The organism is Mycobacterium sp. E136, assembly GCF_001666865.1.
Lineage (GTDB): Bacteria > Actinomycetota > Actinomycetes > Mycobacteriales > Mycobacteriaceae > Mycobacterium.
In genome coordinates, this window is the sequence record NZ_LZJE01000023.1 from 1 (window position 1) to 42,972 (window position 42,972).

Annotated in this window: 43 protein-coding genes, 3 pseudogenes and 3 riboswitches; of the genes and pseudogenes, 24 read left to right on the top strand and 22 right to left on the bottom strand. The window is 65.4% G+C overall.

What is annotated here, in order from left to right:
- Window positions 1–220, top strand: a pseudogene (locus tag A5698_RS01605) (MetQ/NlpA family ABC transporter substrate-binding protein); the annotation flags it as partial.
- 3 nt (window positions 221–223) lie between these two features.
- Here A5698_RS01605 and A5698_RS01610 read toward each other — a convergent pair.
- The gene (locus A5698_RS01610; protein WP_068292436.1) at window positions 224–646 is read right to left on the bottom strand and encodes a nitroreductase family deazaflavin-dependent oxidoreductase; all 423 of its coding nucleotides are present in this window, start codon (window positions 644–646) and stop codon (window positions 224–226) included.
- 67 nt (window positions 647–713) lie between these two features.
- On the opposite strand from A5698_RS01610, the gene A5698_RS01615 reads away from it, so the two are divergent.
- The 3 genes from A5698_RS01615 (at window position 714) to A5698_RS01625 (ending at window position 3,529) form a co-directional block, all read left to right on the top strand.
- Complete coding sequence (locus A5698_RS01615) at window positions 714–1,580, top strand: formylglycine-generating enzyme family protein (RefSeq protein WP_068292440.1); 867 nt, start codon at window positions 714–716, stop codon at window positions 1,578–1,580.
- Window positions 1,581–1,619: 39 nt separating this feature from the next.
- Window positions 1,620–1,985, top strand: coding sequence for a hypothetical protein (locus tag A5698_RS01620; protein ID WP_068292443.1), 366 nt, complete (start codon window positions 1,620–1,622; stop codon window positions 1,983–1,985).
- A 179-nt stretch (window positions 1,986–2,164) separates the two neighbouring features.
- Window positions 2,165–3,529, top strand: coding sequence for a flavin monoamine oxidase family protein (locus A5698_RS01625; RefSeq protein ID WP_068292448.1), 1,365 nt, complete (start codon window positions 2,165–2,167; stop codon window positions 3,527–3,529).
- A 36-nt stretch (window positions 3,530–3,565) separates the two neighbouring features.
- Here the strand turns inward: A5698_RS01625 and A5698_RS01630 are convergent, their stop codons facing one another.
- Window positions 3,566–3,961 carry a TA system VapC family ribonuclease toxin gene (locus A5698_RS01630; protein ID WP_286144273.1) on the bottom strand — a complete coding sequence of 132 codons (396 nt, stop codon included), beginning with the start codon at window positions 3,959–3,961 and terminating at the stop codon, window positions 3,566–3,568.
- A gap of 2 nt (window positions 3,962–3,963) precedes the next feature.
- Window positions 3,964–4,191 carry an antitoxin gene (locus A5698_RS01635; protein ID WP_067287024.1) on the bottom strand — a complete coding sequence of 76 codons (228 nt, stop codon included), beginning with the start codon at window positions 4,189–4,191 and terminating at the stop codon, window positions 3,964–3,966.
- A gap of 173 nt (window positions 4,192–4,364) precedes the next feature.
- Between A5698_RS01635 and A5698_RS01640 the strand changes: the two genes are divergently transcribed.
- Window positions 4,365–6,701: an AAA family ATPase gene (locus A5698_RS01640; RefSeq protein ID WP_084792192.1), complete on the top strand. Its 2,337-nt coding sequence runs from the start codon at window positions 4,365–4,367 to the stop codon at window positions 6,699–6,701.
- Between the two features lie 120 nt (window positions 6,702–6,821).
- Entirely contained in the window at window positions 6,822–7,850 is a 1,029-nt protein-coding gene (locus tag A5698_RS01645) for a DUF2293 domain-containing protein (RefSeq protein WP_068292454.1), read from the top strand.
- Between the two features lie 7 nt (window positions 7,851–7,857).
- Here A5698_RS01645 and A5698_RS01650 read toward each other — a convergent pair whose 3' ends face one another.
- From A5698_RS01650 to A5698_RS01665, 4 genes are read right to left on the bottom strand one after another with little or no spacing between them, the layout of a single operon-like run.
- Window positions 7,858–8,175 (bottom strand): hypothetical protein, encoded by a 318-nt coding sequence (locus tag A5698_RS01650; RefSeq protein ID WP_067090706.1) that lies wholly within the window; start codon window positions 8,173–8,175, stop codon window positions 7,858–7,860.
- On the bottom strand, window positions 8,168–8,986 hold the full coding sequence (locus tag A5698_RS01655; RefSeq protein ID WP_068292457.1) for a slipin family protein: 819 nt from the start codon (window positions 8,984–8,986) through the stop codon (window positions 8,168–8,170). Before A5698_RS01655 ends, A5698_RS01650 begins: the two co-directional genes overlap by 8 nt.
- Window positions 8,986–9,630 (bottom strand): hypothetical protein, encoded by a 645-nt coding sequence (locus A5698_RS01660; protein WP_082964028.1) that lies wholly within the window; start codon window positions 9,628–9,630, stop codon window positions 8,986–8,988. Before A5698_RS01660 ends, A5698_RS01655 begins: the two co-directional genes overlap by 1 nt.
- The gene (locus A5698_RS01665) at window positions 9,627–12,020 is read right to left on the bottom strand and encodes a nitric-oxide reductase large subunit (protein WP_067090701.1); all 2,394 of its coding nucleotides are present in this window, start codon (window positions 12,018–12,020) and stop codon (window positions 9,627–9,629) included. The genes A5698_RS01660 and A5698_RS01665 overlap by 4 nt, the downstream gene beginning before the upstream one ends.
- A 179-nt stretch (window positions 12,021–12,199) precedes the next feature.
- Here A5698_RS01665 and A5698_RS01670 point away from each other — a divergent pair, with 179 nt between their 5' ends.
- Window positions 12,200–13,216: a TIGR03617 family F420-dependent LLM class oxidoreductase gene (locus A5698_RS01670; RefSeq protein WP_068292460.1), complete on the top strand. Its 1,017-nt coding sequence runs from the start codon at window positions 12,200–12,202 to the stop codon at window positions 13,214–13,216.
- A 1-nt stretch (window position 13,217) separates the two neighbouring features.
- Here the strand turns inward: A5698_RS01670 and A5698_RS01675 are convergent, their stop codons facing one another.
- Entirely contained in the window at window positions 13,218–13,571 is a 354-nt protein-coding gene (locus tag A5698_RS01675) for a Fe-S protein (protein WP_068292464.1), read from the bottom strand.
- A 101-nt stretch (window positions 13,572–13,672) separates the two neighbouring features.
- Here A5698_RS01675 and A5698_RS01680 point away from each other — a divergent pair, with 101 nt between their 5' ends.
- The 6 genes from A5698_RS01680 to A5698_RS01705 all read left to right on the top strand — a co-directional run bounded on the left by A5698_RS01680 (window position 13,673) and on the right by A5698_RS01705 (window position 17,497).
- Complete coding sequence (locus tag A5698_RS01680; protein ID WP_068292467.1) at window positions 13,673–13,990, top strand: DUF6317 family protein; 318 nt, start codon at window positions 13,673–13,675, stop codon at window positions 13,988–13,990.
- 9 nt (window positions 13,991–13,999) lie between these two features.
- Window positions 14,000–15,739, top strand: coding sequence for a hypothetical protein (locus A5698_RS01685; protein ID WP_068292470.1), 1,740 nt, complete (start codon window positions 14,000–14,002; stop codon window positions 15,737–15,739).
- Between the two features lie 4 nt (window positions 15,740–15,743).
- Entirely contained in the window at window positions 15,744–16,223 is a 480-nt protein-coding gene (locus tag A5698_RS01690) for a hypothetical protein (protein WP_068292473.1), read from the top strand.
- Window positions 16,224–16,269: 46 nt separating this feature from the next.
- A complete protein-coding gene (locus A5698_RS01695; RefSeq protein ID WP_156670570.1) occupies window positions 16,270–16,671 on the top strand; it encodes a hypothetical protein in 402 nt (133 codons plus the stop codon).
- A gap of 34 nt (window positions 16,672–16,705) precedes the next feature.
- Window positions 16,706–17,086 carry a hypothetical protein gene (locus tag A5698_RS01700; protein WP_068292480.1) on the top strand — a complete coding sequence of 127 codons (381 nt, stop codon included), beginning with the start codon at window positions 16,706–16,708 and terminating at the stop codon, window positions 17,084–17,086.
- Between the two features lie 117 nt (window positions 17,087–17,203).
- A complete protein-coding gene (locus A5698_RS01705; RefSeq protein WP_068292484.1) occupies window positions 17,204–17,497 on the top strand; it encodes a hypothetical protein in 294 nt (97 codons plus the stop codon).
- Window positions 17,498–17,551: 54 nt separating this feature from the next.
- On the opposite strand, the gene A5698_RS01710 is transcribed toward A5698_RS01705, so the two are convergent.
- Both A5698_RS01710 and A5698_RS01715 read right to left on the bottom strand, forming a co-directional pair.
- Complete coding sequence (locus A5698_RS01710; protein WP_068292487.1) at window positions 17,552–18,307, bottom strand: SseB family protein; 756 nt, start codon at window positions 18,305–18,307, stop codon at window positions 17,552–17,554.
- 93 nt (window positions 18,308–18,400) lie between these two features.
- Entirely contained in the window at window positions 18,401–19,147 is a 747-nt protein-coding gene (locus A5698_RS01715; protein WP_068292493.1) for an SDR family oxidoreductase, read from the bottom strand.
- 117 nt (window positions 19,148–19,264) lie between these two features.
- Between A5698_RS01715 and A5698_RS01720 the strand changes: the two genes are divergently transcribed.
- The gene (locus A5698_RS01720; RefSeq protein WP_068292495.1) at window positions 19,265–19,870 is read left to right on the top strand and encodes a TetR/AcrR family transcriptional regulator; all 606 of its coding nucleotides are present in this window, start codon (window positions 19,265–19,267) and stop codon (window positions 19,868–19,870) included.
- Here A5698_RS01720 and A5698_RS01725 read toward each other — a convergent pair.
- A complete protein-coding gene (locus tag A5698_RS01725; RefSeq protein WP_068292542.1) occupies window positions 19,812–21,470 on the bottom strand; it encodes an NERD domain-containing protein in 1,659 nt (552 codons plus the stop codon). The two genes, A5698_RS01720 and A5698_RS01725, sit on opposite strands and share 59 nt — an antisense overlap.
- 170 nt (window positions 21,471–21,640) lie before the next feature.
- On the opposite strand from A5698_RS01725, the gene A5698_RS01730 reads away from it, so the two are divergent.
- A complete protein-coding gene (locus A5698_RS01730) occupies window positions 21,641–21,982 on the top strand; it encodes a DUF732 domain-containing protein (protein WP_068292497.1) in 342 nt (113 codons plus the stop codon).
- 174 nt (window positions 21,983–22,156) lie between these two features.
- A riboswitch (SAM riboswitch) is annotated at window positions 22,157–22,268 on the top strand.
- A 769-nt stretch (window positions 22,269–23,037) separates the two neighbouring features.
- On the opposite strand, the gene A5698_RS01735 is transcribed toward A5698_RS01730, so the two are convergent.
- Window positions 23,038–24,774 carry a DUF4407 domain-containing protein gene (locus tag A5698_RS01735; RefSeq protein WP_068292500.1) on the bottom strand — a complete coding sequence of 579 codons (1,737 nt, stop codon included), beginning with the start codon at window positions 24,772–24,774 and terminating at the stop codon, window positions 23,038–23,040.
- Window positions 24,775–24,993: 219 nt separating this feature from the next.
- On the opposite strand from A5698_RS01735, the gene A5698_RS01740 reads away from it, so the two are divergent.
- The 4 genes from A5698_RS01740 to A5698_RS01755 all read left to right on the top strand — a co-directional run bounded on the left by A5698_RS01740 (window position 24,994) and on the right by A5698_RS01755 (window position 30,744).
- Window positions 24,994–26,292: an alpha/beta hydrolase gene (locus A5698_RS01740; RefSeq protein ID WP_068292503.1), complete on the top strand. Its 1,299-nt coding sequence runs from the start codon at window positions 24,994–24,996 to the stop codon at window positions 26,290–26,292.
- Window positions 26,293–26,337: 45 nt separating this feature from the next.
- Window positions 26,338–27,417 (top strand): HNH endonuclease, encoded by a 1,080-nt coding sequence (locus tag A5698_RS01745; protein WP_068292508.1) that lies wholly within the window; start codon window positions 26,338–26,340, stop codon window positions 27,415–27,417.
- Window positions 27,418–27,564: 147 nt separating this feature from the next.
- The gene (locus A5698_RS01750) at window positions 27,565–29,184 is read left to right on the top strand and encodes a peptide chain release factor 3 (protein ID WP_068292510.1); all 1,620 of its coding nucleotides are present in this window, start codon (window positions 27,565–27,567) and stop codon (window positions 29,182–29,184) included.
- 249 nt (window positions 29,185–29,433) lie between these two features.
- A complete protein-coding gene (locus A5698_RS01755) occupies window positions 29,434–30,744 on the top strand; it encodes a plasmid pRiA4b ORF-3 family protein (RefSeq protein ID WP_068292512.1) in 1,311 nt (436 codons plus the stop codon).
- 42 nt (window positions 30,745–30,786) lie between these two features.
- Here A5698_RS01755 and A5698_RS01760 read toward each other — a convergent pair whose 3' ends face one another.
- From A5698_RS01760 to A5698_RS01775, 4 genes and pseudogenes are all read right to left on the bottom strand, one after another.
- Entirely contained in the window at window positions 30,787–31,170 is a 384-nt protein-coding gene (locus A5698_RS01760; RefSeq protein ID WP_068292516.1) for a type II toxin-antitoxin system death-on-curing family toxin, read from the bottom strand.
- On the bottom strand, window positions 31,167–31,364 hold the full coding sequence (locus A5698_RS01765; RefSeq protein ID WP_067287120.1) for an antitoxin Phd: 198 nt from the start codon (window positions 31,362–31,364) through the stop codon (window positions 31,167–31,169). Before A5698_RS01765 ends, A5698_RS01760 begins: the two co-directional genes overlap by 4 nt.
- An 87-nt stretch (window positions 31,365–31,451) precedes the next feature.
- A pseudogene (locus A5698_RS01770) lies at window positions 31,452–31,941 on the bottom strand (mycothiol-dependent nitroreductase Rv2466c family protein).
- Window positions 31,942–32,108: 167 nt separating this feature from the next.
- The gene (locus tag A5698_RS01775) at window positions 32,109–32,654 is read right to left on the bottom strand and encodes a TetR/AcrR family transcriptional regulator (protein WP_068292518.1); all 546 of its coding nucleotides are present in this window, start codon (window positions 32,652–32,654) and stop codon (window positions 32,109–32,111) included.
- A gap of 150 nt (window positions 32,655–32,804) precedes the next feature.
- Between A5698_RS01775 and A5698_RS01780 the strand changes: the two genes are divergently transcribed.
- The 5 genes from A5698_RS01780 to A5698_RS01800 all read left to right on the top strand — a co-directional run bounded on the left by A5698_RS01780 (window position 32,805) and on the right by A5698_RS01800 (window position 38,422).
- A complete protein-coding gene (locus A5698_RS01780) occupies window positions 32,805–33,140 on the top strand; it encodes a hypothetical protein (protein WP_353651800.1) in 336 nt (111 codons plus the stop codon).
- Window positions 33,141–33,318: 178 nt separating this feature from the next.
- Complete coding sequence (locus A5698_RS01785; protein WP_068292545.1) at window positions 33,319–33,603, top strand: type VII secretion target; 285 nt, start codon at window positions 33,319–33,321, stop codon at window positions 33,601–33,603.
- Window positions 33,604–33,652: 49 nt separating this feature from the next.
- Entirely contained in the window at window positions 33,653–34,978 is a 1,326-nt protein-coding gene (locus A5698_RS01790) for a hypothetical protein (RefSeq protein WP_231967267.1), read from the top strand.
- Window positions 34,966–35,748: a hypothetical protein gene (locus A5698_RS01795; RefSeq protein ID WP_068292524.1), complete on the top strand. Its 783-nt coding sequence runs from the start codon at window positions 34,966–34,968 to the stop codon at window positions 35,746–35,748. Before A5698_RS01790 ends, A5698_RS01795 begins: the two co-directional genes overlap by 13 nt.
- Window positions 35,749–35,902: 154 nt before the next feature.
- Window positions 35,903–38,422 (top strand): SEC-C metal-binding domain-containing protein, encoded by a 2,520-nt coding sequence (locus tag A5698_RS01800; RefSeq protein ID WP_068292527.1) that lies wholly within the window; start codon window positions 35,903–35,905, stop codon window positions 38,420–38,422.
- A gap of 212 nt (window positions 38,423–38,634) precedes the next feature.
- On the opposite strand, the gene A5698_RS01805 is transcribed toward A5698_RS01800, so the two are convergent.
- The 6 genes and pseudogenes from A5698_RS01805 to A5698_RS29235 form a co-directional block, all read right to left on the bottom strand.
- A complete protein-coding gene (locus A5698_RS01805; RefSeq protein WP_156670571.1) occupies window positions 38,635–39,045 on the bottom strand; it encodes a PIN domain-containing protein in 411 nt (136 codons plus the stop codon).
- The gene (locus A5698_RS01810; RefSeq protein WP_068292530.1) at window positions 39,042–39,299 is read right to left on the bottom strand and encodes a type II toxin-antitoxin system Phd/YefM family antitoxin; all 258 of its coding nucleotides are present in this window, start codon (window positions 39,297–39,299) and stop codon (window positions 39,042–39,044) included. Before A5698_RS01810 ends, A5698_RS01805 begins: the two co-directional genes overlap by 4 nt.
- A gap of 72 nt (window positions 39,300–39,371) precedes the next feature.
- A complete protein-coding gene (locus A5698_RS27760; RefSeq protein ID WP_156670572.1) occupies window positions 39,372–40,058 on the bottom strand; it encodes a hypothetical protein in 687 nt (228 codons plus the stop codon).
- Window positions 40,059–40,322: 264 nt separating this feature from the next.
- Window positions 40,323–41,474 (bottom strand): serine hydrolase domain-containing protein, encoded by a 1,152-nt coding sequence (locus tag A5698_RS01820; protein WP_068292536.1) that lies wholly within the window; start codon window positions 41,472–41,474, stop codon window positions 40,323–40,325.
- Between the two features lie 526 nt (window positions 41,475–42,000).
- A riboswitch (SAM riboswitch) is annotated at window positions 42,001–42,112 on the bottom strand.
- 119 nt (window positions 42,113–42,231) lie between these two features.
- Window positions 42,232–42,360: pseudogene (locus tag A5698_RS29230) on the bottom strand (mycothiol-dependent nitroreductase Rv2466c family protein); the annotation flags it as partial.
- Between the two features lie 182 nt (window positions 42,361–42,542).
- A riboswitch (SAM riboswitch) is annotated at window positions 42,543–42,654 on the bottom strand.
- Between the two features lie 142 nt (window positions 42,655–42,796).
- Window positions 42,797–42,972, bottom strand: a 176-nt coding sequence (locus A5698_RS29235) for an NrtR DNA-binding winged helix domain-containing protein (RefSeq protein WP_502688858.1), incomplete at its 5' end; no start/stop codon positions are given.

Sequence of the window (42,972 nt, forward strand, 5' to 3'; positions counted from 1 at the left end):
CGTCGGGTATACGGAGTACTACTTGGCGGCGAAAGTGCCGCTGCAGTACCAGATCTTCGCGCCGCCCGCACCGGACGAGTTCGCCGGCCAACTGACGATCGGCAGCCGGTGGGCGGACACCGACAACATAAAGAAGCTGGTCGAGACATTCAAAGACCCTGCGGTGCAGCAGTTCCTGGCCACCGATCCGAGCGTCAAGAACATCCTGCTGCCCCTGTAGCGGCTAAGCGAGCTCGAACACCGGGATGATGCGGTCGGTGCGCTGCTGGTACTCGCCGAACCCGGGCGCGCGCTCCACGACGACGCGGTAGATCCGGTCGCGCTCGTCGCGCGGAAGCTCGCGGGCGGTGACCTCTCTCGGCGGGTCGGTGCCGATCTCGACGGACGCGGTCGGGTTGGCGCGCAGGTTGAACACCCAGCCGGGGCTGGCCTCGCGGCCGGCCGCGGAGCCGACGATGAAGATGCGGCCGTCGATGTCGAAATACGCGACCGGATTGACACGCTGCGCTCCGCTCTTGGCGCCGGTCGAAGTGAGCAGCAGTAGCGGGAACCCCTCGAACTGTCCGCCGACCTTGCCGCCGTTGCGGCGGAATTCCTCGATGTTGCGTTCGTTGAAGTCGCGCTCGGCGGCCATGTCGTCGCTCATTGCCTCATCGTGGCACGTGAACGGGCCTTCGCGTCACGAGATCGTTCGCTGCGCCTAGCCTGATGGGGTGCTGACCGAGCTGATCGAGTTGCCCGCGGGCACCTTCCGGATGGGATCGGTCGACTTCTATCCGGAGGAGGCGCCCGTCCACGAGGTGACGGTCGAGGCGTTCTCGATCGAGCGCCATCCGGTCACCAATGCGCAGTTCGCGGAGTTCGTCGCCGATACCGGCTACGTCACCCTCGCCGAACAGGAGCTCGATCCCGCCGCCTATCCGGGCGCCTCGCCCGACGACCTCGTTCCCGGTGCGCTCGTCTTCCGTCCCGCCAGCGGCCCGGTCGACCTTCGCGACTGGCGGCAGTGGTGGACCTGGATGCCGGGCGCCAGCTGGCGCCATCCGTTCGGGCCCGGGTCGTCGATCGACGACCGCCCCGACCACCCCGTCGTGCAGGTGGCCTACCCGGACGCCGCGGCCTACGCCGCCTGGGCAGGCCGCCGCCTGCCCACCGAAGCGCAATGGGAGTACGCGGCCCGAGCCGGATCGCACTCCCGCTACGCGTGGGGCGACGACGCACAGCCCGACGGACGCCTGATGGCCAACACCTGGCAAGGCCGCTTCCCGTACCGCAACGACGGCGCGCTGGGTTGGGCCGGCACGTCACCGGTGGGCACGTTCCCGCCCAACGGATTTGGTCTGGTCGACATGATCGGCAACGTCTGGGAGTGGACGACGACGCCGTACTCACCGCGGCATCGGCCCCAGAAGTCGGGCTGTTGTGCGCCGCCGACCGGTGACCCGTCGAAGTTCCAGACGCTCAAGGGCGGCTCGCACCTGTGCGCACCCGAGTACTGCCATCGCTACCGGCCCGCCGCCCGGTCATCCCAGTCGCAGGACAGCGCGACCACGCACATCGGATTCCGCTGCGCCGCCTGACAGATCGACTTGTCGGACCCCGCACATACAGTTCCGGCCATGACTACTTCGGTCGCCGTCGCCTTGGCCCGTCCCCGCGGATCCGCGATCCGCTATTCGGCCTGCTCGGACGAGCATCGCTGGACCGGCAGCGTGCGTGCGGATTCGGTCGAGACGGCGGTCCTCGACGTCATCCGCCGAGTTCGCGAAGAGTCGGCGACCGAGCGGCTCCGGTTCCTGGTACAGGCGCCTCCGCGGAGCATGTTGTGGGCGCTGCGCGACGAAATCGCGTTGCTGATTCCGGGTGCGCATCTGGATCGACCGCGGTTCACCGACGAACAGCTGGTGCGCGCGGCGTACGAGGGCTTACGCGTCGTGCCATTAGCCCGGAAACCAGTGGGCAACAACATCGTTGACGCAGTCTGAATCACGCGCCCGCCGGTGCCCCGTCTCCCCACAGCCGCGAAACCTTTGCCGACGCAACGGTTTATTGACAGGGCCGATAATCAGGCGTTGAGTCTAGGTGCCTTCGCGTCCGCCTGAGGGCGCGCCGAGGCTTGCACCCGGCCGTCCGGCCCCGCGCAATTCGATCGAAGGGGCTGCTCATGGCAGACGTGGACTTTTGCGTCGTGGGTGCCGGGTTCGCCGGCCTGACCGCGGCACTGCGCCTGAAGCAAGCGGGTCACTCGGTGGCGCTGCTGGAGGCCCGCGACCGCGTGGGTGGCCGCACCTTCACCGAGGTGCGCGACGACGGTTCGTGGATCGACCGCGGCGGCGCATGGATCGGCCCCGGGCAGGACGCGATCTACGCGCTGATGAAGGAATTCGGGGTGCCGAGCTACAAGCAGTACACCGAGGGCGACGCGATGATGTTCGTCGACGGAAAGAAATATCGCTACACCGGGACGATCCCGTTGTCGATGAGCCCGTGGGCCGTCGCCAACATCGGCACGGTCTTCCTCGAGCTGACGCAGATGTGCAAGGCGATTCCAGTAGAGGCACCGTGGACCGCGCGCAAGGCGCAGAAGTGGGACCAGACCACCTGGGCGGGGTGGCTGGACCGAAACACGCTATCCAAGCCCGCCCGCGAACTGCTGGAAAGCGCCGTAGCCGGGCTGTATACGTCTGCGGCGTCGGAGGTTTCGCTGCTGTTCGTGCTCTACCAGATGGCGTCGGCCGGCGGCCCGAGCTTCGTGCTCGGTGTCAAGGACGCGGCCGAGGATGCACGGCCGGTCGGCGGCATGGGCGCGATTCACCGTGCGGTCGCGGCGGAACTCGGCGACGTCATCCACCTGTCGCAGCCGGTGCGCAGCATCGAGCAGAACACCGACGGGGTGATCGTGCGCTCCGAGGACATGGTGGTCAACGCGCGCCGAGCGATCATCGCGGTACCGATCTCGATAGCGAGCCAGATCTTCTACGAGCCAATGCTTCCCGCGGATCGCTCGTTCCTGCACCAGCGGATGCCGGGTGGGGCGGTCTACAAGATCGCCCTGGTGTTCGACGAACCGTTCTGGCGTGCCGAAGGCCTGTCGGGACAGTCGTTCGGTCCGGGGTCGCCGGCGAACCTGACGATCGACTCGTGCACCGACACCGGATCCCCAGGCATGTTGACCGTCATCACCGAGGGGCCGGAGGCGCGGCGACTGACCAGCCTCGGCGACGACGAGCGCAGGAGTGCCGTGCTCGGCGCCGTTGCGGAAAGGTTTGGCGACAAGGCGCTTTCGCCGGTTGACTACGTCGAGCAGAACTGGACCGTCGAACGGTACTCCGGCGGCGGGATGATCGCCCACACTCCCCCAGGCGTGCTGACCGAGTTCGGCCCGGCGCTCCGCGAGCCGTGCGGGCGCATCCACTGGGCTGGCACCGAGACCTCGGCGGTGATGTACGGGTTCATCGACGGGGCCGTGCGCTCCGGCGAGCGGGCGGCCGCGGAGGTCATCGAGCGCGAAGCGATGGCGATGGCCTGAACGGACGCCCGTCGGACGGACCCGGCCAATGACCTATCAGCGCGCATCGGATATCAGGACGGCTACATCGCGATGCAGATTCGCCAGGCCGACATCGAGGGTCGCCAATTGCGCGCCACGACTTCTCGCGAGCTGAGCCAGGTAGGCGTCCGTCACTTGACGGTGGCCGATTATGCCCGTGGCGTCGACCTCCCCGTAGGAGACGGTATCTGGCCAGAACTCATGGCGGTCCGCTGCCGCCAGTGCCCTGATGACATCGCGCGCGGAGGCCGCCGGCTGACCAGCCCGGACCAGAAACCTGATCAGGCTGCCTTCGGTGATCGGACAGGTCGCGAATGCCGTCTTTGATCCGGCCAGCCAGTCGGCGCACGCGTCGTGGTGAACGTGGTCGGAGACGACGAGCGCCACGAGCACGTTCGCATCGAGCAGCATCGTCACTCCTCGTCCTCCAACGAACGCACGTCTTCGGACGTCACCAGTGTTCCCACGCTGACAACCGGCAGACCCGTCCGGGGGTCCGTGCTGATCGATGCCGCGCCGTGGGTTGCCAAACCCCGCCTCATCAGATCCGCGACTGCCTGACTGAAGGTCCGACCGGTGTCGCGGGCGATCGCCATCGCCTGTTTATGCAGCTCATCAGGGAGATCGACGGTCGTACGCATGCCACAGTTTAGCATCACTGCATCATGATGCGTTGATGCGTCTTTGTGGTCAGGCCGGCCGCGCATGAGGTTCTCTCAACGCGAGCAGGCAGCCAGGGCCCCCGGCACCGAGAAATTGGGAGCTGTGGATAGCCGTCGCGTCTGTCGACGATCCGCGGGTACTGTGGCGACCCGTGAGCGGGGATCTGATCCTCACGGACGAGTTCCGCAAGGCGTTGGCGCTCCTGGCCGGAGGCCGGCATCTGTTCCTGACGGGCAAGGCGGGAACCGGTAAGTCGACGTTGATCCGGCAGTTCATGGCCGACACCGACCGCAACGTGGTGGTGGTCGCGCCGACCGGGATTGCGGCGCTCAACGTCGACGGCTACACCATCCACCGGCTGTTCGGCTTCCGCACTACGACGACGCTGGCCGATGTCACCGGCGGCGACTATCGGCCGGGCCGGTTCGCCAAGACGCTGGCATCGCTGCAGACGCTGATCATCGACGAGGCGTCGATGGTTCGCGCCGACGTCTTCGACATGGTGGCCACGGCGCTCGAGCGGTTCGGGCCCGTGCCGGGAGAACCGTTCGGCGGGGTGCAGATCGTCCTCGTCGGCGACCTGTACCAGCTGCCGCCGGTCGTTGGCGACGGCGAAGAGGGCTACTTCTCGACGGTCTACGAAACCCCGTACTTCTTCTCCGCACGCAAGTTCGCCCGCAAGGACTTCCCCACCGTCTCGTTGACCACGGTGTTCCGCCAGCTCGGCGATGACCGAATGACCGCCATACTCAACGAGATTCGTGAGGGCGTTCTGCTCGGGCACGCCCAGGAGCAGCTCAATGCCCGAGCCGACAAGGACTTCGTGCCGCCCGACGACGAGTTCTGGCTCACGTTGGCTCCCACCAATCGGCTGGTGACCGCGCGCAACCGTCAGCACCTCGAGCGCCTCCACGGCGACGAGATGATGAACCGTGCTCGGGAATCTGGCGATCTGTCGCTGTTCGACAAGCCGATCGAGGACGAGCTGCGATTCAAGGTCGGCGCCCAGGTGATGATGCTCAACAACGATCAGGGCGACCGCTGGGTCAACGGTTCGATCGGGCGCGTGGTGGGTGTGGGTTATGACCGCTACGGCGTCGTCGTCGAGGTCGAGTTCGCCGACAGCTCGTACGCGGAGGTCACGCCGTTCACGTGGGAGGCGACGCGCCCGGTGATCGACGGCGGCGCCCTGCGGCGCGAGGTGATCGGGACGTTCACCCAGCTGCCGTTCAAGCTGGCGTGGGCGATCACGATTCACAAGAGTCAAGGACAGACGTTGGAGCGGGTGGTCGTCGACCTGACCGGCGGCATGTTCTCCACGGGACAGTTGTATGTCGCGTTGAGCCGCTGTACGTCATTGGCCGGCCTGGTGCTCAAACGCCCTGTGCTGCCGAAAGATCTGAAGACCGACCGACGTATCGCGCGGTTCCTGCGTACCTCGATCAGCGGAGCCACGGCGCGCAAGTACTGCGCCATCGGCATCCTGACCGTCGGAGAGGAAGGTCGGATGTCGCGTCCGCGACCGGTGGAGCTGGCGGTGGCGTTCGACGACGGCACCGCGGTCTCGACGCTGGTCAACCCGCAGCGCGATCTGGCCGACGCGCGAAACGCGTACGGCATCAGTGTTTCCGATGTTCTACTGGCGCCGACCCTGCGCGAAGCCTGGGCGGTGATCGCGCCGATGCTGGTGGGGTGTACACCGGTCGGACCAAGCGTGGACGAGACGCTGGGGCTCATCGACTTCGAGCTCAAACGCCTGGGTCACGTCACGCCCATGCCGCTGGGCGTCGAATTGCGCGGAGCCCGCATATCGGGACGGACGGCTTTAGAGCAGGCTAGCTCGGCGTTGCAGGCCGATGCGTCGGCGGACGTCCAAGCGGGCTCGACAGCGTTCGAGGAACCCGAACCGGGAGAATCGGTTTCGGGTCTGCTGGTCAGCCGCGACCCGGACGTGCCGACCCCGAAGGCCGAGCATCTGCCGGGCTTGTCCGCACTGTTACGGATCAGCCGTGACGTGGGAGCGGTGCTGCTGGGTGCGACGGTGCAGCGAGACCTCGACTCATCATGGGACGCGGCGGCACGGTCGGTGGTGGCCGATCAGCTGCGCGTGGCTGCTTCGCGCACGCCGCTTCCCGACGAGGTGATCGCGCGGCTGCGTGCGGCATCGGCGCTGCTGGGCGTCGATGTGGTGAGCGACGCGGAATTGGTGGGCCGCCATGACATCGAAGAGGCGCTCGTGCCAGGTGCTCGGATCTGTTTCACCGGAACGGCTTTGGACCTCACCGGCCGGGTGGTAGAGCGTGACGAGATCGAGCGGATGGCCGCGAGGGCCGGTCTGACGCCGGTGCGGTCGGTGACCAAGACGCGGTGCGAGGTGCTGGTGACGGCCGAGGCCGGCACGCAGTCGGGCAAGGCGCGTAAAGCGCAGGAGTACGGCAAGGCGGTGTTCACCGCCGAGGAGTTCTTCGCGTGGTTGGCCGGTCGTTGATTTCGAGTCTCAGGCGCACCATGTCCGCAACTGTGTGGCGATCGCGTGTACCTCGTCGATCACACCGGAAGCGATGGCGCGGGGCATGACGGTGTCAGCCCCGGGAAGTAACGTCGGCTCATGGTGAACGTGAAGACGCGCGTCGCCCGGGCGGCAGATGCGGTGCTGGCCGAGCGCGGCGCAGTCCGCCCGGTTGATGTCCTCGTGGGTCTAGGCTGGCTCGCGCAACCGAACATCGAGCGGTGGGTTCGGGGCCGTGTTCCGTCGCTCGACCGATCTGTCCAAGTCAGCCAGGGCAAGGTCATCGAAGCCGCGGAAGCGTTGCGGCAGTGGGCCGAAGAGCGTGGCCTCGAACGACGTGAGGGCCACTACGGCGACCTGATGTTCACGGCCGAGGGTGATCCCGACATCGAAGATTTGTACCGCATACATTGGGCGACACCGGGCCATGTCGAGCCGGAGCGACCCCAGCCGCGCCGTTTCCGGGACATCAGTGTGATCTCGGCGGATCACGCATGGGAGTGCACATCGTGCGGCGAAGGCGGCGACTTCTTCCTCAAGGGCAGCAAGGGTGCGCTGTGCCTGGACTGCGCGGACCTCGGCCACCTCGAGTTCCTACCTTCGGGCGATGCCGCGCTGTCCCGCCGCGCGAAGAAGGCCAGTCGGCTCTCCGCCGTCGTCGTGCGGTGGAATCAACGCCGATATCGCTATGAGCGACAGGGCATTCTGGCTGAGCCGGCGGCGATCGAACAGGCCGCGCGCGAGTGCTTGTCGGACGCTGATATCCGCGCTCGTCGCAGAGATCGCGACCGGGTTCGTCGCGCCGATGAAGACGTGCGCTTCCAAGGCGAGTTCGCCGCCGCCATCCGCAAGCGGTTTCCCGGGTGTCCTCCCGACCGCGCGGAGGCGATCGCCCTGCACGCCGCGGCCCGCGGCAGCCGCAGGGTAGGGAGAAGCGCCGCAGCGCGGAACCTGGATCCCGACGCCGTCCGCCTCGCGGTCGTCGCGTCCGTCCGCCACCTCGATACCGACTATGACGACCTGCTGATGGCGGGTGTCGACCGTGAGTCGGCGCGTGCCGAAGTGTTCGACCGCGTCGAGGCCGTCCTCAACGCATGGCGCGACGGTGTCACCATGCTCGACAGATAGCGGACCGCTATACCGATTCGTCCTGCCGGTGCAAGTGCCGCCACAGTCGGGCCCCTCCGGAGATCGCGACCAGTACACCGATGCCACCGATCACGATGCCGGTGAACAACGACAGGAACATCGGATCAACCGACTCCCCGACCATCCCCGCACCGAACATCCCGCCGACAAGGAAGCCGAACAGCGGCGCCAGCACCGCGACCGCCGTGCCCAGCAAGGTCCGCCAAAGCCCCGGAGGGGTCGGCTCGAGGACGACGGGGCGGCCGTCGTCGGCGACACCGCCGGGCTCACCGACCGCAGCCGGGTCGGATACGCTGTCACTCATCGGATTTCACCCTCCTGATGTGGGGAACCGTGTCGCTGGGACCGCTGGCCGGATTGGACCGCGAGCCTTCGAGGAACGGGCGCACGATGTCCATCGGGATCGGGAAGACGACGGTGGAGTTCTGGTCGGCGCCGAGTTCGAGCAACGTTTGCAGATAACGCAGCTGCAGCGAGGCCGGGCTCTCGCTGAGGGTGATCGCGGCATCGCGCAGTTCCGCCGACGCCTGCAACTCGCCGTGTGCGCTGATCACCTTGGCGCGGCGCTCCCGCTCCGCCTCGGCCTCGCGCGCCATGGCCCGCTGCATCATCTCGGGGATCTCGACGTCCTTGATCTCGACGACCTCGACCCTGATCCCCCACGGCTCGGTCTGCGTCGCGATCGAGGCGGCGAGGTCCTCGTTGAGGTCGGCGCGGTGCGCGAGCAGTGTGTCGAGGTCCGCACGCCCGACCACCGAGCGCAGTGTCGTCTGCGCGATCTGTGACGTGGCGACCGCGAAATTCTCAACGGCCATCACCGATTTCGTCGGATCCGTGACCCGGAACAGCACGACGGCGTTGACGCGGGCGGTCACATTGTCGCGGGTGATCACCTCCTGCGGCGGAATGGTCAGCGTCACTGTCCGCAGATCGACCCGCACGAGCTTGTCGATGCCGGGCAACACGACCACGATGCCGGGACCGAGCGGTCCGCGCAGCCGCCCGAGCCGAAACGCGACACCGCGTTCGTACTCCTTGACGATGCGGATCGACGCGACCGCCAGCCCGACCAGCACGATCGCGAAGAAGATGCCAACCACCGACCACGCGTTCATCAGCGCACCTCCCGCGGCTCACTGCGCCGGTCGGATGCGTACGAGCTGCGACGACGAATCTCCGCTTCGGCCAGCCGCTTTCGTTCCTCGAGATTCTCGTCGAGACTGTGGAACACGACTCCGTCCGGCACAGCACGGGTGCGGCGCAGGTGCGACCACAGCGGCAACGTCAACACACCGGCGGCGGCGGCGGACCCCAGTAGCAGCAGCGCCTCCGGCGCGGTATCGGCCGTCAACGCCGTCGCGAGCGGCAGGATGAGCGCGATGACACCGACGGCGCACGCGATTCCGCGGTGGAACCGCGCCGCCTCCGACGCCGGCCAACTGTCGATCGCCCGGCTCACCTCGCGCCCGTCGTGCGACGACGTGCACGTGTGCTTGACCGGGCAGGCGTTGCACACCGTCGGGGTGCCCCGGTAGCGCATCACCCGGTTGTCGGGATCAAACGAGGTGGGCCACAACCACTGATCCTGCGGACACCGCCACGCGTCGTGGTCCTCGTGGTAGACGAACCCACCCGTCCGGTATCCCTCGACCTTGGCCGCCGCGCGCCGCGCAAACGTATCGATGCCGTAGGCGACGAGCACCAGCGCGGCGGCGTATCCGATCGTCAGCCACGCGTCGATCCCGATGCCGGCGATCACGGTCCGTCACCGCCCTCATCGGGAGCCACCCGGCGGTCGGAGGCGTAGCGGCTACGGCCCGGCACCGCCAACCCGGTCCGGTCCTCCTCCGCATGGGCGTGCTCTTCGACGAACAACGTCTCGGCGGGCAGTGTGTGCGTCGTCGCCTTGATCCCGTAACGCACGCCCAGCCAGGCGATCCAGAGGAACGGCAACACGCCGCCGAGGATGAACAGGAAGTCCCCTGGCATGCGCAACCACTCCAGGACCACATTGCCCGACTGGGTGATGTAGCCCAAAGTCCTTGCTTCGTAATAGCCGTCGTTCACCGAGTGCCACAGCTGCAGGACGCCGAGCGGCAGCAGCGTGGCGAACACCATCCACGCCAACCCGATGTTCAGCGACCAGAACGACAGCTTGGCCAGCTTGTCCGGCCAGCGTTGCGGCGGGATGATGTAGCGCAGCGCGAACAGCGCCAACCCGACGGCGAGCATGCCGTAGACGCCCATCATCGCGCCGTGCGCGTGGTTCGCGGTCAGCGCGGTGCCGATCTGGTAGTAGGACACGATCGGCAGGTTGATCAAGAAGCCGAAAATGCCTGCGCCGACGAAGTTCCAGAAGCCGACCGCGACCAGGAACATCACCGCCCACCGGTGCGGGAACGGCGCGCTGCTGCGCGACTGCTGCCGCGAACCCAACTGCAGGAACGTCCACGCCTCGACGGTCAGGAACGTCAGCGGGATCACCTCCAGCGCGGAGAAGAACGCGCCGAGGGCCATGTGCTCCACCGGTGTTCCGGAGAAGTACAGGTGGTGCATCGTCCCGATCACGCCGCCCACCGAGTAGAGGATGACGTCGAGGAAGATCAGCTGGATGGCGATCTTGCGTCGCACGACGCCCAGCATCACGAAGATGTAGGCGACCATGACCGTGGTGAACAGTTCGAGGAAGTCCTCGACCCACAGGTGCACCACCCAGAACCGCCAGAACTCGGCGACGGTCAGATGCGTCTCCGTGCCGGCGAGCATGCCGACCGCGTAGAACGCGGGGATGGCCAAGCCTGCGTAGAAGAACAGCCACGGCATGTTCAGCTTGCTCTCGGTTTTCAGCCGCGACCGGATCGCGCGGAAGATGATCGCCATCCACAGGAACAGGCCGACGACGAGCAGGATCTGCCAGAACCGCGGCAGGTCAAGGTATTCCCACTGCTGGTCGAAGAAGATCGAGCCCTTCGCCCAGTCCACACCGAAGGTGCTCAGCGCGGTGCCGGTCAGGGTGCCGGCGACGACGACGAACAACGCGCCGAGCAGCCCGTAGGTCAGCCACGACTGCCGGCGTGGTTCACGGCCGGAGATGATCGGCGCCAGGAAGATGCCCGCGGCGAGGAACGACGCGGCCGTCCACAGCAGCGACAGTTGCACATGCCAGGTTCGCGCCAGGTTGAACGGCAGGATCTGGGCGAGATCGAAGCCGAAGAAGTTGCTCAGTTCCGCGCGGTAATGCTCGATCGCACCGCCCAGTATCGCCTGGGCGAGGAAGAGCACCGCGACGACAAGGAAGAACCATGCGGTCGCCTTCTGCGACGGCGTGATCGCCACCTCGCCCGGCTGACGGAATGCGAGTGACGGCGTTTCGGTTGCGTGCCAACCGATCTTGCGACTCCACCGGCCGTAGAGCGCGAACAGCGCACCGAGCCCGGCCAACAGCGCGATCAGGGACATCGCCGACCAGACCAGGATGTCGGCCGTGGGTGTGTTGTCAACTCGCTTTTCGGGGGGCCAGTTGTTGGTGTAGGAGTAGGAGTGACCCGCGCGCTCGGCCGCGCTGGCCCATGCGGTCCAGCTGAAGAAGGCCGTGAGGTCACCGATTTCCTGCGGATCCGTGATGACCTGCGGAATCAATCCGTGCTCGGTCGAGTCGGTGCCGAAATAGTCGGCGTAGTAGGCGCGGATCTTCTCGAACGCGCTCACCTGCTCGGCGGTGAACTGCAGTGTGCCGGTTTCCTCGTCGTAGCGGTTGGTCCGCATCATCTCGACGACGGCCGCCGTCGGGTCCTGTGCACCGGAGTCGCGCAGTTGCTGGCCGACGTGGTCGGCGGAGAGCCGCAGGTACTCGGCGGTGTAGTCGGGACCGAGGTAACCGCCATGGCCCATCACCGAGCCGTACTGCTGCAGACCGCGACGCAGGAAGATCTGCTGGCCCGCGGTGATCTGCTGCTCGGTGAACAGCGTCTGGCCGTCCGGACCGACGACGCGCTGTGGCAGCGGCATCGAGTCCGAATAGGTTCTGGCGGCCAACATGCCCATGATCAGGAAGCCGAACACCATGACCAGCGCGACGCCCTGGACCCAGCCTTTCGAGATTGCGAGTTCGGCCTTGCTCGGCGCGGGCTCGAGAAACTGCTCTGTCATTGCCACACCCCCGGGGAGACGGATCCACATTGGCAGCGTCGTGGCCAACGTAACGAAATGCGTCGCGAGATTGGTGGAGGTTCCGAAACTTGGCGTGGGTTCGTAGTTGAGGGAAGGTTCGCCGAAGTCGCGTTACGCGGCGGCGTCGGCCGGGACCTCGTTGAGCGTAGGGTGCGATTGTGCACGTCGACGCGATGACAACCCCGCAACCGCTGCTCGAAATCGGCGATCTGGCCCGACGGACGCAGGATGCGGGATTCTCCGGATTGCTGTTCACTGAGACCGGGCGCACGCCGTATATGAACGCCGCAGTGGCGGCGGAGGCGGCGCCGGGGTTGGAGCTGTCGACGGGGGTCGCAGTGGCGTTTCCGCGCAGCCCGTTCGTGACGGCGGCGACGGCGTGGGAGTTGCAGGAGGCGTCGGGCGGACGGTTTCGCCTGGGGTTGGGCACGCAGGTGCGCACTCATGTGGTGCGGCGGTACGGCATGGAGTTCGAGCGCCCGGGTCCGCGGTTGCGCGATTACGTGCTGGCGGTGAAGGCGTGCTTCCACGCGTTCCGGACGGGCAAGCTGGAGCACCGGGGCGACTTCTACAGCCTGGACTTCATCACGCCGCAGTGGAGTGCGGGGCCGATCGATGCGCCGGACCCGAAGGTCGATGTGGCGGCGGTGAACCCGTGGATGCTGAGGATGGCCGGTGAGGTCGCCGACGGGATTCACGTGCACCCGCTCGGCGAACCGGGGTACATCGAAAGGTATGTGATGCCGAATCTAGCCGAGGGAGCGGAGAAGTCGGGCCGCTCGGTCGACGACATCGCGGTGATCGTGCCGGTGATGACGATCGTCGGTGACACCGACGAGGAGCGCCATCGAGAGAAGGAGCTGGTGCGCACGAGCATGAGCTTCTACGGCAGCACACCGAACTATGCCTTCATCTGGGACGAGGCGGGATTCGAGGGCACGACGGCGCGGATCCGGGAGAAGCAGAAGGGCGGCGATTACAAGGGCATGGCCGAGCAGATCACCGACGACCACATCGCGAAGTTCGCGACGGAGTCGACGTGGGATGGATTGGCGGACGCGCTGATCGAGAAGTACGGCCCGGTGGCCTCACGCGTGGTGTTGTACAACGCGCTGGCGGATCCGGAGCAGTTCGAACGTTACGGCGAGGTGGCGCAGCAGATTTCGCAGCGCTGATTCACCACAGCACCGCGATGGCCGCGGCGGCGAAGGACAGGACGCCGATCGACCAGAACATCGCTCGCGGGATGGGATTGCCCGTACGCTTCTGACGGGCGCTGCCCATGCCGAGCAGTCCGCCGAGGATCACGAGGATGACGAGCTTGATGCCGATCTTCGGGTAGTTGAGCTCGATGCCGGCGGGCCACGGCGCGGCGAGGGCGAGACCGGTGAGAAGCGAGAGCAGTAGGCCGTAGTCCATGGCGCGGGTGGTGCGGAAGCGCTGGGCCAGGGCCTCGGCGGCCCAGCCGCCGAACGTGATCGCAAAGCCGACGATGTGCAGCAGTACAACTACGTTGCGTAGTAGCTCCATGGGGAGAGCTTAGCGCGTGGTGGGCGGGGCCTGAACGGAAATTTGCTGCGCGGGGGGTCGGCCGGGCGGTGTTAGTGTTCGGCTAGCGCTGAATAGGGGGCATGGTGTCTGACTCGAACGACCCGCTCAAGGTCGATCCGACCGAGCTGCGCATGGCCGCAGACCGGCTCGACGACCAGGCGAGCGCGTTTCGGTCGGCGCATCAATCCGCGCATTCACGGGCGGGCAATGCTGCACTCGGATCGGGGTCCGCTGCTGCCGCGTTGCCGAAGATGTTGGCTGCTTGGGAGGCCGACGGGGCGCGGTTCGCCAAGGACTTCGCCAAGCACGGGCAGGGACATCGCCAGGCGGCGGACAGTTATGTGCGCACTGACGCCGGCGGCGCCGAGGCGGTAGAGGACGCCGGCTCTGCGATGTGAGGTACGGGCATGACGCTGAACCTCGGGGAGCTCAAGGAGTGGCCTCCCGAGATCGCAGATCTAGCCAAGGCAGCACAAGAGGCCGCGGACAATCACACCGGTTCGGCTGAGTTCTACCGTTCGCTGATCACGGTGTCGACCTGGGAGGGCCAGGGCGCGCAGGCGGCCAAGTCGGCGATGACGGCCACGGCGGCCGACCACGAAGCGGTGGCCGACCATCTCGGTGTGGCGGCGAGCAGGATGCAACGCGTCCAGCACGACGCCGAGGTGCTCGCCGAGACGATCAAGCGCATCCTCGACGATGCCGCGAGGCAACCGGCGGTGGGCATCGACGAGTCCACCAATCAGGTGATTCCGCCAGATACGAGTCACATGACGGAGGAGTACGCCGCGCAGGTGGCGGCCAAGGTCGCCGACCTTCAGGGGCGCATCGCCGACGCCCTCGCCGACGGTGAGCGAATCGACACCGAACTGGCCGGTGCGATCACCACGGCCAGCGATGAACGAGTGGTGAAAACGGCTGGCTCGCTGGAGGAAATGTTGCTGCCTTCGGCTGGCGAGCCGCAGGACGAAACGAAGCCCGACGACGCGTCGCGGACACCGCGCAATCTCGATGAAGCACTGGATCGGATTGCCGAGCCCGGTCAACCGGCGGCGCCCGGTGCCGTTGGACCCGGTAAGGTCGAGGAGTTCAAGACGCTCGCGCGCGAGACGATGCTGCGCGACGGGGTCCCGCCTGAGCAGATCGAGCAGCGGCTCGACGCGATGGTCGCCGCAGCGCAGAAACCACTACCCGTCGGCAAGACGCCCGAAGCCAAACCAGTGCCGAAACCGAGCTTCGAAGACGGCTTCGCCGACGGTTGGTTCGGCACCGAAGAGAGCATCAAGAACCTCATCGGGGCGAACGGGTGGGACGACCTGAAAGAGTCGTGGACCGACTTGGCCAAGGGCACCTGGCAACGGGTGACGCACCCGATCGACTCGGTGAAGGAGGACCTCGAGCACCTGACGAAATACCCCGGGCACTACCTGGGCGAGGTCGCTGGCAGTACTGCTTTGACCGCACCAGGCGCGGTGTTCGGCGGCGGCGAAGCCGCTCTCGCGGCCCGCGCTGCCATACCCGACGATGTCATCGACATGCCAAGTCACACACACGGAGTCGAGCACCCGACGCCGCTCGCTGATCTTCCGAGTCATCACGATGCGCCAGTTGCGACGAGCCATCCACCCCTGCCGCTGGGCGATTCGGGCTACTCACCAGATGCGCCCCTTGTTGCGTCGAATCTCAACGAAGCGTTCATAAACGGAAGCCCGACAGCAGATCTCGCTCGAGAACTCGCTGCCATTTCCACCCATCACATGCCGAGCCCGAGCCCGGAGATAGGCGCCGCGAATCGCGTAGTGCTGGGCCAGTGGGACGGTCAAGATGGCGGCTATATCGGGGAGGCGAGGAACAACGGCGGAATTTATTTCGATACGGGTGACGCGACCTGGGATGCCATGTCGAACGGACTGACAAAGCAGCAGACAACGGACCTAGGCTGGCAGGTCAATGCAGAGTTCCTCCGCACCCAGCTAGAGAACGGAATCCCACGGATCGAATACATCCTAGGCAGCAGGTACTCCTCGTTAGAGGACGTCGTGCTGGAGCGACAGGGCTCCTTCTCGGCGATGGAGATCGAGTTTCTAATAGAGAACGCGGCGAAATACGGCTATACACGCGTCGGAAACTCGTGGATAAAGGATTAATGCCATGACAGAGACCTTCTCAGAGGAAGTGCAGTCGATCGTTGGCCCACTGTTGGTCAGCCTCGGATTTCGTCTAGATGCAGTCGACAACAATGTCGATGAGGGTGGGCGCCAAGGCGTCGCGGTCTTCTACCGATCGGATGATTGCAAGCTTCAGATCTACTGGTCGGCGCGCGAACGTGAGATCAATGCAATGATCGCTCCGGTTGAAGCGCCGAATATACATGGCTTATACGACCGGTCTTCGTTGTGGCACTATCTAACTGAGTTTGTTGAGCGGCCAAATCTGCCGCTTGAAGAGTTGGTGCCACTTCTGAAGGCCGAGCGCGCCAACTTCGAATCAGACACGAAGTGGCTGACGTGGCTTCGCGATCGGATCTCACAGAACTTCGAGGCAGCACGGGCCGGTGTGCTCGCGCTGCACAGCGCTGCCGACGACCAGGACCCTGGACGTCGACCGACGGGGGAAGATGGTAGTGAGTGATTGCGTAGTGTTTCGTGGACAGAAGCATTCGGGCGAGGCATCGGTAATGACGGTTGGTAAAAGCCCATGCGATGACGTGGAGCAGCACTTGGGGACAGTGCTGTCGAGGCGCGGATTCACCCTCGTCGCAACGGAGCCCGACATCGTTTACGGAGAGCGACCGGCGTGGACGGTTTACTACCGTGGCGCGGATTGCAAGCTTCAAATTTGTTGGTCGGCGCGAGAAGGCGGGGTCGAGTTCTTGCTCGCACCGCTGGACGCACCGAACGAGTTCGGCCTCGTCAACGAGTCCAAGGAATGGCAGTTTCTTCTGTCGCTCAGCGAATCTGATGATGGTTTGGCAACTCCGTCGTTAGACGCAGGGAGCGATACCTGGTGGGATTGGCGGAAGGCCCTGCTAGAAGCCCATATCGATGATGCGAGAGATTCGCTGTTGTCCGAGAGCTAAATCAGCACATCCCGTGGCGGAGAGGTAAATTCAGATGGTCGAGGAGTTCTCGGATCAGGTCCAATTCATCGTCGGCCCTCTGTTGAGTGAACTCGGCTTCGAACTCGACGCCGTCGACCTCAGCGTCGACGAGGGCGGCATACCGGGCGCCGTTGTCTACTACCGATCGGACGACTGCAAGATGCAGGTCTACCAGTCGTTGCGCCACGGCAGTGTGAATTGCATGATCGCCCCACTCAATGCGCCAAACCAGTTCGGGCCCCATGACAGGTCGCTCAGCTGGCGGTACCTCACTAAATTCGCCGCCATGCCTGAGAAGTCTCTCGAAGAATTGGTTGAATCGGTCAGCTTCGAACCCAAGACGGACACCCACACAACTGCGTTGGGTTCGAGACCTGATCACCGAAAGCTTTGAAGCGGCCCACGCCGGTGTTCTGAGACGGTGATTTGCGCGTTCCCGCATGAGATGTCTCGAGGCTTACAGCGGCAGAAACCTATGGATGGAGCGTCAGCGACAATGACCGAAAACTCAATGGCCGCCGACAACATCAACGAAGCGGTCATCCTCAGTATCAGTGATTCAGCGGTGCCCGCGATCGACCGGCAGAAGCTTATCGATCGCTACGGAGAAGCTGAAGGCAGCGTAATTGCGGACCAGGTGGTCGCCCTCGTCCGAGAAGCGGCTGCAGTTTCTATCGAATGGGGAACAAAGACACTGGCCGAAGGTGTCAACGACATCATTGGAAGGTTTAGTCGCCTTCATCCTGAGCTCTCGCCCGAAGCCCTATTCGAAATCGGTCGGTGCGTCGGCTGGCAGCTCCGCTGATTTCTGATCAGCGGCGGTTATCGGTCAACCCAAGCACCTGGAAACTTTGCCAAGTCAGCCGCCAATCTCGGCTGCCGAGAAGGTAATTGACGGACCCGCCGGATTGATGACGATTCCGCCGTGCCCATTCTTGCGAATCATGTCCAACACTCTGAGCGTGGTGAAAGCACCGACCCCATCGAACGCGTTGTGCGCGGCGACCTCGGGAGCGCTGGTGAAGCCGACCAGCGCAGTTGAGCCGTCACCCAGAGTCATTGATCGAATCAACTTTTTGCCCGGTACGGAGTTCCCGTCGGCGCCCAGCAGCAACGGCCCCTCCGTCAGCAGAACACTCAGGACGTCCTCCCTGTCAGCGTCTCCGGCATCCAATGCGGCGAGCGCCGCTTTCAACGGCTCATTGTTCGGGTTGCCCAGCGCGAAATCGATGTCCGCCGCCGACAGCGAACAGGTCGGACCTGCAGGATCAATATAGAGCCAAGCGTCCTTTCGGCTCTGCGCGAAACTCAGCGCACCGCTCGCCGGCGTGGCCATCGTCTGGGTGCGAGTGCCCGGAGGGTAGAGGCGTGCGACCTCGTCCTGCCCGGTGAACACATAAAGTGCCCGGCCGCCGTCGGGCCCCGCACCGCCGCGGAACTGGAGCGATGCTCCGGCAGTGAACGAACCGTCCTGGGGCTCGTCGGACCCCGTGATGTCGAAGAGCAATTCGCCGTACATGCACGACCGAAGTACGTCGAGGACACCTCGCTGGTCGGGTTGAGCCGCGAAACGCTCGACCGCTCGACGAACCGTCGCATTGTCGACGAGAGTCATGCTCCTTCGATCACCATCGAAACCCCTCATGCATGAAACCACTCGCGGCGCCGGAGGTACACAACGGTCGATCAGACAACGCCTATCACTGAGTCAGACGGTGAAGCCGCCATCGACGTTCAAATTCGCGCCGGTGATGTATCCGGACTCGGGACCGGCCAGGAACGCGACCAGTGAAGCGACGTCCCTGGTGTGTCCGTAACGTCGCTGCGTCGTAACGGCTTTCAGGCTCTCGGCGAAGTCGCCGTGGTCAGGGTTTGCGTCGGTGTTGATCGGCCCCGGCTGCACGTTGTTGACGGTGATGCCGCGGTCACCGAGGTCACGCGCGAGCCCGCGGGTGAACGACGACATCGCGCCCTTGGTCAAGCCGTACACCGACAACCCGGGACCGGGGATCCGGTCGGCGTTGATGCTGCCGATGTTGATGATGCGGGCACCCTCACCCAGATGCTTGATCGCCGTCCGCGTCGTCCAGTAGGTACTGCCGATGTTGATCGCCACGAGACGCTCGAACTCTTCTGCTGGGAAGTCGTCGATCGGCGCGATGTGCGCGACACCGGCATTGTTCACCACGATGTCCAGCCCGCCGAGATCGTCGACAGCACGCTCGACGGCGGCGGCACTCTGCGCGCCGTCGGCGGCGTCCGCTTGGATGGCCACCACTGTCGCGCCGCTGCCGGCCAGTTCGGCGACCAGACCCTCGGCATTCGCGGCCGACGCCGAATAGGTGAACGCGACGGCCGCGCCGTCAGCACTCAATCGCCGAACGATCTCAGCGCCGATTCCGCGCGATCCTCCCGTGACCAATGCTCGGCGTCCGGCGAGCGGTGCTGCACTCATATCAAGCCTCCTGGCAGTTTCGAACCGATTTGTTACTTAGTATGCTCAGGTCAAGCCCATTCGTCCGGTCAGCATTCCCCGATGTGACCGGCATCACAGCAGAGGAGGTGGGCGACGGTGGCCGTAGGTCGCCCGCGGGGATACGACCCCGAACAGGTCGAGGACACCGCGATGAAGCTGTTCTGGGCGCACGGCTTCGACGGTGTGTCGATCTCCGATGTGACCGCCGCGACCGGTTTGAACCGGCGCAGCATCTACGCGGAGTTCGGCTCCAAGGAACAGCTTTTCGAGCGAGCCATGCGGCGATACCTCGCAGGGCCGAGCAGCTATACGGCCGATGCGCTGAGACGATCGACAGCCCGCGAGGTCGCCGAGGCCATGGTGCATGGTGCGGCCGACGCGGTCAGTGGTGATGTGCGGGGGTGCCTGACCGTCGGCGAGGCACCTGGCTTGGCCGAGTGGCGGGAGGCGACTGTGCAAGCACTTGCCGAGCGATTCGCGACGGCCGTGGCCGGCGGGGAACTGCCGGACGTCGATACTCTGGCGTTGGCACGCTGGATCGCGGCGGTATGCCAGGGGATCGCAATCCAGGCGCGAAGCGGGGCCGACCGCGCTGATCTCCACGCCATCGCGGACCTCGCGCTGACGGGCTGGCCGTCGAAATCTATGCCGAAGACACGCCCAGGCGACGCGCCAAGTCGCGGCCGCCGACCTCGCGGATGAAGTCAGGGTCGCCGCACACGACGAGACGGTCGCGAGCCCGCGACAATCCGACGTAGAGGCGTTCGCGGGAGCGCTCGAACTGGCCCGAATCGTTGACCACCAAGACGACCGCACGTCGCTCGAGCCCCTTGAAGCCAAGCACGTGACCGTAGAACACTTGGTCGCTGTCCCAGAAGGTATCCCAGTACGCCTTGTGGCCTTCCTTCTGCCGCTCGGCCTGCTCGGGATGCCGGCTGCCCGTCGTCAACAACGCGAGATCCTCGGGCCGCCAACCCTCTTCGAGTAATGCCTCGATCTGGTCGTCGCCGACGTCCATCGCGTCCACGCGGTCACAGGCGATGAACTCGACAGCAGGCCCCTCGCCGCCGAGGAACCGCATCGGGTGGTCGACCAGTGGTTGGAACGCATTCGCGATCTGGCGGGTGTTGCGGAGATTGTGGTCGAGAATCAGCGGTACCAACGGCACCGGCGGAGACCCGTAACGATTGAAGACGCGCTGCCCCTCGTCAGTGAACACGTACAGGCCGCCCTCATCGGGATCCTTGAGCGCGATCAGCAGCGGCTCCCACCACGAGTCGGCGAAGTCCTGCGCCTCGTCGACGACGATGGAGTCGAACCTATGCCCAGGTTCGAGTTGCATTGCCAGCTCAGCCATTTGCACCGGGAGATCGTGTTCCCAGAACTTGACTGTCTCCTCGGTGCGCAGCGATTCGTCCGGTCCCTCGGGTGCGCCCCACAGGACGCCGAGCGCGTGGAACTCGCCGACGTAGCCGGGCTGCTGGCGTCGCGACCACGTTGCGGTGATGCGCTCCAAATATGAAGCGAGACCGTGGGAGTAACAGACGAGGGCGACGCGTTGGCCCCGCTGGGCCAGCCGGCGGGCCTGCTCCACCGCGAGGAACGTCTTGCCGCTTCCCGCGCCGCCGCGGACCTCGATGCGGTTGAGCAGCCGAGTCGCGTCGAGGATCACTGCCTGATGCTCGGTGAGCGCGTCGGCAGCGTCCTCATTGGCCAGGGCCCGCGCGACGACGTCGCGCTGCGGCAGCCCGCGTCCGCTCAGCGCGGTGATGATCTGGTCGATGCCATCCGCGTTGAGCAGCGGACGGTCGAGTTCCTGGCTGACCAACACGTGGCGCAGCTTGCCGTCGATCTCCTTGAGATCGTTGCGGTCGATGACCTTCCAGCGTGGGCAGTCCGACAGTGCGAAGTCGTCAGGAAGTTCGGTGTTGGGCAGGACGACGACGTGGTCCCAGCGCAGCCGCCCCTGCGACCAGCGCGGGTCCTTCTCGATGTAATCGCGCAGGGCGTAGCACGCTTCGCGGGCCTGGCGCACCGGCTCGATGATGTGCTCACGTCCTCCACGCTTCTGACGCCAGGTCAATCCGTCATGCCACACCTCTCCGCCCTTGACCTCCAAGCACACGATGCCGGCGCCTTCGATGGCTACAACGAAGTCGACCTCGTGGTCCTTCAGATGGTCGGTGACTCGTTGGCCGGCGATGACGAGGTCGTTGGGCTGGAGTTGTTCGACGAGTGCTTGGTAGACGCGCCGCTCGGCGCGGTTGGCCAGCCGCGGGGTGTCGGTAGGGGTGATCGTCATCGGCGCCTCCGTGCCGTGCTTCGATGCCGCCACCGCATGTCGAACCCTCCCCCATGAAGCTTGGTCTCGATGTTAGCCACGGGGTCCGTCACTCCGGGTGAGGCCGGTGCCCCGGATTTGTCGGTGGGCGGGCCTATGGTCAACCTCAAGCGCTATATCAAGGGGGGATCATGCGCGGACGTGGGGTAATCGCGGGCGTGCTCGCGGTCTGCGGAGCGGTGCTGTCGTCGAGTCCGGCGCACGCCGATCAGTACGACTTCATCGCCCAGCTCGACAACATGGGCGTCTACTACAGCTCGATGGTCGACATGATCGACATCGGCAAGGAGCTCTGTCGCGACCTTCGCTTCGGGGCGCCGCCACCGGCGGTGCTGGACAAGTTGCAGAGGACGGGGTTCGCACCGGCGGAGTCGGCGATCGTGCTGCTGTCGGCGGTGAACACGATGTGCCTGGACGCCAAGCCGGCGGTCGTCGAGTGGGCACGCGAGATCGGCTACACGCAGCCGCTGTAGGTGCTCGAGATGGTCGGGATCGGCGGCCGTGATGGCAAGTACCGGTTCGGATTCCGCTTCACACCGCGGTAGACCGTGGGATCTTTCGAGCCGCTCCACGATGCTCAACCATCGGCAACGTCGATGACGTAAATACCGACCGCATGTCGGTTCCAGTCATTAGAATGCAAACAAGCTCTAGAGCGGACGTCTGTTCGGGTACCTGGCCCGTCGTCCCGGCAACCGCGCGACCACCGCACGGTGCCCCAGGGGAAGAGCGGGCACGCAAGGCGTGCAAGAGGTGGACGCCTGAACATGGCGTCGCCGGAAGGCGAGACGATGAACGACGAGCTGAGCGCCACCGATCGAGCGCTACGCGAACGCCTTCAAGAACTATCCGTGCACATCCCGTGCGGCTGCATCCGCGGTCCGCTACAACGCAGACGGCCGCCGTTCACCGGGCTGCCAACTCGCTGGCAATCGTGCCCCGACGAAGATGCCCCAGAGAAGTGGCCGAATTGCGACGTCTCCCGAGAATTCGATCTGTGCATCATCTGCCTACGAGCAACAGCTGGGGGAACTTTGCGGTGGGCGTGGTTGGCCTGCGAGGACTGCCGCGATATCAACAGCCGCATCGGCTCGCGTTGGGGGATTCGGCCCTTCGCACTCGGTAGGCACAGCTTGATGAACGGCATCGGCGTGCGCGGAGGCAGTCCGCCAGATGTAAAGAGGGCTCAACTCGAGCGACTCGTCGAATTCGTGAGGGGCCACGGGGGCTTGAGGCGGTGGCGTGATCGGGAATACTCCCGGCTGGCAGGCAAATTCGATCCGTTAGCCGATGTTCCACTCCGAGTGTGGCAGGAAGAATGGCCGCCAGGGAGGGCGGCGTCCGAAGACGCGTTCACCCGCATGTTTGGCGGGCTGTGGCCCTTGTCGAGCGGGTGAGTCCACAACGCCGTACGGGTCCGTTGGTCCGTACGCCTCCCCAATGGCTCTGTCGTTCGTTGAGCCGCACCACATCACAAGTTCGCCGGGGATCGTTGACATTCGCCAATAAGTGCGGACGCCCGCTAAAGCTACCGTCCGGGCGGGAGTTCCCGTGGGCCACGACGTCCGCTCAGTTCGCGCGACGAACGGCCGGTCAGCTCGGCACGGCCCTCTCCCCTCGTCATCGCGAGCGACGCGTCTTGGTCACCTGCGCCAACCTGAACATGCCCCTGATGGCGGTCGTCGCCTCGCACGCTGGACACGGTCCGCCCACGATCGGGGGTATCCGAAACACCCTCTCCCGCAGACCCTTCACTCTCCTCGACCTGAGTGGAAACCTTGCGGGTGCGGCGCATCGAGAAGTGGATCTCCTCGGTTTCCTCGAGGACCTGCCGCGCGCTTCGCAACGGCTTGGTGGTGGTGTCGATCGCGTTGACGATGATCGGCGGCACCAGCGGACGAATCCAGCGCGCGGCGGCGCGGGTGACCTCCGGAATGCCGGGAATCAACGGGCGTCCGACCTCCGCGACAGGTTCCACCGAACGCTCCTCCTCAACGCGTGACGGCAGGTTCTCTGTTGCCTCCGTATCGGCTGCCGGCGTCTCGCCCGCAACGAGACTCGCCGCCTCAGCCTCCGCGGCGATCGGCAAGTACACATCCTCAGGCTCCGAAATGCGCTCGGCGCGTATGGGACTGGCGGTATCGATCGCCTCCATCACCCGGCGGCGCTGCTGCTCACGGTCGATCTCCAGCTGCGCCTCGACGGCCATGCGCGCGCTCGCCAGCTGCTGTTCCGCCCACATGGTGTCGATGGCCGCACGCACCTCGGCCCGCTTCACCGCGACTGCTGTGTCGGCATCCAGCTCGGCGCGATCCCGTACGACGTCGGCCGCGATCCCGCGATCCTGGGACGTCTCACCGCGCCACCGCCGCAGGATCAGCGGCAGCACGCTCAGCAGAACGAAGAAGCCGTCGACGAGAATCCGCAGCGCCAGAGCACCCGGATTCGCCAACGTGTGGTCGTTCATCGCGACCCACCGCGCGCCCAGTCCCCGATCCGCGTCGGCCGTCGCCCCCTGGCGGGCCTCCCCCAGCACCCGCTCGGCATCGGCAACTTCGGCGTCGAGTGCAGGTGCGCGACGATCACGGTCGGCCAACGCGGCGTCGAGGCTCCCCTGCGCGTCGGCGAGGAAGTCGTTCGCCGTCCGGTTCTCGGGCCCGGCGCCCGGCACTCCCGTGATGACGGTCTGGGGGCACTCGGGCCGCGGATTGAACTCGCAGCGCGCCACCACCAGCGCGTCCTGGCGGCGTTGCACGGCCTGCTCGACCGCATCGTCAAGCTCGCCGCGCGCGGCCCGGCTCTGGGCCAGGTCGCTCGTGGCCTGCGTGACGGCCGGGGTGGACTCGGCGGTGCGCGCCGCGCGATCGTCGAGCAGCCGATCGACCGATCCAGAGAACACGACGACGGCGGCGAGCTCACCGACCACAAGCCCGATGGCGACCGCGACGGCAGCACGCCCCGTGACCCCGGCCCCGCGGACCGCTCCGGTGGCGATCGCACGACTCAGAGCGCCGATCAGCAGGCCGAACACCGAGGTCATCGCGATGACGGCCGCGAGCGGCCAGGATGTCGACTGCGCCAGGGCGGCAGCGGCCGCCAGCCACGCCAGCAGCATCGCCACCAGCACCACCACGCCGGCGGTGACGAGGGTCGATCGCTCATGGCGGGCAGCCCTGTCGCGCTGCTCACCGCCACCGAGCCAGATGAGCCCCGCCGCGATCGGCGAGGCGGAAGGTCCGGCCTCGGAAGTCCTGTGGACGCCCATGGAAACTCCAAACATGCAGGTCAAGGCGTGACGGAGCGCTACCGACGGCCTTGTCGGTCTGTGCCAGGCGGAACCCCCCGCGAATCGCACCGTCACGCCGATGCGAATGCCGAAATTCTCCCATAGCGTGGCGGCGGCCGTTCCTCGCGGACGGCCCGCGTGGCGGTGAGCAGGCACACTCATCACCCCGCTGCCAGCACCGCCTCGTATGGTGACCGCATGAAAAAGACGCGTATCGGCCACGTCGCGCGGCAAGTCGCAGCGGTAGTTGTCACGGCGGTCACCGCGGCCTCGACACTCAACGGTTACCGGCCGCTGGCGCGCAAGGGCTATCCGTCGATCTTTGCGTTCGGCTTCGGGATGGTGGTGAGCGAGTTCCCGCTGCAGACGCTCGCCAGCCAGCTCGGTGGGCTGGCGTTGACCAGTCGCCGCCTGGCCCGTCCGGTGCGCGTAGTCGCGTGGGTGGTGGCCGCCATTTCGGCGATCGGGCTGCTGAACTTCAACCGCGCGGGCCATCAAGCCGCGGGCCCGCTGACCGAGGCGTTGGACAAGGGCCTCGGCGCTGATCGCCGCAGGGACTCGACCGGCCTGTGGCGCAGGCCCGCTGGGGATGGCACCGCCAAGACGCCGGGCGCTCTGCGGATGATGCGGATCTACCGCGATTACGCCCACGACGGCAACATCAGCTACGGCGAGTTCAGCAGCGCCAACCAGCTCGACATCTGGCGTCGCCCCGATCTCGACCGGAACGGCAAGGCGCCGGTCCTGTTTCAGATCCCCGGCGGCGCCTGGGTTACGGGAAACAAACGCGGACAGGCACATCCGTTGATGAGCCATCTCGCGGAGCTCGGCTGGATCTGCGTGGCGATCAACTACCGGCACAGCCCGCGCAACACGTGGCCGGATCACATCGTCGACGTCAAGCGCGCGCTGGCGTGGGTCAAGACGCATATCGCCGAGTACGGCGGCGACCCGGACTTCATCGCGATCACCGGCGGCTCGGCGGGCGGGCATTTGTCGTCGCTGGCGGCGCTGACGCCTAACGACGCGCGATACCAGCCGGGCTTCGAGGATGTCGACACGCGGGTGCAGGCCGCGGTGCCCTTCTACGGTGTCTACGACTTCACCCGTTTTGAGGACGCGATGCATCCGTCGATGCCCGAATTGCTCGAGCAGATGGTCATCAAACAACCACAGAAGTCGGCCCTCGAGACCTACGCCGACGCGTCGCCGGTGAATCACATCACTGCTGATGCCCCGCCCTTCTTCGTGTTGCACGGGACCAACGATTCGCTGGTTCCCGTCGAACAGGCGCGGGCGTTCGTCGCGAAGCTTCGCGACGCCAGCACCCAGCCGGTCGCGTACGCCGAGTTGCCCTTTGCGCAGCACGCTTTCGACATGTTCGGCTCCGCCCGAGCCGGGCACGCGGCGGTCGCCGTCGAGCAATTCCTCGCCGAGGTCTACGCGAAGTGGCAGCAGGCGACGCAGCCAGAAGGTGTCAGCGCGACAGGTCGATAGTGAACTATTGATTGAGGCACGGCACGCTGAGGGGCAGAGTCGACAATGCCGGATGATCCACTACTGCTCGGACAGCGGGTCGTCGCGATCCTGGAGCAGGGGCAACGGGATGCGACTTACAAATTGGCCACACTGATGGCGCTGATCGAGCATTCCATCGAGAATCTGCCTCCGCATCCTGACGACTCGCTTACCGTCCCGATTCCCGAACTCGCCCACCGCGTTCTATCACTTTATTGGCACCAGGCCCGCCCGTTCCAGGGTCACCACCTCGCCCAACGCCGAACCGGAACCAAGACACGGATCATTGATGCGGCGAAAGTCCTGCGGGAGGCGTCGAACGCCGGAACCAGTCGGATGTCACTCGAGACCGCCATGTTGCGCGCTCCTGCCGCATACGAGGTAGCTATCGACCGGATTGCACTGGCGCTCATCAAACAACCGCTTCCACGGCTACAGAAGCTGCCCGGCGCGCCGGTGAGCGACCCGTTCCTCTACGACGATTCCTTTCTCGGTGAGAACGTCTCGCGATCCAGGGTGCGTGCACACGGCGATGCGATCACCCTCAACCCCGGTGTGGCTCATGCCCTGGCACGCCTCGCCGGGCTATTGAAGCCAGCGCTTGAGATCATGTGGGTTGAGGATGTGCGCAGCATGAACAAGTTCCTCGACGAGGACGTGCCGGATGTTGCTGGACATCTCTTCGGTCGGGAACGCACCGCATTGATGGCGGTCAGGGGGCCGTTTAAGGAGGCTTTCGGACCGCATTGCTTCTACTGCGGAACGCACCTGCCGCTTAACAATCCGATCGACCACGTACTGCCGTGGTCGCTGGTGGGTATCGACGGACTCGCGAATCTCGTTCTAGCCTGTGCCCGGTGCAACGGCGATAAGAGTGGTGCTCTGCCGGCACTTAGCATTGTTGATCGGGTGCTGTCCCGAGAAAGCGACGCCCTGGAGCAGATCGCGCAAGAGCTGCAGTGGCCGACCCAACATGAGCGGGTCGTGGCGGCTGCGCGCGGCATCTATCGCGGGCAGCCCGAAGGTGTCCCCACATGGGCTGGCTACAAGCAGAGCGAGCGGCTCGATATCAGCTTCCCGCCACGGTGGATAACCCCGAAGTGACACATCCGATTGGCTATAGAGGGGGAAGCCACCCACGCGGCCTGGCCGTAGGGTGACCTGCCAGTGGAGCCAGTGGAGATAGTCCTGTCAGCAGCGAACTGCGCGATTACTGGTTCGCAGCAGCCGGCCAATACCATGGCTACCGCTATGACCGACACTCCTCTGACGGCTGCGCCGAGCGCCGACGCTTCGCAACCTGGCCGTATCTCCGCTGAGGCCGGCCGCCGCAGGACGTTCGCCGTCATCAGCCACCCCGACGCCGGCAAATCGACGTTGACCGAGGCGCTGGCGCTGCACGCCCGGGCGATCACCGAGGCCGGCGCGGTGCACGGCAAAGCGGGTCGGCGCGCGACGGTGTCGGACTGGATGGAGATAGAGAAGGCCAGGGGCATCTCGATCACCTCGACCGCGTTGCAGTTCCCGTACCGCGACTGCGTCATCAACCTGCTCGACACCCCCGGCCACGCCGATTTCTCCGAAGACACCTACCGGGTGCTGACGGCCGTCGACTCGGCGGTCATGCTCATAGACGCGGCCAAAGGTCTTGAGCCCCAGACCCTGAAGCTGTTTCAGGTGTGTAAGCACCGTGGGATTCCGATCATCACGGTGATCAACAAGTGGGACCGTCCCGGGCGTCACGCCCTGGAATTGATGGACGAGATCCAAGAGCGAATCGGGTTGCGCCCCACGCCTTTGACATGGCCGGTCGGTATCGCAGGCGACTTCAAGGGTGTGCTCGACCGGCGGAGCGGAAACTTCATCCGGTTCACCCGCACCGCGGGCGGTGCGACCGCGGCCCCCGAGGAGCACATCGCGGCAGCCGATGCCCACGCTGCTGCCGGCGACGACTGGGACACCGCCGTCGAGGAGTCGGAGCTGTTGTCGGCAGACGGCGCCGATTACGACCGGGAGACGTTCTTGAGCGGCGAGACGACCCCGGCGCTGTTCACGTCCGCGGCGTTGAACTTCGGGGTGAACCAGCTGCTCGACGTGCTGGTCGGACTCGCGCCGCCGCCAAATGGAGCTCTGGACGTCGATGGCATTCGTCGTACAGTCGAATCACCTTTCAGCGCTTTTGTTTTCAAGGTGCAGGCGGGCATGGACTCTGCGCACCGCGACCGCATCGCGTACGCGCGGGTGGTGTCCGGCACGTTCGAGCGTGGGGACGTACTCACCCACGCGGCGACAGGCAAACCGTTCGTCACGAAGTACGCGCAGTCGGTGTTCGGGCAGCAGCGCTCCACCCTGGACACGGCGTGGCCGGGGGATGTGATCGGGCTGGCGAACGCCGCAGCACTACGTCCGGGTGACACGTTGTATCGCGATGTGCCCGTGCAGTATCCGCCGATCCCGAGCTTCTCCCCCGAGCACTTCGCGGTGGCGCGCGGTACCGATCCGAGTAAGCACAAGCAGTTTCGTCGCGGGATCGAGCAGCTCGAGCAGGAGGGTGTCGTGCAGGTGTTGCGCTCAGATCGGCGTGGCGACCAGGCGCCGGTGCTGGCCGCGGTGGGCCCGATGCAGTTCGAGGTGGCTGTCCACCGAATGGCCGCGGAGTTCAGCACGCCGATCGTGTTGGAGTCGTTGCCGTATCAAGTGGCGCGGGTCGTCGACCCCGCCGACGCCGAGTTCATGGACAAGCAGGTGTCGGCCGAAGTGCTCACCCGCAGCGACGGCGTCATGCTCGTGCTGTTCTCCACGCCGTGGCGACTGGAGGGCTTCCAGCGCGACAACCCCGACATCGAACTCGGGTCGTTGGTGGCGGCGTAGGTCTACGCTCCTCGGGCTTGCCACACCGCCCAGGTATCCCGTCGTCGGCGCCGGACTGAAGGAGTCCAGGTCCGAAGCGATTCGTGTGCAGCGGCGATAGAAGCGGTCGGGCCGCATTCGTCGCGGCGAGGCCGCCTCTCGTGCTGCCGCGTCGAGGATGTCGCCCTCGGCATCATGCGCCGCCGAACACTCAGCGGTGAAGTAGTAAGGGGCGATTGCCTTCGGTCGCGTGTCAGTTACCGTGGCCATGTGTTCGGTGCAGGTTCCTCCCCGCGACCCGAATTGCGTCGGCCACCGCGAGCCGACCTCGCGATCTACCGCGTCCGCGTCGACCTCGACGAAGCCCAGCCGCCCATCTGGCGTCGGCTCGATATGCGGTCCGATGTGACGTTGGACGTCGTACACCAAGTTCTGCAGGCCGTCTTCGGTTGGGCCGGCTACCACCTGCACCGATTCTCGTTGGGTGGCAGGCCTTTCGATCGCGACAGCCAGGTGTTTTTGTGCACGTATGACGCAGACAACCCCGAATTCGGAGACTACGACGGTCCGGAGGCCTCGCAGGTTCGTCTGGACGAGACTCTGCATGACCCCGGGGACAGACTGCACTACCTCTACGACTACGGCGACAACTGGGAGCTGACGATGCAGCTCGAGCAGGTCATGACCGCACTCGACGACTCCCCCACCGCGGCCCTGGTGGACGGGCGTCGCGCGGCGCCACCGGAGGACTGTGGCGGTTTGACCGACGCCGAGCAGCTTTCCCAGGTGCTCGACGACCCGGCTCGGTTCGAACCCGACGAGATCACCGCGGCGCTTCGCGGCACCTACTTCGTCATGCACGAGGCCGGCGTCGACGCCCGTCTGATCGATCTTGTGCGTCGGCTGGAGCCGACGCCCGTTGGCGTGGGCCTGGACGAGCAGCTAGCACGGCTGACCTCAAAGCCGACGACGGTCGACGATGCTCAGCTAGCGGCATCGCTGCAGGCATTTAGATGGTTCCTCGACCGGGCCAGTGAGGGTGGTATCCCGTTGACGTCAGCGGGCTACCTGAAGCCGGCCGACGTCACGGTGGCGACGAAAGTCGTTCCGGCGATGGGCGATTGGCCGGGTAATAGTGATCGCGAGGTGCATTGCCCTCCGTTGCTGGAGTTTCGGCAGTCATTGCAGTCGCTGGGTTTGCTGCGTAAACACAAGGGCGTGCTGCTGTTGACGAAGGCCGGTGCTGCCGCGCAGCGTGATCCGGTGGCATTGTGGGGCCATCTGGCTCGGCGGTTGGCGCCCGCCGACGAACGCACCTTCGACGGCCAGGCGAGCTTGTTATTGCTCGCTTACACGGGGGCAAGTGAAAACGGTGACCTGCCGGTCGACGAAATCGCGGCTGCACTAACCGGACTCGGCTGGCGCCATAGTGACGGTGAGCCCTTGAGAGGTTATGAGCTCTACAGACTGCCGACACATACTGTGCTCGTCAATGTCTCGGACAAGTCCAGAGTTTGGGCTCAGGGTTCCCGGGTCACCCCGGCAGCATCCGCGCTGGCGCGGGCAACGCTGCGCAGGTAGCACTTTGCCGTCGGCGTCATGTACACAAGCAAGCTCAGGTGGTCATTCGGAGGCGAACCCCTGCAGCTTGTCCGCAAGGTCGGCCAGCTCCAGATGCCCCTGAGTGGCGACGGTATTCATGAAGTCCTCGGCATCGTCGACATCGAAGCCAGAGTCCAATTCGACGCCGTTGAGGTACAGGAACGTCCATGCAGCGGCCCATGCGGTGCGCTTGTTGCCATCAACGAGCGCATGGTTGCGCGCCAGAGACTGCAGCAGTGCCGCTGCTTTGGTGAATAGGTCGGGATACGCGTCGACCCCGAAGACGGTGGCCTGCGGCCGAGCCACCGCTGCGTCGAGCAGACCATAGTCGGCCACCCTCAGCTCGACACCCACGGCCGCAGCACCAGAGACGAGAACGTCCTCGCGATCCAGGTATTCGGTCACGCCAGGCGACGATTGAGCTCCGCGCTGCGCTCGGCGACGATCCTCGCGCCTTCGCGTACGCGGCGTTTGTGGTCGCTCGCGGCATCGAGCGCGGCGCGGTGCACGAACGCGCGCAGCGACAGCTCCGCAGCCGTGGCGGCGGTGCGCAACTGCTCCATCTCCTCGTCGCTGAAGTTGACGTTCAAGGCAGGCATACGTTGACGGTACCAGCTTCAGTACCAATTCTGGTACCAGACGCTTACCGCTTGTTGAGGTGCGCTTGAACAGTCCTCGGCGCCGTATCAGCCCGGCGGATCGAACGAGACGACTTTGCCCCGGTTGATCGAGACCCAGTCGCTGGCCTCCAGATGCGGGCGCAGGTCTCGGTGATGGCCTGCTGGTCGGCGTGCGTCTTAGGTCGCTGCAGCTCATAGAGGTGCGGGAACTCGGTCCAGGCGACGACAGAGTCCCACAGCCGCAGCGCCGCCTCCCCCGCCGGCAGGTCGATGAGCACCGGCCCGAACAGGCACTGCCCGTCAGGGAAGAACAGCGTCGGTACGCCGTAGCCGCCTGCGTCGACGACGCGCTGGTGGTCGGCCATCGACTGCCGGCGCAACAGCGCGCCGATGCGCATCATCGACCAGCCGTACGACCACTCGCGCTCCCACGGATGCTTCTTGCCGTCCTGGCGGTTGATTTCCTCGAGGCTGAAGAAGCGCCAGTTCACCGCCAGGCCGGTGCGCTCGCGCACCTCGCGGATCCACCGTGATGTCTGAATGCAAACGGGCACATGACGTCGAAGCGAAATTCAACCGCGACAGGACGATTGATCACATCGGAACCTCGGATCTGCGGGGCCCCTGGTCGTCACCTGCCAGCTGGACGTGCCGGTACGACGGACGTCGTACCGTCCCGCGTCAGGCAGACCGACAGCGTGCGCAGCCAGGTCACGGTGGGGTTCAGGCCCGCACCGTCGGCCAGAAGAGGTCGAACAGTCGCTCTTCCCAGCCGTTGGCGACGCGGCCGGTGCGTGCGCGCTCGGCGATGATTGCCCCGACCACCGCGTCGATGAGGGTGGCGCCGTCGATGTCGGCGCGGAACGATCCGTCGGCCTTGGCCGCATCGATCACCGATGCCAGTTCGGCCCGCTCCTTGGCCAGGATGCGGCGGAAGAGCTTGGTGAAGTCGGGGTCGTCGTCGGTGAGCATGGCGGCGAGGCCGCCGAAGCCGATGCCGACCTCGATGGCCTTGACCGCCTCTGCGATGAGCCAGCGGAACCGATCCGGTGCCGCGGTTGATGCCGCGAGGGGTTCAGGAGAAGTCACCCGCGTCAGCGCGGCGGCAAGCATGTCGCGACGGTCGCGATGTCGCCGGTAGATGGTGGTCTTGGCGATTCCGGAGCGCGCCGCCACCGCCTCGACGGTCACGGCGTTGGGCCCTCTGGTGCGCAGGAGCGCCAGTGTGGCGTCGGTAATGCCGTCGTCGACGTCGCGTCGCTGTGCCATCGCACCTCCTCTGGCCGGGAATATCTCCGGCTGGAAAAACGCTACACTAATCGTAGCGCTACGATGCGCGTAGCGTTTCGCTGAAGTTTACGAGAGGTGATATCGATGTTGAAGGCGCTAGGACGAATTCCGCCGACTGCGGTTGGGTATGTGAGCCTGCTGCTGAGTTTCGCGGCGCTCGGGACGTTCGTTTACGCGCTGGCCGCTCAAAGTGCGGTGGCGGGAATCATCGGGGCCGGCATGGTCGTGTTGATGGTGATGGCCGTGGCGGGCTTCCGCGTTGGTGCCCGCAAGCGCGCAGAATCCAACGACAGCGGTATCGAGATCCCCAGCGAGAACATCTGGGCGCGACCGTTGCGCCGCGAGCAGATCGACCACTATCTGTCGACCTACCGCGGTGCGCGAGACAACCACGAGCAGTTGATGGACGCCGCCACGTCCATGCCCGTCGAGTCGACGAAGGAGCTGGAACGACAAGCCGCCTGACGCTTGGCACGCTGCGCCCGGGTGACACGCTGATCGCGATGCAGCCGGGCAGTTCCCTAGATATTGAGCTCGGTTCGAGACCTCCGGGGCGATCCCAGAAGCGAAATTGGTGCGTCCCGGTGCGCCGGGGGCGTGTTAAGAATCTAGACACACCATCAATTCGAGGCGGGGTATGTCTGTGCTGGTCGATCCGGAGGTCCTGCGGGCCTTCGCCGCGCACGTCGATGTCATCACCGGTCGCATCACCGGAGCCGCGGTGGGCCCGACGACCACTTCGGCGGCCGACGGATTGCCCGGGTCGACAACGCAGTGGGCGGCCCGGTCGGTCGGTGAACATTTCACCGAGGTGGCCGAGAACCTGGCGCAGAATGTAGCTCGGATGGGCAAGGCCGTGCGCGGTGCCGGCGACACTTTCGAGGTGACTGACCAAGCCTTGGCCGGCGAATTCGACGGGCTGTTCTGATCCGATGCTGCCCTCTCGCCCGACTCTCCAGAGTTGGAATCCAGAGTCGTTGGCGACGTCTGCTGCGGCGATTACCACGGCAGCGCAGACAGTCGTCGATGGTGTGTCGGGCATCGACGACGCCTGCACGCGGATGCCGGAAACGCGGGCATGGTCAGGCAAGTCGCACGCCGCGGCGAGCGCGATGTTCGGTCGAGCGGAGCACCAAGCGTCGACGTTCTCGGACTACGCCGAGGCGGTCTCAGCAGTGTTGAGTCGCGGTGCCGAGTCGATCGGGAGCGCGCGTAAAGCGTTGTTGGCCAAGGCCGGCGAACTCGACGCGGGTCCGTTGAACGTCACCGATCAATGGGTCGTGCTCGTCGACCCGGTCTACATGTCCGAGGAGGACATGGCCAAGCTGCAGGCGTTGGCCTTGCAGGAGCAGGCCACCGTCAACGCGATGCTGATCGCTGTCGGTGAGGCCGACGACGCGACGGCGAACGCGGTGACGGCCGCAGGCAGCCAGTTCGGGTTCGTTGAGGCGGGACTGCCAACCGATCTGGGCGGGATCCTGCTACCCACGGCGCAGCGACCACCCGACGAGGTGGCCGACCCCCGAACACCCGTCGGCGCGGTGGCGCAGGAAGCGATTCGTTCCGCCGATCAGCAGCAGAACGTCCGGGAAGTCGTCGAGTCCACGAACGCGTACGGCGAGGAGGTGACGACGGTGATCAAACAGGACGGCAGCAAGGCCGTCACCACCCGCATGGATCCGTTCGAGTGGCCCAGCAAGCAGAACTTCTACGAACTCGAGGAGTTCGACAAGAACGGTGACTTTGTAGCGCGCACCAGTTCGTGGCATGACCTGTCCAACGACTGTGACTACACGTCGATCACTTTCGCCGACGGCTCGAACTGGACGATGTCGATGGACCCCACCGGCCACCGACAGGCCGGCTTCACTACCGCAGACGGTCGGCACAGTGCGGTGCCCGTCGAGCTGATCGACAACATGTCTACGGGCACCACTGCTGCAATGTCGGGCTTGGAGAAGCACATCGCGCGTGGCGGATCCTTGCCGATGGTCACCGCGGAAACGGCCGAAAATATCGGAAAGACAATGAAGTTCGGCGGACCGGCAGTGACAGTCGCGACAACGGTCTTTGACATGGTGATGGCTGAGTCGGACAAAGATCGGTGCATTGCACTGGTCGCCGGGGTGGCCGGTGGTGGTGGTGGCTGGGGCGGCGCAGAGCTCGGTGCGGCGGCTGGCGTGGCGACCGGCCCCGGAGCGCCATTGGCCGTGCCGGTATTCGCGGCTGCCGGGGGGCTACTCGCAGGACTCGGCGGCATGAAAATGGGCGAATTCATTGGTGAGGTCGTGTGTCCGTATTGAATCTTCCCGAACCGCCGAATTGGGCCGAGAGCGGCCGACTCCCGCTCTGGGTGCGACTGGGACTTCTTGTTGCGCTCGTGTACGTGATTGGCCAGGGCACACTCGTTGTCGCCCGCGGCAGCTATCTGACGGCCACAGTGTGGTTCGGAACCTTCGGCCCCCTGTACTTGCTGATGCTCGCCCTGGCGTTTGCGCCAAAGCGGGTGGTAAAAGCGCGTACGACTAGCGAGCGCACAGGGTTCACGGTGTGGCCGGACAAGACATTCACGGTGTTGTACTTCGCGTGTCTGGCACTGACGGTGCCCTTCGCGTTCTTGTTCGCAATTTTGTTGCCGCGGGGAATGATTGACATTGACACGACGCGCGGGATGCAGATCTTCTTCCCTATCGGATTCGCGGCGCTTGCTGTGGTGGCGGCAATGGGCTTGGTCGCAGGAGTGCGGCGTGGCGGCGTCGGCTACCTCAAGTTCACGCCGGCGATCATCGAAATCGCCGACGTTCTGAAGACGAGACTGCTGGAGTGGGACGACATCGTCGACGTCAGGGATCATTCGGACACCAAACACGGAAAGAAGGCCGGTAGGTCGGTGGTGCTGTGCCTGCGTGATGGCAGCGAGCAAGTCATAGGCGGTCTTGATTTGTATGTGCCGACCGGTGTGCCGCTCTATTGGATGGTGCGCCACTACTGGAAACATCCCGAGGATCGGATGGAGTTGGTGGATCGCCGTGCGACCGAGCGGTTTCGTGAGGGGCGATTCGCGCTCGATTGACGACCGAAGCGCTCGGCGGCGACAGGGCACGGTGCGCCGTTAGCCCTTTATCGCGTTCGTTTTAAAGCCCACGCCGGTAGGGACTCGCGCACCGCCCGTCTCCGAGGACGTGACAGCTTCCCGGCCCGCCCCAGCCCGGCATAGGGTAGTCGCCGTGGCAGACACGCTCGACGCGGTGCAAATCGTGGTCCGGATCCTGAGCGAGAACGGTCCGCTGGGCAAGGACGTCATCGTGGCGCGCCTAAAAGATAACGGCGTGGCTGACGCTGGGGATGTCATTGATGAGTTGCTCGACGAAATGGCGAGCCCAGTGAGGCAATTGATCGACGAGCGCTGGACCTGGCTGCCAGCGGTGGTGGATGGACGGATGTTCACACACCGTGTCGACGCCGACGAGCTGGCCCATGATTTCCTCCGGGTGTACCCGGACCTGGACCCCCTTACCGATCTTTGCGAGTATGCGGAATATCAGCGGTTCGCTGACGGCACAGCGGCACACGTGGCAATGCCCGGCTACGACGATGATCTGCTCGAGGAGCGGCACATTCCGCTGGACGCAATTGACGAGCCCGGAGTGCTGCTGCTCCCGCCGGGCACGCTGGGAAGGCTGGGCGTGCGCGAGGGCGAGCTGGTCGGGTTGCGGATGGACTCGCAGGGGCTGGTGGTCGAGCGCATCGCCGCGACCGCGCAGGCGTCGACTGTCGGTGCGCGGCTCAAGGCTCTCGTCGACGACGCCGAAGAGCCGGTGTCCCTCCAAGAGGCGGTGTGGACGGAGTGCGTCGAAGATCCGAGCGCGTTCGCCAAGCCGCTACCGCCGCTGGGTGAGATCATCGAGGACAGCGGCCTTATCCACCGGACCGGTTTGCTGGCACCCGCCGGATTCGATTTCGATGCTTGGCGTTTCGAGCTGAACTGCAAGATGCTCGCCCGAGAGCATGACCTCGATCAGGACGACGCTTTCGCCCTCTACACGCTGATCAGAATCTTCGACCGGATGTCGATGGCGCTGGAGTCAGGCGAGGAATCCGTTCCTGAGCCGCTCTTCGCGCTGACGGCCGAGATCGGGGGTGTGCTCGCCGATCCGCAGTTGGCCGCAGTTTTCGCGGACAGGACGATCCGCGCAGGGCGCCGCGGCGCGGCCGCGCTGGGTCTGTTCGCCGAGACACTGGAGCCCGAGGCGCCGCGGGCCGCACGCGTCGCCTACCGGTGGCTGCGGGCCCTGGCGCTGGAGCAGCTCGGCGAAGTCGAGGCTGCCGAAAGCCAACTTCTGGCCGCCGAATCGATGGATCCCGACTGGCCGATGACGTTGGTGGAACTGGCGCGTTTCGCGTCCGATCGCGGCGACGCCGAACGCGGATTGTCGTTACTTCACCGTGCCGGTATCCCGCCCGATTATCACCTGGTCCAGTTACTGGAGCAGCACCGGGCCGAGGCGCACGCCGACATCGGCCGAAATCAACCGTGCTGGTGCGGTTCTGGGCGCAAGTACAAGAAATGTCACCTCGGCCGCGAGGCGTTGCCGCTGCAGGACCGTGTCCGCTGGTTATTCGCGAAGGCCGCCCAGCACGTGTCGATGACCGACTGGGAGGAAGTGCTTTTCGAGGTCGCCCTCGAACGCAGCCAATACTTCGAAGGTGATTCGCGCGAGGCCTTGGACGCGGCGATATCCGACTCGCTGGTAATGGACGCGGTGTTGTTCGAGGGCGGGGCGTTGGCCGACTTCCTCGATGTCCGGGGATTCCTGCTGCCCGAGGACGAGCGACTGCTCGCCGAGCAGTGGCTGCTGTCGGACCGGTCGGTCTTCGACGTCGAGCAGGTCCGTCCCGGCCGGGGTGTCACTGTGCGCGACGTGCGCACCGGCGACACCTACGACGTTCGGGAGCGCCAGGCCAGCCGCGGTCTGAAGCCCGGGCAGCTGATCTGTGCGCGGGTGATTCCCGCCGGGGACACCATGCAATTCTCCGGATCGGTCGAGCCCGTCGCACTGCACGAGAGAGATGCGTTGATCGAGCTACTCGACAACGAGCCCGACCCGGCCACGTTGGTGGAACAGTTGAGCCGCCGGTTCGCGCCGCCGAGGCTGACAAACACCGAAGGCGAACCGACCGTCCTCTGCGAGGCGACGGTGCGAGTCGGACCGGCGATCGAGGCAGCGCTCGACGAAATTTACGACCGGCCGGATGAGTCGCCGCTGTGGTTGGAACACGTTGTGACCCATGGCATGCGGCGGGTACGTGCCACGCTCGAGCTCGACGGCGACGCGTTGCGGGTCAGAACCAACAGCGAGCAGCGGATGGACCGAGTGCTGGCTGCCCTGGCGGCTCTTGACCCGGAAGTGGAGGTGCTCGACGACGCCCGCGTCTCCGTGCCCACCGTCCGCGAGGCCACCGCACTTGCCGAGCGGATGCCGCAGACCGGCGAGGGCATGCTGGACCCGGCCGATCCGCAAGTGAGCGCGGCGCTCACCGAGTTCATCCGGGAGTACGAGACCAAGTGGCTCGACGAGCCGATCCCCGCCCTGGACGGTCACACGCCGCGGCAGGCCGCCGATGATCCGACGCGGCGAGACGACTTGATCAGGTTGCTAAACACCTTTCCCGTCGGCGAAGCCGCGCGCGGGGGCATGGACAGCGACCGGTTACGGGCCGCGCTCGGGCTGATTCAACCCGGCTGACGTCTCCTGCCATGGAGCCGCGCCCACTCGATCAGCGGCCTCGTTCACTCCCGCGGCCGAGACCGTCGCGAGATAGTGCCCTTTCACTGCCGGCTCCCCTACCGCGACGAACTCATCAACGGGCCGGCCCCTAAGCGTCTCAACGTCAGCCGCCTCAGCGGCGCGCCTCGCAGTGCGGGCCGACCAGCTCGGGCCTTCATCCGGAGTCGTTGTCAGACATGGACTATCGTCAGACCCGCAACACCCTCCAGGACATCGATGTCCTCGTCCTGAGTGACTACCGGCAGCTGCCTGGCGGCGGCGATTGCAGCGATCCATAGGTCATTGATCCGGACCCGTCGGCTCGCCTCGGCCACGTGGACGCGTAGCAGCGCCCAAAGTCGAGCCGCCTCTTCGTCGACCGGAAACGCGGTCATATCTGCGACCGCATCCAGCGTACGAAGGCGACGCGCCCGGATCTCCGAGGTCCGCGCCGCGAGGACACCTGCATTCAGTTCGGCGAGAGTCACCACCGTCGTGGCCAGCTGCTCCGGAAACAGTGACGTCTCCAGTTGCCGCCCGTTCTTATCGGCGATGAAGACCGAGGCATCGAGGATGCCGGCCACGGGCCGATCGGTCGTCACAACTCGTCGAGGTCCTCGGTAGTTTCACCGGCGAGCTCCGCGAGGTCATAACGCAAACCGGGGTCCGCCTGACTGGCATGGAGCCGCTTAACCAATTCTGCCTTCGACACCCACCGCCGACGTTTCGGCTCTACAGCGGTGATCACCGCGACGGCTCGTCCATTCACCGTGATCGTCACCTCTTCGCCTGCTTGGACGCGACGAAGCACGCCGGCCGTGTCGTTTCGCAGTTCGCGGGAGGCCATCGTGGACATGCTATGAGCGTAGCTTTATGTAGCACATAGATGTCCCGACCGAGTAGGACGCCGACAGGTCCTCCACAGTGGTCATGCGGTCGCTTCCCAGTCGTAACGGCTGTCGAGCAACGCCGTCACGCTTCTTGACTGCCAAGCGCGGCCGTCAGGAGCGCGTTGACCCGACGAATTCAGCACCCGCGCGGCCGCTGCGCGAGTCACTCCGCACCCATCTACCAGCCAACACACATAGCCGAGGAGGGCCTGGCGACGCTCGGACCACGGCAACCCGGCCTGAGGAAGTGTTGGTGGCCAATCATTTTCGTGCGGGCCCACCGGCATAGCATTCGCAGCCTGCGCGACGACCCTCTCGAGACTTTCCACCCCTGCCGCGGCCAGCGCCGCCCGATCGAGAGCGTCGACGGCCTGCACCTCACACCGCAACGCGTGGTCGATTTCGTTTATGCCACCCGCGTCTGGGACTGGCCAGAAATCGTGGCCCACCAGCAGGCCGAGTCCGTGCCGTTGCAGCACCAGGCTCAACCGACGGTAATGCTGCTCGCGTCCGAGGTCCGCAAGCGGATCAGGCATCCATATCGGCAGCCGGGTCGCGATCGCCCGGGCTACCGCTGCGACGACGGCTTCGACCTCGGTCAAGTGGTCGTGCGAGGCGGGCGCGCCTGAGGCGAAAGCAAACATCGCGGCGATCGTGGCTGAACGCGGCTCGGCGCGAGCCGTCAATTGTTCACAGCGGCGGACGGTTTCGTCGTCGCCGAGCACGACGACCGGTGGTGCGGTCGCGTTGTTGGGTCGAATCAAGGCCAGCTCCCCTCGGCAGGCGAGACACCGGGCCGGGCTGAGGCGGGGCGTCTTCGAAGTTGATTCGACGGTATCGGGACCTGCCGACAATTCTGTGCGCCCGCGACGAAGTTGCGAAGTCCCGCCCCGAGAATGGGAAGACGCCGCGGGAAAGATTTGAGGGCACGCGCGTCGCCGACACCCGCCTGTACAAGGCCTGCGATGAGGGACAGGTCTATGACCGTCTCAGGACACCGCCGCGCCGAGTTCTGCGTAGACGGCGGCTTCGAAGCCGAGGATCGTCTCGACCATCTTGGCGTCGAAGAACGGCAGCAGCTGCGTGGCGATGACGGCGCCGATCCCCGCCTTGCGGTCGATCCAGAAGAAGCTGTTGAACAGCCCGGACCAGTCGGCCGAACCGGCACTGCGCATCCCGGGTAGATCCGTCAGGTACAGGTGAAAGCCGAGGCCCCACCCCTGCGGCACGTCGAGCAGCTCGACGGGATTGGCCAGCTCGGGGACCGTCGGTTCCATCTTCTTCGGTAGTGGTGCGCCGTCGAGATGGTCGCGCAGGGCGAGTTCTACGGTCTCTTGTTTGAGGATGCGCGTTCCGTCGAGTTCGCCGCCGTTGAGCCAGGCGCGTACGAATCGTCCGTAGTCGGCGATCGTGCCGTAGGAGCCGTGGCCGGCGGCGTCCCACTCGGGGTTGGCGGGCAGGTCGAGGTCGGTCGGTACGAGGCTGCCGTCCGGCGCGCGAAAGCGGATGGGCAGCAACCGGGCACGCTGCTCGTCGGTCGGGGCGAATGTCGAGTCGGTCATCCCGAGCGGACCGTAGACGTGCTCAGCGAGGTAGTCGGCGAGCGTCTGGCCGCTCACGGCCTCGACGACCATGCCGAGCCAGTCGGTGCTGACGCCGTACTCCCAGACCGTGCCGGGATCGTTGACCAGCGGCGCGTGGATGCCCTGCTTGAGTCCGTCGAGCGGGGTGGGAAAGCCTTGCTCGTTGCAGAAGGTGAAGAGCTTCTGGTTCATGAAGTTGTACCCACAGCCGGCCGTGTGGTTCATCAGCTGGCGGACAGTCGCCTGCGTCCTAGGCGCACGGAGGATCGGCTCGCCGCCCTCGAAGCCGTCGATTACTTGGAGCTCGCCGAATTCGGGCACGATCGAAGTGACGGACGCGTCGAGATCGACGCGGCCCTGTTCGACGAGCTGCAGCGCGGCGGTGGTGGCGACAGCCTTGGTCATGGATGCGTTGCGGAACATGGTGTGGGGTCCCGCGTCTCCCGCTGCGCCCTCGTAGAGGACGCCGTCGCGGCCAACGACTGTGGCTGCAATGCCATGCAACGAACCGTCGGCGGTGACGCCGTTGAGCAGGTCGTCGATGTGCTCGAACCCCATCTGAGCTCCTTTGCTTGGGGTGTGCGGGTCATCGTCGCATGCGGGGAGAGGTGTGCTGGCGGGAGATCAGCGGCGCTGAGGCCGGGGTGGGCCGGCGGCATAGCGAGGAGCCATTCGAAGCGCCGGACCCCTGCGCCATTCCTGCGCAGCGTCTAAGGGTTGTTCCCCGGTTTCGACTTGAGAGATGCGTTGTTGGAGAATGCTATCCGGCCTCTTGCGGCTCTCCGTCGCGTCGCCACCACAGCGGCGGCACAACCCGTCGACAACGTAGCCGGGCGGGTGTGGACAGCGATCCGGCATGGTGCATTCGCACACCAACGAGAACTGCTTGTAACGAGTGGCGTAGCCACAGCGGTCGCAAGGATGGTGCATATGGGGAATCGAACCCACCTGATGAGGCATAACTGCCTTCCTTCCTCGGGGGGCCCGTCGATATCGATAGGCCCCCTTGCTGCCGTCAAGCAGGAAGATTGCCGCGTCCGCAGCGAAGCGTCACTGCTCGGTTCTCGTTCGGGCCCCTAATTAGGAGGCGCTCTTACCGTCACCGGTTAGTGGCGGCCGCTTCGTCATCCGAGCCACCCACGAGCGTGGGGTTGGCGTGCCGCCCAGTCGGAGCTTGGCGACGGCATCTCATGAAGCACCTTCGAGGATACTGCTCCGCTAGTTGACTCGGCTGCGGCCACGACGACAATCGGGTACCGATATCCGTGCCCCGCGACAAGTGCGGACCGCAGGTTGAAGATTGCCACTGCGAGCCTCAACGCTGCGGGTCGAACGTGACGACCTCGCCTCGGTTGATCGACACCCAGTCCCTGGCCACCAGGTAGGGGCGGAAGGTCTCGGCGATCGCCTGCTGGTCGGCGGGTGTTTTGGGCCGCTGCAACTCGACGTCGCAACGGAATTCCGCGAGCGGCGGCATCACCGCAGATCTCCGCGAGATGGTGAAGACATCTCGAGGGTGCAGCATGCCTGCGATGTAGGCGGCGACGAAGGTCTGAAACGATCACCACTGATCGTCCGAGGTGTAAGACGTCATCTGGGAACTCCCCTTTTCAAACCTCCGCCCAGGAGGCGCTCTTACCGTCACCGATTGGTGTCAGCCGCTTCGTCATCCGAGCCACCCACGAGCGTGGGGTTGGCGTACCGTCCAGTCGGAGCTTGACGACGGCATCTCGTGAAGCTGCGGCCAAATATACCTCGGCCCGCCGACAATCTCGGTGGAACTGCCCGGCTGCACTGACGCCCTATGCCGAGCCGGTCCTGCATCGCGCACTGAAAGATGTGGTGTGGCAGGCGACTCGAGTCGCACGGGCAGGCCACTGTCAAGACTGGCGGCGGCGATTCGACTCGGGCTCGCGGCGGCGGAACAGCTCCGCAGGCCGCCCTCTCGTGCCAGCCGTGGTAGTGCCTGTGGGCTTAAGGTGCGACTCCATTGCCCGACGAAATGTATCGCGTTGGAGGGCGTGCCCGATTACTGCTTCGTGCGCGATGCGCAGCT

Coding starts and splice junctions, on each gene's coding strand:
- A5698_RS01625 (WP_068292448.1), top strand. CDS start 2,165: ATGGCAGACGTGGACTTTTGCGTCGTGGGTGCCGGGTTCGCCGGCCTG.
- A5698_RS01715 (WP_068292493.1), bottom strand. CDS start 19,147: ATGAGTGCAGCACCGCTCGCCGGACGCCGAGCATTGGTCACGGGAGGA.
- A5698_RS01735 (WP_068292500.1), bottom strand. CDS start 24,774: ATGGGCGTCCACAGGACTTCCGAGGCCGGACCTTCCGCCTCGCCGATC.
- A5698_RS01665 (WP_067090701.1), bottom strand. CDS start 12,020: ATGACAGAGCAGTTTCTCGAGCCCGCGCCGAGCAAGGCCGAACTCGCA.
- A5698_RS01695 (WP_156670570.1), top strand. CDS start 16,270: ATGACGGTTGGTAAAAGCCCATGCGATGACGTGGAGCAGCACTTGGGG.
- A5698_RS01725 (WP_068292542.1), bottom strand. CDS start 21,470: ATGACGATCACCCCTACCGACACCCCGCGGCTGGCCAACCGCGCCGAG.
- A5698_RS01680 (WP_068292467.1), top strand. CDS start 13,673: ATGGTGTCTGACTCGAACGACCCGCTCAAGGTCGATCCGACCGAGCTG.
- A5698_RS01765 (WP_067287120.1), bottom strand. CDS start 31,364: ATGCCTGCCTTGAACGTCAACTTCAGCGACGAGGAGATGGAGCAGTTG.
- A5698_RS01700 (WP_068292480.1), top strand. CDS start 16,706: ATGGTCGAGGAGTTCTCGGATCAGGTCCAATTCATCGTCGGCCCTCTG.
- A5698_RS01750 (WP_068292510.1), top strand. CDS start 27,565: ATGACCGACACTCCTCTGACGGCTGCGCCGAGCGCCGACGCTTCGCAA.
- A5698_RS01775 (WP_068292518.1), bottom strand. CDS start 32,654: ATGGCACAGCGACGCGACGTCGACGACGGCATTACCGACGCCACACTG.
- A5698_RS01620 (WP_068292443.1), top strand. CDS start 1,620: ATGACTACTTCGGTCGCCGTCGCCTTGGCCCGTCCCCGCGGATCCGCG.
- A5698_RS01820 (WP_068292536.1), bottom strand. CDS start 41,474: ATGGGGTTCGAGCACATCGACGACCTGCTCAACGGCGTCACCGCCGAC.
- A5698_RS01685 (WP_068292470.1), top strand. CDS start 14,000: ATGACGCTGAACCTCGGGGAGCTCAAGGAGTGGCCTCCCGAGATCGCA.
- A5698_RS01650 (WP_067090706.1), bottom strand. CDS start 8,175: ATGAGTGACAGCGTATCCGACCCGGCTGCGGTCGGTGAGCCCGGCGGT.
- A5698_RS01635 (WP_067287024.1), bottom strand. CDS start 4,191: ATGCGTACGACCGTCGATCTCCCTGATGAGCTGCATAAACAGGCGATG.
- A5698_RS01645 (WP_068292454.1), top strand. CDS start 6,822: ATGGTGAACGTGAAGACGCGCGTCGCCCGGGCGGCAGATGCGGTGCTG.
- A5698_RS01690 (WP_068292473.1), top strand. CDS start 15,744: ATGACAGAGACCTTCTCAGAGGAAGTGCAGTCGATCGTTGGCCCACTG.
- A5698_RS01740 (WP_068292503.1), top strand. CDS start 24,994: ATGAAAAAGACGCGTATCGGCCACGTCGCGCGGCAAGTCGCAGCGGTA.
- A5698_RS01705 (WP_068292484.1), top strand. CDS start 17,204: ATGGCCGCCGACAACATCAACGAAGCGGTCATCCTCAGTATCAGTGAT.
- A5698_RS01710 (WP_068292487.1), bottom strand. CDS start 18,307: ATGACTCTCGTCGACAATGCGACGGTTCGTCGAGCGGTCGAGCGTTTC.
- A5698_RS01655 (WP_068292457.1), bottom strand. CDS start 8,986: ATGAACGCGTGGTCGGTGGTTGGCATCTTCTTCGCGATCGTGCTGGTC.
- A5698_RS01745 (WP_068292508.1), top strand. CDS start 26,338: ATGCCGGATGATCCACTACTGCTCGGACAGCGGGTCGTCGCGATCCTG.
- A5698_RS01610 (WP_068292436.1), bottom strand. CDS start 646: ATGAGCGACGACATGGCCGCCGAGCGCGACTTCAACGAACGCAACATC.
- A5698_RS01810 (WP_068292530.1), bottom strand. CDS start 39,299: ATGTCCACGATGGCCTCCCGCGAACTGCGAAACGACACGGCCGGCGTG.
- A5698_RS01675 (WP_068292464.1), bottom strand. CDS start 13,571: ATGGAGCTACTACGCAACGTAGTTGTACTGCTGCACATCGTCGGCTTT.
- A5698_RS01730 (WP_068292497.1), top strand. CDS start 21,641: ATGCGCGGACGTGGGGTAATCGCGGGCGTGCTCGCGGTCTGCGGAGCG.
- A5698_RS01630 (WP_286144273.1), bottom strand. CDS start 3,961: ATGCTGCTCGATGCGAACGTGCTCGTGGCGCTCGTCGTCTCCGACCAC.